We start from the raw sequence: 57,671 nt of genomic DNA, 5'->3' as shown, positions 1-57,671 counted from the left end.
ACGATTATCGAGCGGATGAAGGACGGCTACGACACGAAGCTGTCCGAAAGGGGCAGCGGCTTGTCCGCAGGGGAGCGGCAGCTCATTTCTTTCGCCCGGATTATCGTATTCGCGCCTCGCATATTGATCTTGGATGAGGCTACCGCTAATCTTGACTCGCACACGGAGCAGCTGGTCCAGGCGGCGCTGGAACGCGTATCCGTCGGACGGACGACGCTCGTCATCGCGCATCGCCTGTCCACGATTATGGGAGCGGACCGCATCCTCGTCATGAGTAAAGGCAAGATCGTGGAGGAAGGCACGCATGATGAGCTGCTAAGGCTTGGCGGGTATTACGAGGAGCTGTACCGCCACTCGCAAGGGCAGCATGATGCGATCGAGGCGGGGTAGAAGGGAAGGATGCATCCGCCTGAGCAAGTACGCGGCGGGTCGGATTGCTGCGTAGGCGCAGCCCTTAACCTATAGCCGTTAAACGCGGCGGCAGTGCTTCGTTTTGCCGGGATTTTTTCCTTTACGTACCTCTAAAGAGAGGGGTACAATGGGAAACAGCGTACGTAACGGGCGCCAGTCCTCTAGAAAGAAGCAGATGCGGTTATGACGATTTTTGTTCATATTTTATTAACGAACGTGCTGCCGATGGGCATCATGGTTGCGCTTGGCATCGTGCTGCAGCGGGCGTTCTCGCTCGATATTAAAACGTTGTCGAAGCTGAACTTTTATTTGTTTTCTCCCGCCATTATGTTTGATCTTATTTATACAACGGCGATTTCGATCGGCTTGCTCGGCAAAGTTATGCTGTTTTTTGTCATTTTTATGGCGGTGCAATACGCGCTCGTCGAAGCGGTGATCCGGGCGCGCGGATACGGCCCGAGCATGCGGAGCGCGATGCGCAACAGCGTTCTGTTCTATAACAGCGCCAATTATGGCGTGCCTCTGAACCAGCTTGCGTTTGCCGGCAATAAAGCGACGCTTGCGATACAGGTGCTCATTATGATGGTGCAGTCGCTCGTTCCGAACACGTACGGCGTCTACAGCGTGAACGCGCACAAAGCGGATATGCGGCAGGTATGGCGGACGATTCTGTCCATGCCGGTCATTTATGTCATTCCGCTCGCGTTCCTGCTGCGCGGCTTCGAGGTGCCGCTCCCGCAGCCGATTGCAACGCCGATCGGTTACTTATCGGATGCGTTTATCGGCACGGCGCTTATAACGTTAGGCGTTCAGCTTGGCAACATGGAGTGGAAGATCAACCGCTCCTTGCTCATCGATGTCAGCCTGTCCGGCGCGCTTCGCCTTATCGCGGGGCCTGCGCTCGCCTGGCTCATCGTCTGGCTGATGGGCCTCGACAAGCTGACCGCCGCCGCATTAATCGTCTCGTCCGCGGTGCCGACCTCGCTCAGCAGCGTCCTGCTCGCCGTCGAGTTTGACAACGAGAAGGAATTCGCCTCGCAGGCGGTGTTCGTCTCCACGCTGCTCAGCATTTTCACCGTCACGGCGGTTATCTTCTTGCTGCGGATCGAAGTTTAATAGGTAGACCGGCGGGCCTGTCTTTGGCAGGCTTCCCCGGTCGGGCACACGCTGAGAGTAGCTAAGCTGCTGGTATCCCGTCGTCGAACCGCACTCGTACTCGCGCTGAAGGTTAGCTACTGGTGTCCCGTCGTCGAACCGCACCTCGGTACATGCTGAGAGTAGCTACTGGTGCCCCATCGTCGAACCGCACTCCGGTACACTCTGAGAGCAGCTACTGGTGCCCCATCGTCGAGCCGTACGCCGGTACATGCTGATAGTAGCTAAAATACTGCAAAAGTGCAGGATTTGAGATTAAAAGTAACTTGAAACAGATAAAATCCTGCGTTACTGCAGGATTTTTTTCATTTATCCGCTGTAGTGGGTGCTTTTTCGCGAAAAATGATGCACTTTTGCAGGAATGTTGCCGCATCCGACCATTTTACCGGGCAAATGATGTACTTTTGCAGCAATTTGACTTGATTGTACAAACGAACTGAAACACGCGTTGAGAGTAGCTAAAATACTGCAAAAGTGCAGGATTTGAGATTAAAAGTAACTTGAAACAGAAAAAATCCTGCGATAATGCAGGATTTTTTCATTTATCCGATGTGGCAGGCGCTTTTTCGCGAAAAATGATGCACTTTTGCAGGAATGTTGCCGCATCCGACCATTTTACCGGGCAAATGATGTACTTTTGCAGCAATTTGACTTGATTGCACAAACGAATGTTTCCCGTCACCGCCCCTCACTTCGACACATGCGATGAGAATAGTTACTGGTATTTCATCGTCGAACCAAACTCGAACTCGCGCTAAGAGCAGTTACAGGTGTCCCGTCGTTGAACCGCACTCCGGTACACGCTGAGAGCAGCTACTGGTGCCCCGTCGTCGAACCGCACTCCGGTACACTCTGAGAGCAGTTACTGGTGCCCCATCGTCGAACCGCACTCCGGTACACGCTGAGAGCAGCTCCTGGTGTCCCGTCGTCGAGCCGTACGCCGGTACACGCTGAGAGCAGCTAAAATACTGCAAAAGTGCAGGATTTGAGATTAAAAGTAAATTGAAACAGAAAAAATCCTGCGATAATGCAGGATTTTTTCATTTATCCGATGTGGCAGGCGCTTTTTCGCGAAAAATGATGCACTTTTGCAGGAATGTTGCCGCATCCGACCATTTTACCGGGCAAATGATGTACTTTTGCAGCAATTTGACTTGATTGCACAAACGAATGTTTCCCGTCACCGCCCCTCACTTCGACACATGCGATGAGAATAGTTACTGGTATTTCATCGTCGAACCAAACTCGAACTCGCGCTAAGAGCAGTTACAGGTGTCCCGTCGTTGAACCGCACTCCGGTACACGCTGAGAGCAGCTACTGGTGCCCCGTCGTCGAACCGCACTCCGGTACACGCTGAGAGCAGCTACTGGTGCCCCATCGTCGAGCCGTACTCCTGTACATGCTGAGAGTAGCTAAAATACTGCAAAAGTGCAGGATTTGAGATTAAAAGTAACTTGAAACAGAAAAAATCCTGCGATACTGCAGGATTTTTTCATTTATCCGATGTGGCAGGCGCTCTTTCGCGAAAAATGATGCACTTTTGCAGGAATGTTGCCGCGCCTGACTATGTTACGGGTATTTGATGCATTTTTGCAACAAAATATCTTTTTCGAACCACTATAAACATTGGATAGCGCTCTGCGTAAGCTCATACTTCACATTATATTTCCTGTTCGCGCCTGTTACTGAAGTAAATAGTCCTTTATCACACATTGATTTTAAAGCCCCGACAGCTGTGCGGTGATTTATACGTAAATGTTCTGTAACATCGATCGGACGGATAGGACGCGCGAGTCTGCATGCTAAACGAATGATTTCACGCTCAGTAACGCTCCGAACGGTAACTGGGGGTCCATCAGCCTGATATCTGCTTAAAACCATACGAAGGAGAGTAATGCACAGTTCCGGGTTGTGCGCAACATCATCATAAGCGAAGGAAATGACATGGTAGCCCATTGCTGAGAGAAAGGTTTCCCGGTTAAGCTCCCTGCAGTACTTTTGGCGGTCCATGTCCCTGACGTGCGGGCCAAAGCCTTTAATCTCAATAATCAGCCTAACTGCGCGCGCGATCCAAACAAAATCGCAAAAGTAAGGGTTGCCGCGCCAATCCAGCACTTCGTATTCTGGATGCAGCCCGTCGAAGTTGCCCCGCAATACCCACCATACGTTTCTGCAAAATAATATTTCCGCTTCTCTGTGTCCCCTTTCCAGACGTCCTCTGCGTTCTCCGGTTCTTTGTTGCAAATGATAGCTGATAAATTCGGCATGTGCCCTTTCGAATGTCATATGATCTCCTCCTAAAAACAAAACGTCCCGCCTTCATGAATGAAAGCGGGACGTTCTTCGTCTCGTTAAGGCTATTATAGTGCAAGGTGTGACGATTGGATAGTTACTACTTGTTTGCAAGTTAACGATATATCGCATAGAATGAGAGTGTGAGTAATACGATATATCGTAATAGTATGATCGATAACATGATAAGAACGGAAAGTCCAACCGAATCGAGATAAGTTCAAGTGAATCGACAAGTCCAACCCGAATCGAGGTAAGTTCAACTGAATTGACCAGACCAATTCGAATCGAGATAAGTTCAAGTGAATCGACAAGTCCAACTCGAGCTGAGGTAAGTTCAACTGAATCGACCGGTCCAGCTTGAGTCGAGGTACGTTCAACTGAATCGATTAGTTGTTCAATCGAGTCAACAAGTCTACATTGAATCGACAAGTTCAACTCGAATCGAGATATCCAACTCGAGTCAATAAGTCTGCATCGAATTGATAAGCTAACAGAATGAAATAGGGGAGTGAAACGGGATGAGCGGCGGTTGGAAAGCGGAGGAGCAGCTGTTTTTGACACATGGGCCCGGGAGGGAGCAAAGCTCTTCGGGGCGGCGTTTTTTTATGAGGGGCGGGGTGAAGTACGCGCTGCTTGAGCTGCTTGCGGAAGAGTCGATGCACGGCTATGAGATGATGAAGCGTCTGGAGGAGCAGTCGGGAGGGACGTACAAGCCTTCGCCTGGATCGATATATCCGACGCTGCAGATGCTGAGGGATCAAGGCTTCGTAGCTTCGCATAAGCAAAGCGACGGGAAAAAGATTTTTTCAATAACGGAGGAGGGCCGGGCGTTTTTGCTGGAGGAGCCGGCGGCCGACAGCCGAGAGTCCGAAGGCCGCGGCCGCGGCGCAGAGCCTGGCGCGGATGAGGAGCAGCTTCAGGGCGAGCTAAGAAGCGAGGGCGGGCGCAACCGCAGATTGACGCCGGCAGGCAAGGAGCTGCTTCATCTGCTTAAAGCCGCGGAGCGGGCCGCGATGGAGGATGCGGCGAAGGCGGCAAAGCTGCGGTCGATCCTAATGGAGCTTAAGATTAACCTGAGAGAGATGACAGAGGAGAAGCGTCATGATGAATAACAATTTCAATCCGCATAGAGGGATGGGCGCGCGAAGGTTCGGCACCGGGGAGAAGGCCAAGCCGGCCAGCATCTATTCGATGTTCCTGCGCATATTCGAGCATGCCCGCAAGGAATGGCCGTCGCTTGCCACCGCGCTTGTCTGTATCATTCTCATTTCTCTTCTTGAATTCGTCGTCCCGCAGATTACGAAATATACGATTGATACCGTGATCGAAAATAAACGGTTTAACGAGCTCATACTCATTGCAGCCGGTGTGCTTGGCGCGGCGATCGCGCTCGGCGTTCTCCGCTATTTAAGCACCTCCGTCATGGCGGCGATCGGACAGAGAGTGTTGTATAAGCTGCGCAACGATTTGTACCGGCATTTGCAGCGGCTCGATGTGTCCTTCTTCGACCGTAACCGGACGGGCGATCTGATGTCGAGAGTAACGAATGACGTCAGCATTCTTCAGCAGCTAATTTCCTCCAGCATGATGCAGCTGTTCACGGATATTTTTACGTTTACGGCGATTGCCGGCTATATGCTGTTTATCGACTGGAAGCTGACGCTGCTCCTGCTTGCGACGTTCCCGTTCATGATCTGGACGACGAGGCTGTTCGGCAAGCGGATCCGAGCCTCCTTCCGCAAAGTGCAGGAATCGTTGGCCGACGTGAGCGACCATCTGCAAAACGCGCTAACCGGCATCCGTCTGATCAAATCATTTACCGCCGAAGAGTACGAGTCGGAGCGGTTCTCCGAACGGACGAAAAAAAATATGGATGCAAACATCCAGGTTGTGCGGTTGCGAGCAGCATATGAGCCCCTTATCGACTTTATTAATTTTGCCGGGATGGCCATCGTGCTGGTGTTCGGAGCTTGGCTTGCGATGAAGGGTTCGATGACGGTGGGCACGGTCGTCGCGTTTATCGCGTATTTGCGGCTGCTGCAAAATCCGGTCCGGCATTTCAGCCGTATTTTGAACACGATTCAGCAGGCGGCTGCCGCCTATGAGCGGGTCGTAGAAATATTAAACACAAAAGCCGAAATCGCCGACCGCGAAGATGCCATCGAGCTTCCTCCTGTAAAAGGGCGAATCGAATTCCGCGGCGTTAGCTTCTCCTATGTCGGCAAGAATGAGGCGGAGGTGCTTGAACAGTTCGACTTGGAGCTGAAGCCAGGCCAGGTAACCGCGCTGGTCGGTTCATCCGGCTCAGGGAAAACGACGATTGCGCATCTGATAACCCGGTTCTATGATGTGCAGACGGGAAGCATCACGATTGACGGGATTAACGTGAAGGACGTGACGCTGGATTCCTTGCGAAGCCAGGTGGGCATCGTCTCGCAGGATATTGTTTTGTTTAACGGCACGATTGAGGAAAATATCCGGTACGGCAACCATAACGCCGGTGCCGAAGAAGTGCGGGCGGCGGCGGAAGCGGCGAACGCGCACGAGTTTATTTCCAGCTTCAAGGACGGCTACGATACGCAAATCGGGGAGCGCGGCGTGAAGCTCTCCGGCGGGCAGAAGCAGCGGATTTCCATCGCAAGAGCCATCTTGAAAAATCCGCGGATTATTATTTTGGACGAAGCGACGGCTTCCCTTGACACGGAATCGGAGCAGCTGATTCAAGCAGCGCTCGCAAAGCTGCTGAAAGGACGAACTTGCCTCGTCATCGCGCATCGGCTGTCTACAATCCAACAAGCCGATCAAATTTATGTGCTTGAGAACGGCCGGATCGAGGAGCACGGGACGCATGCGGAGCTGCTGCAGCGGAAAGGAAGATACAGCGAGCTGTATGAGCTGCAATTTCCCGTCGTCTATGAAAAGTAATTTCCCATAACTTCCGTCACTGCTTCCATACCTCCCGAAATGCGCCGAAGAAAACCTTCTGCGGGGTATTGTCATAGACAGCAAAAACGACCTTTTTGAATGCGCCTTGCCTTTGAATGGCGTGCTGCTCAAGACTTGGCGGAAAATATCCGCCAAGTCCTCCGGCTTGTTTTTGAACACCCAGCAGCCGAAGGCGCCGAGCGCCAAGACTTCCTGCTGATTGGCTAAGGCGACCGCTAATATTTTTTCGATTCTACGGTGCATAACCGGTTGAATGAAAGAGGCATTGCGGGACTCGCGTTCGCGGATAATCCCTGCGTTTACGGCGGGAGATGTGATCATCGACACGAAATAAGGCTCGTCAAGTAAAGCGCAGTTATCGTCACGGAATACGGGCACGTTCGGAGAGAAAATCATGTAGTCCGAATAAACCCGGTTTGTAGGCGCGCATTGTGCTCGTACATTTCCGTCATTTGCGATATAGCCGGATAAAGTCCGGATGAGCGGGCCAAGCTTTCTTCCTGCGCCCTTGCGCCAGTCAGGAATCCGCCGCCGGGCTGTTTTGCGGAAGCGAAGCTGAGACAACAGATTTTAGTGCTGCCCGCAGTCAATCGTTTAGCTGCGGCCAGCGTCGTTTCGGGAGTCACTTCAATTACCGTATTGTGAAGGCTGGCTGGGCGAAGAGACGCTAACAGCTTATCGGTTTCGCCGGGGCGGTAAAGCGCGCTAGCCGAGATCGAATCCTGCAGGCAACGGCTGATGTCTACCGTCTGCCGGCTTCCATTATAGTAGGAGCCAAGCTTCAAGATGCTCATCGTCTCTTCAACAACTTTTCGCGCGGTTTGTCAGTCTATTTTGAAAGTCCCCTCCAATCCTAAAATAAGATGATGATTAGTCATGTGTACGATTAACATATCCCATCATTCATTCGTATAGCGAGACCAGAAACGAATATATCAGTTTTGTAATAAGGAAAGCTTCCCCAATGACGGCACCCTACAGAGGTTGCCGTCTTTTTAATGTGCAAAATTACTATAAAAGTGCGTTGAATAATGACATTTATCCGTATTTAAAGACCTTGTTTAACGAGATGCGCGAAGGTAGAATGGAAAAAGAATCATGTACTGTAAACGATTATATAAACAAGGGGGCAAAAGCGTGCCGAACATCATTGCGGCAAGCGGAGTGAAGCGGACGTTTGGCAAAGGCTCCGGAGCCGTTCATGTGCTGAAGGGCGTTGATCTGACGGTTCCTGCCGGATCGCTGGTCGCGTTCAAGGGCAGGTCAGGCTCTGGTAAAACGACGCTTATTAATTTGTTAAGCGCGCTGGACCGTCCCAGCGAAGGGTCGATTACATTTGAAGACCGCGAGCTGTCCGCGATGTCGAACAAAGAGCGGGACCTGGTGCGGCGGACTCGAATGGGGCTGATTTTCCAGTCGTTTGCGCTTATTCCTCTGATGTCCGCCTATGAAAATGTCGAGTTTATTTTGCGGGTGTCGGGATTCCCCGCTGCCGAACGAAAAGCGGCGGCCACAGCCGCATTGGAGCAGGTAGGGCTTGGCCCGCGCATGAACCACCGGCCGTTCGAGCTGTCGGGCGGAGAGCAGCAGCGTACAGCTATCGCAAGAGCGATCGCGCATAAGCCAAGCCTCCTTCTGGCCGATGAACCGACGGCGGAGCTGGACAGCAAGACGGGCTTGCAAATTATGAAAGTGTTCCGCCAATTAGTCGAGGCATCAGGAATGACCATCATCATGACAACGCATGACCCCGCTATTATGGAGATTGTCGATCATGTATACGAATTGGAGGATGGACAAATTGTGGTTCCGGCATCGACCTAAAACGTCAACGTTTGCGATTTTATTATTGTTATTTATGATACCGCTTACAGGCTGCTCGCTGCTGCCTGCCGAGGAGGAGCCGCTGAAGCCGCCGCTGGTGAAGCCGGCCCAGGAGAACTACCGCACCGAGCCTGTTGTCAGAGGGCCGATTGCGCAAGAGGTGAGAGGCAACGGCACGCTGGAGTCTTATGAATCCGACGCAATCTCGTTCGCGGCCGAAGGCGGCCGCGTGAAGGAAGTGTTCGTCAGAGCAGGCGATGAGGTGAAAAAGGGGGATGTTCTCGTCCAGCTCGCCGTAGGCGATCTCGACATTCAAGTCAAGCAGCTTGAGCTGAACATGCTCGTTGCCAAAGGCAAGCTTCGGGAAGCGAAACTTTCGGAGAACGCGGATGCGATTGCAGCTGCGGAGCTTCAATACGAAATCGACCAGCTGAAATATAGCCGGCTGCTTGAATCGCTCGAAAACAAACAGCTGCTTGCGACGATGGACGGCACAATAACTTATGTCGCTCCGCTGGAGGAAGGCTCCAGGGTCGAGCCTTATGAGACGGTTGTTATGCTATCGGATCCGAAAAAGCTGAGAATTGCTTTCCAGGTCGACACGACTTCCGACGCGAGCAAGATCGGAGTCGGGTTTACCGCAATGCTGAAGTTCGGCGACGAGGAGATTGCGGGCAAGGTGACCCAGACGCCGTCGACCGCTCCGTTTACCGAAGACGATATTTTGAAACAGCGATACATGAACCATGTATATGTCGAAAGCGATCAATTGCCGGAAACGGCTGAGATCGGCGACCGCACGGACGTCACCGTACGGCTGCAGGAGCGGGAGGACGCTTTAATCATTCCGCGGAGCGGATTGCGCAGCTACCTTGGCAGGACGTTCGTACGCGTCCTGGAGGACGGCGGCAAGGTTCGCGAGATCGACGTCGAGCAAGGCATTGTCGGTTCCACCGTAGTTGAAATTTCAAAAGGCCTCGAAGAGGGTCAACTCATCATTTTGCAATAGGTTGAGGGAAATGGCTATTGGCCCCGGGAGGTTAGTCGCATGGCTTTATTCGTAATGATTATCCGTAAGATGCTGCAGAACAAATGGCTTGTTTTTAGCTTGTTTGTCGGCATTATCATGTCGGTCGCGCTCGTAAGCAGCATGCCTATTTATTCGGAAGGCATACTGTCCCGTATGCTGAAGAAGGATCTGGAGCGCTCGCAGACCGTCACCAATCAATATCCGGGCTCGGTATATTCCTCGTTTACGTTCCCGTCGAACCGGCCCGACCGGCATTTATCGATGTTCGACCAAGTAGACCGGGTAATGAAAAACGATGCCGCGAGCGGATTCCAGCTGCCGCTTCAAGAGCAGGTAACGGATCTTGTATCGGCGTCGCTCAGGTTTAAAGTAGAGAACGATCCGGAACCGAAAAATAAGTTTTCGGCGACTTTTAAATCTTACTCGAACTTGGAACAGCATATTAAGCTTAAGGATGGCCGCTTGCCCTCCAAGCAGCCGGTTGAAGGCGTCTATGAGGTGCTTGTGACAGAGCGGGCTCTGGTAGAATTTGACGCGGTGCTGGACACTGTATTTGTAATTGAAGACGACAGGATTGCCGGAACCATGAAAATCAAACCGGTCGGCGTCTTGGAGAAGGCTTCGGATGACGAGCTCTTTTTTCGCTTCGGAAATTTAGGTGATATGAACACCAGCTTTATTATGCCTTTCGAAACGGCCTATCAGCTCATGCTGCAGGACCGGCTGATCCCGGCAACGAGCGCGGGCTGGTATACCGTCATGGATTATTCCAAAATGGAATATCGGCACATCGAGACTTATCTTAGCACGTATAACCTGATCCGCACCACGCTTCTTGGCCAGGTCACGCTTTATCAAATGAAGCTGGATGCGGTCGCTTATGATACGATCGAGCTTTATTTGGTCCGGGCGGAAAATCTGAATCTGCTGATGTGGGCCTTGAACGTGCCGGTCATGATTATGCTGGCCTTCTATATGTTTATGGTTGCGAACCTGATCGCGGGCAGGCAAAAAAACGAAATTGCCGTTCTGCGAAGCAGGGGAGCAGCAAGATGGCAAATTATCGCCTCCTATTTGGTTGAAGGGCTGCTGCTTTGCGGGGCTTCCGTCCTGTTAGGCCCGTTCATCGGCGCCATGCTGACGAAGGTTTTAGGCGCGTCGAACGGTTTCATGGTATTTATCTCGCGCGTCGGCTTGCCGATCCGGATGACGGAGACCGCGTTCCTGTACGGCGCGTTGGCCGCGCTCGGCTGCCTGATCATTACGATGATTCCGATCATTATGGCCACACGCGTGTCGATTGTGGATCATAAGCAGCAGATGGCAAGGCTCGTTAAGACTCCTTTGTGGCATAAGATGTTCCTTGATGTCATCGCTCTGGCATTGGCCATTTACGGCTTATACACCTTTAAGCGACGACTAGAGGATCTTCAAGCGCTCGGGCTGAATTCTACCGATCTTAACATCGATCCGCTGCAATTTATTGTGCCGGCGCTCTTTATTATGGGATCTGGCCTGCTGCTTCTCCGGCTGTATCCTTGGACGCTTCGTCTCCTTTATTGGGTCGGGAAAAAATGGTGGCCGCCGTCTTTGTACGCGACGCTTATTCAAGTCGGAAGGTCGAGCAGCCAATACCAGTTCCTGATGGTATTTCTTATTATGACGATCGCGACGGGCGTATTCAGCGCTTCCGCCGCCCGCACGATCAATATGAACACGGAGGACCGGATCCGCTACGGGAACGGAGCGGATATCGTAATGGATGTCACGTGGATCAACGACGCCCCTCCTCCGCCGGTATTCGGAGGACCTCCGGAGCAGAGCGTAGTCCAGCCGGCTCCGGAAAAAATTAATTATTTGGAGCCGCCGTTCGAACCGTTTTTGGAGCTTCCGGGGGTAGAGTACGGGGCTAAAGTGTTTACGAAAGAAGATGCGTTTTTTTCCGCCGGCGATAGTAACGGCACCGTCACGCTTATGGGCATTGATACCGATCAGTTCGGCATGACGACTTGGTTCCGGGATTCTCTACTAGACTATTCGCTGAATGACTACTTGAATTTGATGGCGGGGGAGACGGATGCCGTTCTAATATCGCGGACGCTTGCCGAGCAGAAAGGGGTAGAGGTCGGCGATGCGATTCAGCTTGGCTGGGAGGGCGTATCGTCTCAGCCGTTTCGGGTATTCGGAATCATCGATTATTTCCCGACCTTTAATCCCCTTCCGCCGAGGAGCTTACTTCAATCGGCCGATTCCACGGAGCCGGCGGGCAACGCGCCCATGCTGGTCGTCGGCCATTTGTCCCGCATCCAGCTGCAGCTGGCGATGGAGCCGTATCAAGTATGGCTTAAGCTGAAGCCCGGGGCGACGACCGCGGAGCTGTATGCGGGAATAGAAGAGTCGGAGCTGTCCGTGACGAACATCGTCAATACGAAAGAAGACTTGACGCTGGCCAAAAACGACCCGTTCCTGCTTGCGCTCAACGGTTTGCTGACGCTTGGGTTTGTGATCTCCCTGCTGGTCAGCTTTATCGGCTTCCTGCTGTATTGGGTGCTGTCGCTTAAAGGCCGGACGCTTCAGAACGGGATCCTGCGGGCGATTGGTTTGTCCGTTCGCCATCTCATTGCCATGCTGGCAGCCGAGCAAATATTGACTTCAGGGGTCTCGGTGCTGCTCGGCATTATTGTCGGCAACGTAGCCAGCATGCTGTACGTTCCGAACTTCCAAATCGTCTTTAACCCGAGCAGCCTTGTGCCGCCTTTTATCGTCCAGATCGAAGAGGGCGATTTGATCCGCATTTATTGGATGGTAGGCATGATGCTGACAATCGGAATCGGCATATTGGGTTTCATGCTTTCGAAGCTGCGCATCCATCAGGCGCTTAAGCTCGGGGAGGACTAAAGATGATTCATTGCGAAGGACTTGTCAAAATATACAAAACGGCGGATTTGGAAGTGTTTGCGCTGCAGGGCCTAGACCTGCACATTGAAGACGGAGAGCTGATGGCGATTATCGGCAACAGCGGCAGCGGTAAATCGACGCTGCTGAACATGCTGGGCGGACTTGACCGGCCGACAGCCGGCAAGCTGATCGTCGACGGCAAAGACATGCTGAAATTTACGGAGCGCGATCTTGTCCGCTATAAGCGCAAAAGCGTCGGCTTCGTCTGGCAAAATAACGCCCGCAACCTGATCCCGTATTTGACCGCGCAAGAAAACGTGGAGCTTCCGATTCTGCTGACCGGCAGCCGGAAGCGCTGGAGGGCGAAGGAGCTGCTCGACGCTGTCGGCTTAAGCCACCGGGCGAACAGCAAGCTGTACCAGCTGTCCGGCGGCGAGCAGCAGCGGGTGGCCATCGCCATTGCGCTTGCGAACCATCCGAAGCTGCTCTTGGCGGATGAGCCGACAGGCTCTGTTGACAGCAAAATGTCGAATCAGATTTTGGATTTGTTCCGCGAGCTGAACCGCTCGCTCGGCATTACGATTGTAATCGTAACCCACGATCCCGAGCTGGCCAAAAAGGTGGACCGCGTCGCCGCGATCCGCGACGGGAAGATCTCCTCGGAGATGCTGCGGAGACGTTCTTATGCGGAGGAGCTTGCCGAGCTGGACCAAGAGGAGCAGTCGCATGTGGAATACGCGATTCTGGACAAGGCGGGACGGCTCCAGGTGCCTTCCGGCTATTTGGAAACGCTGGGACTTAAGAACAGCAATAAAGTCCGGCTGGAGCTTGCGGAAGGGAAGATCGTCATCCTCCCGCCCGAAGAGGCCGGGGACTAATCGAGAAGCTTATTCGAGGCGAAACGCCTCGGGTAAGCTTTTTTGGTTGACATTCCGGTAGCATAATTAATAATAAGTTATATAACAAATCAACCGTTCCGTATGGGGCATAGAGGAGCCGATAAGACATGAAGATCGATTTGACCGGCAAGACGGCGTTAATAACAGGAGCTACAGGAGATTTGGGACGAGTGATGGCGCGCACGCTGGCGGCATGCGGCGCGGATATTGCGATCCACTATCATGCGAATGAGAGAAAAGCCGCCGAGCTGCAGAACGAGATTCGAGGCATGGGAAGAAGAGCAATTGCGGTTCAAGGCGACGTGACCAAGGAAGACGATATTCGAAACATTAAAACGGCTGTTCAAGAAGGGCTTGGCCGCGTCGATATCGTTGTGGCGAATGCCGTTATTCAATACAATTGGACAACCGTACTGGAGCAGCCGCTGGAGGATTATGTCGGCCAATTCGAGTCGTGCGTGCTGCAAAGCGTATTGCTCGCTAAAGCGTTCGTGCCCGATATGAAGCAGCAGCGCTGGGGCCGATTCATCGGAATTAATACGGAATGCGCCATGCAAAACTTCCCTACGCAATCCGCTTACACGGCAGGCAAGCGCGGGATGGACGGCGTATATCGCGTGTTAGCTCGCGAAGTCGGGGAAAGTCAAGTGACGGTAAACCAAGTGGCGCCCGGCTGGACGATCAGCGACCGTGACCGCGAGAGCGGCACCGAAATAAATGAAGGGTACAGCGCCGCGGTGCCGCTGAAGAGGAGAGGAACGGACCAGGAAATCGCCAATGCGGTCGCCTTCCTCGCATCCGATCTGGCGGGTTTTATTACGGGCGCGTTCATTCCCGTTAACGGCGGCAACATTATGCCGGCAATATGATGCTGCGGAGGGCGGTCTCGCGAACGCTTGTGGCGGTCGGCAGCATGAAGATGGAACGGAAGCTGTTCCTTGTTTTCTTCCTGCTGATTACGCTTCCGCTGTCTTTTATCGGCTACATTACCTACATTAACTATTCGGCTTCCATCGAAGAGAAGACGATCGTATTCTCGGCAACGATGCAGGAAGCGATGATGGCCCGGATCGATGATTATATCGAGGACATGATCCGCATTTCCTCCATTCCCGCTTATCAGGACGACATCAAGCAGAACTTGATCCGCTCCAATCAATACTACGAGCAGCGGGAAGCCGCGAAAGGGGACAGCGAAGGCAGCGTACCGGAAGACTTTAATTTGCTTCTGGCGATACAACGGGGCATCGAAAACAATATTTCGTTTATCAACATGATCAAACGGGGCTCCAACACGGTCTATATTTTCGATCAATACGGCAATGGCTACTATACGACTGTGAGCGGAAGCATCCGCGAGGACATTATGGACAGCTACAAAACGTGGCGGGAGAAGGCGGAGCTTTCCAGCGGAGAAGAGCTGCTGTTCAGCACCCAGAAATATATCAGCAACCTGCAATCCGAAAAATACGCGTTCACGGTTGTCCGCAAAATCATCGATAAGTCGCTGGAGCCCATCGGACTCATCGCGGTCGACGCCAATGTCAGCGTGATGGAAGACGGGATTAAGGAATTGGATACGGCGATCAAAGGCAGCTCCATCGTCTTCGACGAGGAAGGAACGATCATTTATGACAGCCTGGGGGAGCGCATGGCCATTCATGCGGCTGACGATCCGGTCATAAAACGCGCGACCGGCAAAAAAGGCAGCTTCTACGAAAAGATTGACGGTGTGAATCGGCTCTATATTTATACGACGTCGCCTGAGACAGGCTGGAAAATTATGACCGCGATACCGGAAAGCGAGCTGACGAAAGACGCGTCGGTTATCCGCAAGGTAACGTGGATCGCGACGATCGTCACGCTGCTCGTCGCGCTTCTGATTTCCTTCATCTTTTCCTTTGCCTTGACCAATTCGCTGCGCAGGATGACCCGTCTCATGAAAAACGTGCAGGAGGGGGATTTCGGCGTGCAATTTCCTGTTAAATACCGCGATGAGGTCGGGCAGCTGGGCAACCAGTTCAACCGCATGATCGTCCGGATCGATCAATTGATCCAGGATATTTACGAGATGGAAACGAAGAAGAAGGCAGCGGAGCTGCAGGCGCTGCAGAACCAGATTAACCCGCATTTCATGTATAATACGCTCGAGACGATCCGGATGACGGCGGAAATAAATGACGATACGGAAGCGGCCGATATGATCGCCATTTTGGGAAAGCTGCTCCGCTACAGCATTAGCGATCTGCACGAAGAAGTGACGTTAGCGGATGAAGCGGCTCATGTTCGCCATTACGTCGAGTTGTTAAATTACCGATATCCGGGACGGTTCGTCCTCACCATGGACATCCCTGAGGCGATGTCACGCTTCCCTCTCATTAAGCTTGCGCTGCAGCCGATTGTGGAGAACGCGATCTATCATGGTTTGGATGAAAGCAAGCCGGTGATGCATATTCAGCTAACCGCGGAGGTTCACGGTCAGGAAGCGGTCATCCGGGTGAAGGATGACGGAATCGGTATGAACGAAAAAACGTTGGAGGAGCTGAACCGCGCTTTGGCGGGAAAAATCAGCCGGAACCCAAGCAGCGGCGGACAGAGCGGGGGAATTGGTTTGCGAAACATTAATGAACGGATCAAGCTGCATTATGGGCCAAGCTACGGGTTACAGGCGGCGGGCAAGCCGGGGCATGGCGCGGAAATCAGCTTGATGCTGCCGGCCGAGAAGGTGAATCGATGAGGGTGAGCAGGTTGAAAAAGGGAATCGCGATGCTTCTGGCTGCGCTTATGCTTCTGGCTGGTTGCGACATGCCGGGCGCGAACGACAGTCCGAAGGCGACGAAAAATCCGAATGAAGAAATGATGCCGAATGGCGAGCATGTGCTCACGGTGCTGACCAACCGCGTCGATCTTATCGAGAACGGCGTGCTGGAAAGGTATGCCGAGCAGTTTTCCAAGGAACATCCCGGGACGACGGTTCGATTCGAAGGGCTGACCAATTACGCGAGCGATATTATGGTGCGTCTATCGACACGCAATCTTGGCGACGTGCTGCTGCTCCCGAACAATATGAAGAACGAATCGCTTCCGAATTACTTCGAGCCGCTGGATGACGCGCTGTTTGACGGCATGCGCTTCGAGGATTTTAAAGCCTACGGCGGCAAGCGGTACGGCCTGGCAACCGGGATCTCCACCAGCGGAATCGTCTATAACAAGGAGGCATTCCGTAAGGCGGGCATCACCGAAATTCCGGTGACGCTGGACCAGTTCTACGAAGCCTGCGAGAAGCTGAAGCAAGCCGGCATCGTGCCCGTCTATCTGAATTACGGGGCGAAGTGGCCTCTCATGCATTGGGGCGAGGATTTGGTGAGCTACATGACGGGAGATTCGGGCTACTTGAACAAAATGACGGAGACGGACGCGCCTTGGAGCGAGGAGAGCGCCTGGGGCGAGGCGATGGCGATCGTCCGTAAGCTCATTGAAAAGGGATATGCGGAGGACGAGCTTATGTCCAACCAATGGGAAGCGTCCAAGAGGGAGCTGGCGGGCGGGAAGGCCGGCATGTATCTGATGGGCAATTGGGTCATTAACCAGCTCGTTGCCGCAGGCGCGGATCCGGGGGCGATCGGCTTCTTCCCGTTCCCTTATGATAACGGGGATACCCGTTACGCGCCGCTGAGCCCGGATTGGCTAGTAGGAATCAGCAAGTTCAGCGAGAACAAGGAGCTTGCTTCCGCTTGGATCGATTATTTCGTGCGGGAATCCGGTTACGTGGATGAGTCGGGCTTCTTGCCGGTTGAGAAGTCGAAGGAATCCGCGATGCCGCAAATTCAGGAGTTTCTGTCCTACAATCCGATTCTGCTGGAGAAGAAAGTGCCAAGCGATGCATTTCTGGAAATTGCGGCAGCCGCCGAGATCCCGTTCTGGTCGGGTAACAACATTCAGGAATGGGTGGCCGCGCCGGATTTAGCGGAAGTATTCGAGCAATATAACAAACGCTGGAAAGAAGCGCGCAACAAAAGCGAAAGATAGGAGCTTAAGGTCATATGTCGAGCAAGGTTACCATGCAGCAAATTGCAGATTCGCTGGGCGTCTCCAAATTTGTCGTATCGAGGGCGCTCGCCGGCAAGGAAGGCGTCAGCGACACGACGCGGGAACGGGTTATTCAAATGGCGACGCAGCTGGGATATTTCGCGCAGAAGAACGCGTATATGAAAACGGTGCAAACGGAGCAGCTGCCCAAGGTGTCCAAGCAGCACCGGCAATCCGTGCTTGTGCTGATGCCCAACATCAGGTTCCAGACTAGGGAATCGCTATATTGGGGGCGGATATTGGACGGCATTTCGGCCAGACTCGAGGCTGACGGGTACGGCATGGTCATCGTTTCCGAGCAAAGCGTCGATCATTTTGCCCACTTTTTGAATCCGAACGGCATTTTAGGCTTGATTGGCGTAGGGGAAATCTCAACCTCTCTGCTCCTTGAGGTCCATCGGCTCGGTCTGCCGCTCGTCCTAGTGGACCACGAGGATCCGCTGATCCCGAGCGATACGTTATTCGCGAACAATTTCGAAAGCGTCTACCGCCTAACCCGCCATCTGATCGGAATCGGGCATCGCAGGCTGGCATTTGTCGGAAGCACGGACTATTCGCGAAGCTTCTACGACCGGTATTTGGGCTTCCGCAGCGCGCTCGAGGCTGAGGGGATGGGCGATGGGCTTGGTTCAAGCCATAACGCTCAGCTGTTAGCCGTCGACGGTCTGCAGCATGAAGATGCGGTAGAGCCGGTTAAGCGGTGGCTGGAAGAACGCAAGCGGGAGGAGAGTCTTCCGACAGCTCTTGTATGCGCCAACGATATGATCGCGATCGGAGCCGCGCAAGCTGTGCAGTCTTTGGGGCTCCGCGTGCCGGATGATATATCCGTCTCCGGCTTCGATAATATCGAGGACGCCGCGCGGATGACGCCTCCGCTCACGACTGTGAACGTGCCGAAGGAAGCGCTTGGCAAACGGGCGGTCGAAAGGCTGCTTAAGCGCGTCGAGGAGAAGGATGAGCCAACCGAAAAAATAATGCTGGCCTGCGAGCTTCTGTACAGGGGATCGACAACGGGCGGGCGATAAAGGAAGAGGACCGAGCTGGGCAGCTCGGTCCTCTTTAGTAATAGGGCTCTCAGCCCGGCATTTGTTGGCCGCTGAGCTCGCTTTCCTTAAGCCAGCTCGAGATTGCGGTCGATCAGCGCGATGCGCTGCTGTACGCAAGCGTAAGAGCGCAGCGGGTCTTCCGGCGTGTTCATCACATAGTCGAGCAAGCGGTCCACCGTGGAAGTCGCGACATGGCAGCGGGTGTCGGAGGAGGCGTAGTAAATATAGACTTCCCCGTTATCAAGCGCAACGACGCCGTTGCAGAATACGACATTGGATACGTCGCCGACGCGCTCCTCCCCCTCTGGCGCAAGCAGATGTCCGGCGGGGCGGTGGGTTACTTTATGCGGTTCGTGAAGGTCGGACAGGAACGCGTACAGCACGTAGCGCAGCCCCGCCGCGGTGTTGCGGACGCCATGCGCGATATGCAGCCAGCCTTTGTCCGTTTTGATCGGAGCGGGACCTTGACCGTTCTTCACTTCCTTGATCGTATGGTAGTGACGTTCATCGATAATGATCTCCTGCTTGATCACCGCGTTTTCGATCGAATCGGACAGGCCCCATCCGATGCCGCCGCCGGAGCCTGTATCGATAAAGCCGTCCTGCGGACGCGTGTAAAAGGCGTATTTGCCGTCAATAAACTCCGGGTGCAGCACGACGTTGCGCTGCTGATTGGAGCTCGTTTTTAAATCCGCGAGCCTCTCCCAGCTCAACAGATCCTTTGTCCGCGCGATGCCGCATTGGGCGACTGCGCTGGACAAGTCTCCCTTCGGCGCATTCGGATCCTTGCGCTCGGTACAGAACAAGCCGTAGATCCAGCCGTCCACATGCTGGACGAGCCGCATATCGTACACATTGACGTCCGGGTCTTCCGTTTCCGGGAGGACAATCGGACGATCCCAGAAACGGAAGCCGTCAACCCCGCTATCGCTTTCGGCAACAGCGAAGAACGATTTCCGGTCCGCGCCTTCAACCCGTGCGACGAGATAAAACTTGCTGTTTAAATGGATCGCTCCGGGGTTGAACACGCAGTGCACGCCGATCCGCTCCATAAAATACGGATTCGTCTCCGGGTTGAAATCATATTTCCAATGAAGCGGAGCATGCGCCGCGGTAAGCACAGGGTATTGATAACGCTCGAAAATGCCGTTGCCGAGCTCCTCGGGGACATTGCGGCGCGTAATTAAAGCTTCGTACCGCTGACTCAGTTTCGTTTTGCGTTCTTGGAATAAGCTCATGAATGATTCCTCCAGTAAATTAGATTTGTGTTGTTTCCGCATGCTGTCTAAGCCGCTCCAGCATTTCGAAGCATGCCCGTCCGTTATGGTAAGGGCATTTCCACGCGCTGATTTTTTCCGGGTTATCGCTTGGCTTGCCTTCCTTCGTTACGCTCCAGAACCATTCGCCGTATTCCCGGTCCACCATATGCTCTTCGATAAACCGCCAGGCGGCGCAAGCGGCGTCTTTGTATCGCTTCTCGCCTGACAATTGATAGGCGTTATAAAATCCGACAACGGCTTCCGCCTGCGGCCACCAATCCTTGTCTGTATCCAGCAGTCCCTCCGGTCCGGCTTCATTGAACAAGCCGCCGTCTTCGTCAACTCCTTCCAGCAAGGTCGCCTCCGCCATTTGAAGGGCGACGGCCTTGACTCTTGCAAGCAGCTCCGGGTCGCCAAGCACTTCGGCGGCTTCGTGCAGCAGCCAGCTGCCCTCAATGTCATGCCCGTATGAGATATGGTCCGACTGGCTGTTCCATTCCAGGTCGAAAAACAATTTAAAGTGCGCGGTCTCCCCGTCGACAATCCGGCTCATTGTAACTTCGATAAGCTCGCGCAGCTTGGCGTGCAGCTCCTGCGGCTTCCAGACGCGGTACAGATTCGTATACGCTTCGAGTACATGGAGATGCGTATTCATCGACTTTTTCGTATTCAGATCCTTCGAGCTTAGGCTGTTCTCATTCGTTTCGGTCCAGTCTCTCGCGAGCGCCTCCAAATAACCTTGGTTTACGGGATCATAGCTGTGCTTCTCAAGCACATGGAACAGCTCGGTCGCCAGCTTGAGCGCGGCGTCATTGCCTGTCGCGCGGTAATATTCGGAGAAGGCGTAGATGGCGAAGGCCTGCCCGTATACTTGTTTTTTGGCCGAGGAAGGCTCTCCGCTAGCTGTCACGGACCAATATAGGCCGCCATGCTCATGATCGGTGAAATGCCCGCAAATGTAGCGGTAAGCCTGCTCCGCCATCCGCAAGTAGCTTTCGTCCTTAAAAATGCGGTAAGCGGAGGCGAAGGTCCATAAGATGCGCGTATTCAGCACTAAGCTTCGGTCGGCGTCGGCTTTTACTTCGAGCGTTCGGCTTACGTAGCCGTGAAATCCGCCGTTCCCATCGGGGGCGTGCTTCATCCAAAACCTTAAAATATTGTCCTTTAATTCCCGTTCAATTCTGTCCATCCATTGCTCGTTTGTTATGACGGTCATATGCTTCCCCTCCTAATTACGCGCGGCGAGCTTCTTCGCGTAGTACTCCCGCACCGTCCGCTCAGCTTGCTTGCCGAACATGCAGTAGTCGTCATTTTGACTTGCGGCCGATTCCTCATATAACGATGCCGGCCAATCCCAGAGCATAAAGCCGCCGACCCAGTCCCGCTTGTCGCAGCTGCCGAACATCTCCTCGTAGAACTGCCTCTGCGCGTCTTCGTCCGGAGCGCCGGCCAGCCCCCAATCGTTGGGCAAATACTGCGAGCCGTCGCGGCTCGGACAGCCAGCCTCCATAAAGAAAAACGGCTTGCCGAACTGCCGGACGACCTTCTCGATCCGATCGAGCTGCTCTTCCCAGCGCCCAACCGGGTAGTATCCGCTGGAGGAAATGATGTCTACGGCGTCCCACCAAGCTACATTATCCTCCTGATATTTATCGCAATTGTAAGTAATCGGGCCCGAATAGACCTCGCGGACCTTCGCGATCAGCTCGCGCCATTCCGTCTCGCGCCTGTCGGTCTGAACCATCTCGCAGCCGATGCAGAGCATCTCGCAGCCGGTTTCTTCCGCGATCCGGGCGTAGTGGAGGATGAACTCGGTATAAGAGGAGAACCATTCCGACCATTTCGGCTCGCATGGCACATCTTTATCGAAGAAGTTGATATGCGCACGCCAGGTGCCGTTGGCGCAGTTCACGACGGGCTTCAAGCAGACGCGAAGGCCAAGCAGTTTCGCATACGCAATTGCGAAACGAACCTCGTCGTCGGTAACGGTAGGTGCTTCCCGGAATTTAATTTCGGTCGCCTGCGGGTGGTCCTGCAGCGCTCCGAAGGCGATAGCCGTCCAGTTTACTCCGAGCCTGTCTTTCATTAGCGACATGGACTTCTCCGCATTGTCCCCGGTCCATGTGCCGCGGACGCCGGTCCAGCCCCAGGTCATGCCGCCGACGTAAGGATTAAGTAATGTCATTCGTGGTTCTTCCTCTCCGTATGTTCGATAATTTGTTATGTTAAACAATTGCTTTGTTATATAACAAATTAACACTAAAGCTTCGTTTTTGGCAATACGCCGCCGCAATTAATCTGTGAATCGCCGAGAAAGCGCAGAATCTTGCCAGACAACCTTATTTTTAATAGAAATCACGTGGTTTTATCGGCTGCATGCGAATTTTTGAAAAAGTCATTACAAGACTAGAAATGATAGCACAAACCATTTCTAGCGAACGGTTATTCCTTTACACTTGATCTTGTAAGCGCAACCAAAAATAAAAACGAAGGGGATAAGCAAAATGAAAAAAACGATTTCGGCACTCATTTCAGTTTTTGTTATGCTAACAATTTTGTCGGCATGCAGCGGAGGAGGCGGCTCCGAAACAAATTCGAATGCGAACAACAACGGCGCAACCGCCGCGCCAACCGCTTCCGAAGAGAGTGCGGCGCCTGAAGATGGCGGCGACTCTGCGATAAAGGGAGAGGTTGTCTACCTTACAAACCGTACCGACATGATCGACAAAGAGTACGTGGACTACGAGAAGAGATTCGAAGCGAAATATCCAGGCGTCGACCTGAAGTTTGAAGCGATCACCGACTATGACAAAACGTTGAAGGTTCGAATGGCTTCCGGACAATTCCCGGACGTGGTGCTGCTTCCGACCATTCCGAACAACGAGCTGCCGGACTATTTCGCGCCGCTTGACGATATCGAGTTCTCCGGAGACATCTACTTCAAGGAGCTCAAGGCTCATGAAGGCAAGATGTACGGAGTCTCCTCCGGCGGCTCCAGCGTCGGCATCGTATACAACAAGAAAGCATTCGAGAAGGCGGGCATTACAGCCGTTCCAAAGACGTACAACGAATTTCTTGCTGTCGCTCAGAAGCTGAAGGATGCGGGCATCGTGCCGCTGGCGTCCAACTTCAAAGACAAGTGGCCGCTGGACGCGTGGCTTTACGACGTTCCGACGCTCGTAGGCGAAGCTTCCGATCATCAGAATAAAAGAGCCGATACGGATGCGCCTTATGCGATGGATAATGTGTACGGCAAGTCGTGGAGCATGCTGCGCGAGATGTACGAGAAGGGATATTTGGAGAAGGACGTCAATTCCACGAACTGGGAGCAGTCCAAAAAGGATGTCGCGTCAGGAAAGTTCGGCATGTATTTGCTCGGCAACTGGGTCATCAACCAAGTGATCGAGAACGGCGCGGCGCCGGAGGATATCGGCTTCTTCCCGTTCCCGGCCGACAATTCGGGAGCAGCCAAAGCGCCGCTTAACCCGGACTGGTTCTACGGGGTCAATAAGGATGGCAACGTGGAAGCGGCGAAAGCATTCGTGAAATGGATGATCGAAGAATCCGGATTCGACGAATTTGCCGGTTTCATCCCGACCTTGAAGGATAAGCAGCCGGCTCTGCCGCAATTGGTGGAATTCAACAGCTACAATCCGACGTATTTCGAACCGGCTCCTCCGGTGGATGCCGCAACTCAAATTCAGAACAAGGCACAGCTTGATCAAGGGGCCGTTCTGCAGGAATTCGTCCTTTCCAAGGATCCGCAGAAGGTGCTCGACAAGGTGAATGCAAGCTGGGCGAAGGCTAAGAAGGATCTCGGATTATAGCAGCAATTTTCAATTAATGGGACAGGAATAGGCGACTCATCCCCGAATCGCCTATCCTTCCCTTTTTTAAAAGAAACACGATCACTTGGAAAAAGGAGCGAAAGCGAATGTTAAGCGGAATGTCCATACAAAAACAACGCAAGCTGATCATCTTCTCGTTCATTACGGTTCCGCTCCTTCTGCTGCTGACCTTCGCCTATTATCCGGCGCTTGAGCTCGTTCGGCTGAGCTTCACGGACTGGGACGGCATCAGCGCGGACAAAACGTATATCGGCTGGGCGAATTATAAGGAGGTATTCTCGAATCCGGAAATATTCGGCGTATTCCGGAACAACGTCGCTTATTTCGTTGTTGGCATCGTGCAGAACATTGCCGCGATCTATTTCGCGGTTGTGCTGAACGGCAAGCTGAAGGGGAAAAACCTGTTCCGACTGCTTCTGTTTCTGCCGTATATATTAAACGGAGTGGCGGTAGCCTTTTTGTTCGGTTATGTATACGACACGACGAACGGCTCGCTTAATCTTTTACTCGGCCAGCTAGGCTTCGATCAGCTAGCGGAAACAAGCTGGCTCGGCCAATCGCAGCTTGTCGATTATTCCTTGGCTTCGATCAGCTTTTGGCGGTTCATGGGCTTCAACATGGTCATTTACCTGGCTGCGCTGCAATCGATCCCGAGCGATCTGTATGAAGCCGCTTCGATCGACGGCGCGAACGGCTGGCAGAAGTTTATCTATATTACGCTGCCTAATATTTATAAAATTATTGAGCTGAATTTGTTCTTGACGGTTACGGGCGCGCTTGAGGTTTTCGATTTGCCGTTTGTATTGACCAAAGGCGGACCGGCGGGCGCAAGCGAGACATTCGTGCTCAAGATTGTGGAGACGGCATTCCAATTCAACAACTATGGGCTCGCATCGGCGATGAGCGTCGTTCTGCTCCTGTTCGTCATCATCGTGCTGTCCATTCAGCGTTATTTGTTAAAAGGAAAGGGGGAATAGGAAATGAGAAGCTACCGCATAAGCTGGGACATCCTGAAATACGCGACGTTAGCCGTCGCCGTCTTCGCGATCCTGTTCCCGCCGTACATTATCGTTGTGAATGCGTTCAAGACGGCGGAGGAGTTTTTTGAGAAGGCGGCTACCGCGCTGCCTGACAGCTTTCTGCACTTCGCCAATTTCGCCGAAGCGTTCGAAAAAGCCGATATGCCGAGGGCGTTCGGCAATACGGCGGTTATCATTGTCCTGTCGCTGGTTCTGAACATCCTGATCGGCTCGGCATTCTGTTATGCCGTCGGACGGTTTCAATTCAAGCTTCGCGGTCCGCTGGTCGGATTGTTCCTGTTCGCAACCATTATTCCGAGCATTACGACGCAGGTTGTGAACTACAAGACGATTCAGGCGCTGGAGCTGACGAACAACCTGCTGGGACCGGTTTTGTTATATGTTGGGGCCGACATTTTGCAAATCTACATTTACTTGCAGTTCGTGCGCAGCATCCCGTATGAGCTGGATGAAAGCGCAATGATCGAAGGGGCGTCCCTTTTCCGCATTTTCCGGTCGATTATTTTCCCGCTGCTCGGACCCGCTACGGCGACGATCATCATCCTGAAAACGATCAGCATTTATAACGATATGTTCGTCCCGTATCTCTATTTGCCAAGACCGGAGCATGTCGTCGTCTCGACGTCTTTGATGCGGTTTTTCAGCGTCAACAGCGGCGACTGGCAGCTGATTTCGTCGGCCATTCTGATTATCATGATCCCGACGGCTATTCTCTATTTGTTCCTGCAAAAATACATTTTCGCCGGCGTTACGAGCGGCGCGGTGAAGTAAGCGCTTGCGAGCAAGCTTGTTATGCCGCAAAATAGGCATAGCGCGCCTAAGGGGATGATGAGATGAATGTGATGATCGTGGATGACGAAGAAATGATCAGACGCGGTCTGAATAAAATATTAAGCAATATGGATCTTGGGATTACTGTAATCGGGTCTTACGGAAACGGGCTCGATGCCTGGACGCATATCTCCATGCTGGAGGACGGGGATTTGGACGTGCTCATCACGGATATTAAGATGCCGATGATGGATGGTCTGAAGCTGGTGGAGAAGGTGAAGGGCAAGCCGATCTCGACGATCGTCCTCAGCGGCTTCAGCGAGTTCGAATACGCGCGGAAGGCGCTGAGGCACGGCGTGATGGATTATTTGCTTAAGCCCGTAGACAAAAGCTCCCTGCATGAGCTGCTGCTGAAGGTGAAGCAAGAGAAGGATGAAGCGCCTCGTCCCGCCGAGATCGAGCAGGATCATTCCGCCGTTGCGCAGGTGCGGGCGATTCTGGAGTCGGAATATCGAAGCTGTCTGGATATGGAGGCGCTTGCCGGGCATGTCGGCATGAGCGCCAATTATTTGAGCCGGCTGTTCAAGCACGCGACGGGAGAGACCATTACGGACTATTTGATCGCCGTTCGAATTCATAAAGCCAAGCAATTTCTGGTCGACCACCCCCATATGAAAAATTACGAGATCGCTCAGCTTGTCGGCTACAGCGATCCCGTTTATTTCAATAAGCTGTTCAAAAAGACGGTAGGCGTCACGCCGAAAGAATTTCGGTCGCAAGGCGGATAGAAGGCGATCGCCTTCCTCATAACACAATTGGATATAAGTTGTGCACAATTGCACATTTACTGTTCCGCTTAAAGGGCGTAAGATGTTGACCGTGGCATGCTTAAAAAACAGAATCGCATACGCTGCGGGAGGACGTAAAGGAATGGCAGAAAGCACAGCGGGAATACAGAGTGGCGCATCGCTCGGGAGCACCTTTGAGCAGGCGGCGCTCGAAAAGGAAGCCAGTCCGCTAAAGTTTTTGTATTCGATTTATAAAGGAAACTTCCTAAATCTAGGTATTTCGTTTTTATTTCTGATCGTCAAAAGCGCGCCGGTCTACGTGCTGCCGATCGTAACCGCCAACATTATTAATATCGCGACCGCTCCGGAAAAACATTCGATCAGCGGATTATGGATCAATTTCGCGGTGATTATGCTTGTCATTCTACAAAACATTCCGACGCATGCGGCATACATATCGTTCCTCAGCCGGGCGATTCGGTATGTGGAAGCGGGACTTCGCAGCGCGCTGGTCCGCAAGCTGCAGCAGCTGTCCATCAACTCCCACCGGGAGCTTCCGGCGGGCAAGCTGCAATCGAAGGTGCTTCGGGACGTAGAAGCGGTCGAAGCGATGTCGAAGCAGATTATGATCGCGCTCATGCCGGCTATGCTGAACATCGTGATCGCGTTTTCGATTACGCTCAGCTACAGCTGGATGGTTTCACTCTTTTTCATTCTTACCATTCCGATGTCGGTTGCGCTCGTGACGATGTTCCGGCGTAAAATTCGGACGAAGAACAAGGAATTCCGGCAAGAGATCGAGCAGATGTCGTCGAGAGTTTCCGAGATGGTAGAGATGATCCCGGTTACGAAAGCGCATGGACTGGAGAAGGTGGAAATCCGCAAAATCGACTCCACGCTGCGCAGCATTCAAGGCAAAGGCTACCGGCTTGACTTGGTGGAAGCGTATTTCGGAGCTTCGAACTGGGTTTCGTTTCAAATCTTCCAAGTTTTTTGTTTGTTGTTCACGGCCTATTTGGCTTACCTCGGGAAAATTCCTGTAGGGGATGTCGTGCTGTACCAAGGCTATTTCGGGATGATTCTCGGTTCGGTCACCGGACTTATTACGATCTATCCTCAGCTGGCGAAAGGCTTCGAATCGATCTCCAGTATTCGGGAGATTCTGATGTCGCCGGACATCGAGGATAACCGGGGCAAGCTTAAAGTGGCGGAAGTGCGCGGCGAGTTCCGGTTCGACGATGTGGAGCTGTCTTATCCGGGCAGCGAGCATCATGTGCTGGAGCATCTGTCGCTGGAGGTCCGGGCCGGCGAATGCATCGCGTTTGTCGGAGCGTCCGGGGCTGGGAAGTCTACGGTGCTCAATCTTGTGATCGGCTTCCTGCACCCGACGGCGGGAAGAGTGCTGATGGACGGCGTCGATATGAGACAGCTGAACCTTCGCAGCTATAGGAAGCACCTGGCGGTGGTTCCGCAGACCAATATTCTGTTCTCGGGAACGATCAAGGATAATATTACGTACGGGCTGACCGGCATTACGGACGAACAAATCGAACGCGTTGTGGAAATGGCGAATTTGAAGGAATTCGTAAATCAGCTTCCGAACGGTCTCGATACGCTTGTCGGCGAGCATGGCGGCAAGCTGTCCGGCGGGCAGCGCCAGCGTATCGCCATTGCGAGGGCGCTGATTCGAGATCCGAAGGTCATTATATTGGACGAAGCGACGTCGGCGCTCGATAACGAATCCGAATTCCATGTGCAAAAAGCGATGCAGCAGCTGATCAAAGGAAGAACGACGTTTATCGTCGCGCACCGGTTGTCCACAATCCGCGACGCGGACCGGATTGTCGTCATGAAGCAAGGGCGAATAGCCGAGGTTGGCACGTTCGAGGAGCTGATGGCCGCCGAAGGCGAGTTCTATCAGCTGAAGAAGCTTCAATTATAAGAAGAAAGAGGGACGAGGCAGAACCTGAATCTGCCTCGTCCCTCTTTTGTTCGTTCATTCGGTTCTAGCCGAGCTCCCACCATTTCAGGAACAGGTAAGGATCGGTTGAAGCGTAGGAAGGCGTGCGTTTGTACATGCCGAAGTGAAGATGCGGCAGGAACTTCCCGCTTGTCCCCTCCGGTCCGTAGCCTGTGCTTCCCACATACCCGATCAGCTGGCCTGCGGACACCGTAGAGCCTTCTTGTATGCCGGAGGCGTATTTGGACAAATGCGCATAATAAAACTCGGTGCTGCTGTCGACGCGGATCGTAAGGCGCCAGCCGCCGTATTCATTCCATCCCGCCTTGACGACTGTGCCGCTCATTGCGCTGTACACAGGCGTGCCTTCCTTGGCGAATATGTCGACGCCTTCATGCTGGCGGATTTCCGTGCCGTCAGGCGCCCAGCTGCGAGAATCCGCGTAGCTATTGGTATAAGGCGTATAAGTCCCATTTGCAAGCGGGAACTTTCCGTTTAAGTAAGCGGAAGGCTTTTTTGGAATGTTGATGGCTAGTCCTGTCCAAATATTGTTCGGATTCGCAATTTGCGGATTGGCCGCAATAAGCTTGGTCGTAGGAACCGAATAGCGCTGAGCGATCTTCCACATTGTGTCGCCAGGCTGCACGTATGCGGTTTCAACATCTGCGGAAGTTCCCGGCACATTCAACGTTTGTCCGATATAGAGGGTGTCGGAAGTAAGTCCATTCATCGATTTGAGGTTGGCCACTGTCGTTCCGTATTGCGTGCTGATCTTCCAAAGCGAGTCGCCGGACTTCACGGTGTACGCCGCCGCCGACACGACTGGAGCAGCCGCCAATAACGATACGAGCGCGGACGAGGCAATAAGCTTTTTCAATCTGTGGTTCAAGTTGTCTCTTCCTCTCCTAGTAAAAATGATATGGGCTTGCTTGAAATCTATTGTAATCGGATTTAAGGCATATGGTTAGCGGTAAATAGTGCTATGCGAGCAGGGCAAAAATAAAAGAGCCCCGTCACCTTATCGGCACGAGGCTCTGGCATTTATTATTTTAAGAGAGAAGATAGAGACGGCTTGTCGCTTCCCAGATTTCACCCGGCTCGAGCGCTATGCAGCCGATCTGTTCGGCAGGAAGATTTACATTTGGCGCGTTAACCAGATTAACTTGCGGCTCCGGACAGAAGAAGCCCGGCGTCGCGCCGTTGTTGTAAATCATCCACTGCTTATATTCCGTGCCGACGTCGTAAACCAGCGATACATTCGCTCGGGTATCGGTTAATACCATGCGGTTGCGGCCGTTCTGAGTCGAGCTTGTGTAATGATTGTCCATCGACGCCCAGTACGGAGAAATGCCTGTCGTGCGCATCAGCTCTTCTTCCGGCAGCAGCGGCTGGAAGCGGCCGGTCGGAAGCATGCGTTCATTCAGCTCCCAGCGCTCTTTCGTTGTCATCGTGAAGCGGTAATCGTCAGCGCTGCTTCCAGGAGCGAACGGCGCGTTGATCGTCGTATGGAACGCCAGCCAGCAAGGCAGCGCATCCTCTCCTTCGTTCTTTACGATTACATGCTGGAGGAGGCCGTTGCCATTCAGCGAATAACGGAGACTAATCGTAAAACGGTGCGGCAAATACGTGTAAATCGAATGATTGTGATCGATGGTGATGCTAAGCGTAACATAGCTTTCCAGCTCGGTGACGCCGTAGTTGTCAACCTGCCAAGGCGTATTGTGGAAGAAGCCGTGCAAGTGATTGCCCGTACGTTCTTCGTTGACAGGGAAGTTATACGTTTTTCCGTTCCAGGTGAACGTGCCGTCTTCGTAACGGTTCGGCGGGAAGAGGACAGGAATGCCGTGGACGATCGGATTGCTGCGGAAGCTGTCCATTTCATCGGCGGATGGCTCTCTGAGCAGCGCATACTGCTTGTCCGTTTCGCGGAATGCGATCAGGTTCGCGCCAATTCGCGGCAGGACGGCCGCTTCGTAAGAGCCCCATTGCAGCCAGACCGCATCTTCATCGTGAAATTTTTGTTCGAATGCTTTGCCAGTTGCGTTCATTATGTAGTTGTCCTCCTTTATATAAGTACTATCCCTAGCATAGCAGGGCTGAAGCAAACGAACAACAGCCCAGCTCATTGAGCCGGGCTGTCATAGGCAAGCGAGCGGAGCTATTCGCTTAGGCTTTCTCCATAACGAGCTTCTCGATGACGAATTGCTTGCGCCGGTTGACCGGCAGCTGCTTCGCATCGGATTTCGCGCCGAAATAAATCGTTCCGTCCGCGATGGATTTGACCTTGCTGATATTAATGTAGCAAGTGGAGCTGATTGGGAAATAGTTGCGGTTCCCGGTAAGCTTCTGAATTTCTTCGGCAGTCATCTTCTTCTTTCTATTGTAGTTTCTGCCGTGGAAGCTTACGAGCCCTTGACTCCCGATTTTAAAATAAAGAACATCCGCCTCCGAGTCAAAGTTTTCATACACATTACGTTCTTGCAGCGCTACATTCATCATCCCAAATCCCCCTTCAGAAAAGTGATTGTGTGAAATGTTAGCGCTTACATTATAGCATAATCTTCTATTTTTGTGAAGTATCCATTCTGAAAAAGACATTGTTTGACTCGTTCGCTTGTGCTAAGGTCTCAATATGGGATGAAATGGAGAAAGGATGGATGATTACAGTGAATGCGCCAAGCAAAGTGTGGAGCCAAGGGATTTTCTATGTCGGCTCGTATGGGGAAAAGGATGAAGCGACGATACACGTCTGCCGGATGGATAAGGAGACCGGGGAGCTGGCCATCCTTCAGAAGGTTACGGGAGTTGAAAATGCGTCTTTTCTAGCGCTGCATCCGAACGGCCGTCGTCTCTATGCCGTCAAGGAAGTTGCGGAGTCAAACGGCGCTGCCGGAGGCGAAATCGCGGCAATTGCCGTCGATCCGGCAACGGGCCTCTTAGGAGACGTAACAAGCTTTGCCTCTACCGTCGGCGCGCATCCTTGTTATGTCAGCGTGAACGAAGCGGGCACCGCGGCTTACACCGCTAATTATACGGGCGGCAGCGTGACGATGCATCCGCTGACCGCAGAAGGCGATGTTCAGACGGCCGCGGCTTTCATTCAGCATGCTTGCGAGCCTGGACCGGCGGCCGACCGCCAGGAAGCGCCGCATGCTCACTGCATATCGCCGATGCCGGGAACCGCTTTTGTATGCGCCGTCGACCTTGGGATGGACGCTGTCGTAACCTATAAGCACGACGGAGATGCATTGGTGAAGATCGATGAGGCTCCGCTGCCTGCGGGAGCGGGCCCGAGACATATCGCATTCCATCCGGCGCTGGATGCCGCATATGTAGCGAACGAGCTGGCGTCAACCGTGACATTGATGCGAGTAGATAAAACGAGAGGCGCATTGGAAACTGTTGAGACCTATTCCACATTACCGGACGGCTACGAGGGGTATAATGACTCGGCTGATATTCATGTTTCATCCGATGGCCGGTATTTATACAGCTCTAACCGCGGTCATAACAGCATTGCCGTATTTGCGATCGAAGCGGGAACCGGAAAGCTGTCTCCCGTTCAACATATAAGCTGCGGCGGCGAGCTTCCGCGAAATTTCGGGATTACGCCGGAGGGGGACTATCTGCTTGCGGCCAATGGAAAGACCGGAAATATCGCCGTGTTCCGCAGAGACCGCGAGACAGGTCTATTGTCCCCGACAAACCATCAGCTTGAACTGAATATTCCCGTCTGTATCCGATTCGGTCATATCTAACCTTCGAAAGGCAGGTCCTGCAGCTTGTCCAGTCCAACATTAGCCAAACCAACAAATGAAGCGTTGAAATCGGCCACAATTTACGCCATGCTGGTTGCCATTAGCTCCGTTCATTTATTGAATGACGCGATGCAAACCGTCGTTACGGCATTATTTCCTATCTTTGAAGAAAGCTTGAAGCTGACGTACGGTCAGATCGGTTGGATCGCATTTACGCTGAACATGACTTCTTCCGTTATGCAGCCGGTTGTCGGCTCGCTCTCCGACAAATGGCCGAAGCCATGGATGCTCCCGGTCGGGATGCTGTGCAGCATGGCCGGCATGGCGGGACTCGCCGTCGCGCCTAATTTTGCTTTATTGATTTTATCCGTCGTGTTTGTCGGACTTGGTTCTGCCGTATTCCACCCGGAGGGCTCGCGCGTCGTCCACATGGCCGCCGGTAACCGCAGGGCGTTCTCGCAATCGATTTACCAGGTAGGCGGCAACTTCGGCCAGTCGCTTGGACCGCTAATGACAGCGGCGATCTTTGTGCCGCTTGGCCAGCGCGGAGCGGCTTGGGGAATGCTGCTCGCCGCTTTAGCCATTGCCATTTTGTTCAAGGTCGTGCCTTGGTATTCGGCGAAGCTGGCCGAGCATGGCGGCAGAGTGCCCAAAAAGAATGCGGCGGCCGGCGCTTCCGCCGCGGATGCGAAACCGTCGATAAACAAACGGGTCGTTGCTATAGCGATGTCGATTCTGCTTCTCGTCGTTTTCGCAAGATCGTGGTATGCCGCGGCTATCGGAAGCTTCTATCAATTCTATGCCCGAGACGCGTACGGCTTAACGATCCAGCAGGCGCAAATCCCGCTGTTCCTGTTCATGATTTTTGGGGTCATCGGCACGTTCCTCGGCGGAATAATGGCCGATCGTATCGGAAGAAAAAAAATGATGCTCATTTCGATTTTGGGCGCGGCGCCGTTCGCTCTTATTCTGCCTTATCTTCCGCTTGAGTGGGTTTACCCTGCGATAGCCGTTATGGGCCTGATTCTCCAATCCGGCTTCTCTGTCAGCGTCGTTTATGCCCAGGAGCTGATGCCGGGCAAGGTCGGTACGGCTTCCGGGTTGATTACGGGCCTTGCGTTCGGCATGGGCGCGCTTGGTTCGGTTGTGCTCGGTAATCTGGCCGACGCGCACAGCATGAGCTTTGTGATGTCGCTCGCGAGCTATCTGCCGCTGATCGGCATTCTGGCGTTATGGCTGCCTAAGGATCGGAAAGAAGCCTAAAATATAAATGCGCGACAAGCTTCGGCTTTGTCGCGCATTTTTTCATTTGGAAGGTTGGTGTCTTATGAGGTTATTGATGGACTAGCAGCGAGCAGGCTTCGCGCGATGCAAAACTGAGCGGCATAGTAAGTTGCCATAACGGTTCTTTCTTGTGGAACTTTCGCTATGAACTTGTTCCAGGCTAAGAAAGAATCCGGGATCAGCCCTTCGTGAAATTACAAGCTTTTTATTTTCGTAAAAAATTCGCTGATGGCGTAATAAGCGGCGCCGCGCACGGCGGATTGCTCCCGCAGCTCGGCAAACAAGATGCGAAGCTTGTCTCTGTGATAGGGCAGCGTTCTTTGGTCAATGGCGGCCTGCATCGCCGGGGACAGCCATTCCGCAGCCCTGCTCATTCTGTTCCCAATTATGACGACGTTGGGATTGAACACATTGACGATGTTGGCGATACCGACCCCTAGGTAGGTGCCGATGTTTGAGAATAGCGAGCGCACCCGTTCATCGCCGTCTTCGGCCGCCTGCAGCAGCTCCTCGAGGCTTTCAAGACCGGTTGGCGCAGCCTGCTCCAGAAGCGCATTCTCAGAAGCGTAAAGCTCCCAGCAGCCGTTGTTGCCGCAGGAGCACGGCTTGCCGTCGTATTGGATGGAGAGATGGCCGAGCTCGCCGGAGAAGCCCGAAGAGCCCTTGAACAGCTCGGAATTCAAAATAATGCCGGTGCCGATACCGATGCCCACGCTGACATAAATCTGGTTCGGAATGTCCCGGCCCGCGCCGTATTTCTGCTCCCCTTGCGCGCCGGCATTCGCTTCGTTGTCAATCGTGACGGGAACCTTGAAGCGATCCTCCAGCAGCCGTTTCAGCTCGACATGCCGCCATTTCATATTGGGAGCGAACAGGATGGTGCCTTGATCGTCAACAATACCCGGCACGCCGATCCCGATCCCGACAATGCCGTATTCGCTTTCCGGCGCTTTCAGAATCAGCTCGTCAATCGCTTCGGTTAACGTTTTTAGAACCTCTTCCGTCTGCTTCGGTTTAAGCTTGCGGTAATTGTCCGCCACCACGTTGCCGGACAGGTCAACGAGCAGACCCTTTATATAGTTGACGCCCAGATCGATTCCGATGGCAAATCCGGCTTTTTCATTAAAAAGCAGCAGGGTCGGCTTCCGTCCGCCGCTGGATTTGCCCGGGCCGATCTCGAGCACAAGATGGCTGTCGATTAAATCCTGCACCAGGCTGGATACGGTCGCTTTATTTAAACCTGTTTTCTCGGATATTAAGGCGCGGGACAACGGTGCATGCTGGATGACGGAGTCCAGTACAATGGACGTATTTATTTTTTTGATAAGAGCAAGATCTCCTGTTGATTTCGGTTTCACAAACAGTGGCCTCCGTCCCAAAATATTAAGATAGATGTATTATAACACAATTTTTGTCGAACTTAGTTTGTTTAATAGACAAACTAAGTTTACTCGTGTTATTCTGTAGATGTAAACACATAATAGAAATCGAAAGTAAATAAAGGAGGATTAACCTGTGAGTTACTTTAAAAACATTAACAAGATTGAATTCGAAGGAAAAGGCTCGGACAACCCGCTTGCGTACAAACATTATGATCCGAAGCAAGTCGTGTTGGGCAAAACAATGGAAGAGCATCTTCGTTTCGCAGTAGCCTACTGGCATACATTTAACGCGAACGGTACGGATCCGTTCGGTACGGGCACGATGATTCGCGACTGGGATTCCTACGAAGGCTTGGACCGCTCCAAAGCGCGCGTGGAAGCTAACTTTGAATTCATGGATAAATTGAATATTCCTTATTACTGCTTCCATGACGTTGATATCGCGCCGGAAGGCTCGACTTTGCAAGAATCCAACAAAAACCTGGACATTATCGTAGCTATGCTGAAAGAAAACATGAAGACGAGCGGCAAAAAGCTGCTGTGGAACACCGTTAACATGTTCTCGAACCCGCGTTACGTGCATGGCGCCGGCACAACTCCTAACGCTAATGTTTACGCTTACGCCGCGGCACAGCTGAAGAAAGGTCTGGAAGTCGGTAAAGAGCTCGGCGCGGAAAACTACGTATTCTGGGGCGGCCGCGAAGGCTATGAGACTCTGCTGAACACGGATATGGGCTTTGAGCTGGATAACCTGGCTCGTCTGTACCATATGGCGATCGATTACGCGAAAGAAATCGGCTTCGACGCGCAATTCCTGATCGAGCCTAAGCCGAAAGAGCCAACGAAGCATCAATATGACTTCGACGCGGCTACTACGATCGCGTTCCTTTACAAATACGGCTTGAAGGATCACTTCAAACTGAACCTGGAAGCGAACCATGCGACGCTTGCGGGCCATACATTCGAGCACGAGATCCGCACGGCTGCCATTAACGGCATGCTGGGATCGCTTGACGCGAACCAAGGCGACCTGCTGCTCGGCTGGGATACGGACGAATTCCCGACAGATCTTTACTCCACGACTCTGACGATGTACGAAGTGCTGAAAGCCGGCGGTCTTGGCCGCGGCGGCGTTAACTTCGACGCGAAGGTTCGCCGCGGTTCCTTCGAAGCGGAAGACCTGTTCCTGGCGCATATCGCAGGTATGGACAGCTTCGCTTGGGGTCTAAAAGCTGCTGCTAAGCTGATCGAAGAGAAAATTCTCGACAACATCATCGAGCAGCGTTACCGCACCTTCAAGGAAGGCATCGGCGCTGATATCGTATCCGGTAAAGCGACGCTTGCTTCCCTGGAGCAATACGCTCTGCAGAATAACCCGATCGTGAACGAATCCGGCCGTCAAGAGCGTATTCGCCTCATGCTCAGCGAAGTTATCTTCAGCGTATAGAGGTCATAAGGAGGCCTTACTGGCTATGAGCTATGTAATAGGGATTGACCTCGGGACCAGCGCAGTTAAAGCGCTGCTCGTGGATAAGAACGGAACGGTTGCGGCGGAGGCGACACGCAGCTATCCGCTCTTCCACGAGCGCAGCGGCTGGAGCGAGCAGCGCGCCGACGATTGGGTCGAGGCGACGCTTGAGAGCATTCGCGAGCTCGTAACAAGCGGAAGCGTAGACGCTTCCGCCGTTGAGGGCATCAGCTTCTCCGGGCAGATGCACGGACTTGTCCTGCTGGACGTCGGCGGAAGCCCTGTTCGTAACGCGATTCTGTGGAACGACACCCGCACGACGGAGCAATGCCGTGAGATCGAGCGGACGCTTGGCGACAAGCTTCTGTCGATTACCCGGAACCCTGCGCTTGAAGGATTCACGCTGCCGAAAATGCTGTGGGTTCGTCAATACGAGCCGCAGAGCTTCGAGAAAGCCGTTACCTTCCTGCTGCCGAAGGACTATGTCCGTTACCGGCTGACAGGCGAGCTCCATATGGATTATTCCGACGCGGCCGGCACGTTGCTGCTGGACGTTGCGGGCAAAAAGTGGAGCGAAGAAGTGCTTGCCGCATTTGGTCTGCCGGCTAGCCTTTGCCCTCCGCTTGTCGAATCGCACGGCATGGTCGGCACCTTGCTTCCTGAGGCGGCAAAGCGTTCGGGTCTGTCCGAATCGACGAAGGTGTTCGCGGGCGGAGCCGACAACGCGTGCGGCGCAATCGGCTCCGGCATCTTGTCGGAAGGGCTAACCTTGTGCAGTATCGGTACATCCGGCGTTATTTTGTCCTATGAGAAGGATGAATCCAGCGATTATAAAGGCAAGGTGCATTTCTTCAACCATGGCAAAGAAAACGCGTTCTACGCGATGGGCGTGACGCTGGCGGCCGGTTACAGCTTGAGCTGGTTCAAAAAGACGTTTGCGCCGAACGAATCGTTCGACCAGTTGTTAAGCGGTGTTGGCGATGTGAAGCCGGGCGCTGGCGGACTGCTGTTTACGCCATACTTGGTCGGAGAGCGAACACCGCATGCGGATTCTGCGATTCGGGCAAGCTTTATCGGCGTTGACGGCTCGCATGAGCGGATTCATTTCGCCCGAGCTGTCATGGAGGGCATTACCTTCTCGCTCGGCGAATCGGTTCACATGCTGCGCAGCGCCGGCAAATCGATCGATAAAATCGTTTCGATTGGCGGGGGCGCGCAAAATCCAGTATGGCTGCAAATGCAAGCCGACATCTTCGACGCGACCGTCGTTTCCTTGGAGAACGAACAAGGGCCAGGTCTTGGCGCCGCCATGCTCGCCGCATACGGCTGCGGCTGGTTCGACAGCTTGGAGGCTTGCGCGAAGCAATTCGTGAAGTATGCGGACGAATATAAGCCGCAGCCTGAAGCGGTCAAGACGTATAAGGACTTGTTCGCAATCTATCAGCAAATTTATACGCAAACGCGCGGCATGAACGAAGCGCTGGTTGCTTTCCGTTAAAATTGCAGCGATTTTCAAACGATCCGCCCTTCTCCTTGTTGGAGAAGGGCGGATTTTTTGTTTTAAACCATTTTTTCGGTTGGTTGCGCGTGGCCGAAGTGATAGTCTGTTTAAGCGATAATCTGCGGCCGGAGGCAAGGCTTTTCCGAATCGTTTATCTTTTGCAGGTTCGGGGAATGATAGATTCATAGAGTAGCGCGGGTCTGAAAATTGGATAAACTCTTGTCTCAATCGTTTTATTAGATCTCATTCTCGGGACCGATAAAGCCGATGGCAGAGTGCGTTATGATTATTGCTGGATGATAGGATTTATGGGAGTGGTGTACATGTCAAATCAGGTTTTGCCGGCGAAGCCGGCGGGGAATTTATTCGGGAACAAGTTTTTTCAAACCATCCTGCTGTCAAATGTTTTGCTTCAGATCGGGATATGGGTGCGTAATTTCGCTATATTGATGTATGTCACCGATATGACGAACGATGACCCGTTTGCGGTAGGGTTAATGAGCTTTGTTGAGTTTTTGCCGATTTTCGTTTTTTCGTTTATCGGGGGGACGTTCGCGGACCGTTGGAAGCCGAGATTGACGATGATTTGGTGTGATCTGTTGTCGGCGGTATCCGTATTTGCCGTTTTGCTAACTTTAGTCTACGGCTCTTGGCATATGGTTTATCTGGTCACCTTCATTTCGGCGATATTGTCGCAGTTTTCACAGCCGTCCGCGATGAAGCTGTTCAAGCAGCATATCGGACCGGAGCAGCTTCAGCAGGCCATGGCGCTGTTCCAGTCGCTGATCGCCATCTTTATGGTAATAGGGCCTTCGTTAGGGGTCATTTGTTATCAACGATATGGGATTGAAATATCGGTAGGCATTATGGGCGTTGCCTTTCTATTGTCGGCGGTTGTTTTGTACCGGATTCCGCGGGACCAAGAGGTGGAGAAGCGTCCTTCCGGTTCCGGCGGCATGAGCCAGTTCTGGAACGAGCTTGGAGACGGCCTGAAGTATGTATGGCGCAGTCCTGTGCTTAAGTCGCTAGGCGGGACATTCGCGCTTGCCGGCATCGCGGTAGGCACCGTACAGGTGCTTGGCCTGTTCGTTGTGACCGAGCGGCTCGGGCAAGAAAAGGATTTTCTCCAGTTTCTTCTCATGGTGAACGGCGTCGCGATGCTGATCGGCGGCGGAGCGGTGATGGCCATCGCCAAGAAGGTTGCGCCGCAAAAGCTGCTCGCCCTAGGCATGCTCATCAGCGCGGTAACGATGGTTGGCATCGGACTATCGACCAATGTGCCGACGACGATGGTCCTGCAATTTTTGAGCGGGTTAGGCTTCCCTTGCATTCAAATCGGCATCAGCACGATGATCCTCCAGTGGACGGAAGAGAAATTTGTTGGCCGGGTCAACGGCGTGCTGTCGCCGATGTTCATGGGGATGATGGTCATTATGACGCTGGTTGCTGGCAAGCTTAAGCAAGTGTTCCCGCTAGTCGGCATTTACTGTGTAGCCGGCATCGTCATGTTCCTGGGCATGCTGCTGCTTGTGCCGTTGTTCAAGCATAAGCCGAAGGCGCTGGGAGAGGCCGTAGAAGGCACGGTTTAACCGTTGATGGGTTTAGGAATTGTTTTTAGGGAATTGTTGACAATTCAGCTTTTCTTGAAGTAACATTAGGGAGGATACAGTCGAATTTTGGCAGCAATTCTCATATAAACACAGCACAGCGAAGCACGCTTGCTCCTTGTCGTACGGGGAGAAGTGTGCTTTTTTTTGTGTGTTCCCGCCCGAGAAAAAATCCATTGGCAAGGAGTGCATGAACATGATACAAATTAATCGAGCTGCCTGTTTTGGAATAGTTTGTGCGATTTATTGCTATTTGTTGGCTAGAAGCAGGCAGGAACAAGAGTTGTCGGAAGCTGTCGAGTGATCTTCTGATTTCGAGCGTGGGACAGGACGTTGCGAATGGACAAGCTTTACGAGGGATGAGTGAGTTTAAGCCATTATTTGAATATTTCATATAGGGGGAATATACGATGAGAAAATTACTAAGTTGGGTGGCAGCAGTAACGCTGGTTGCGGGGGTTATCGGCATCGGAGGCAACGGTTCGAAGGCGCAGGCTGCTGAGGCGCAGTCTTTCAAAGACGTTAGCGTGAATGCGTGGTATTACAGCTATGTTAATGATGCTTTGAGTAGGGGCGTTATTAGCGGGTTTCCGAATGGAACCTTTAAGCCGGATGATCCGGTAACGGTGGCGCAGTTTTTGAAAATTGTTCTGTTGTCTTATGCCGATGAATCGTATGGGTACAAGTATTGGGCTGAGAGTCAGTTGGAATATGTACCTGATTGGAATAAAAGAAACCTGCATGCGGCCGTAGGAACATTTGATGAAGGTTCTCCGTGGTATGAAGTTTATGTCGATGTCGCAACAGATCTTTTTTTAATTCCAGAAGGAGAATATGTTGGTCGTTATAACGAGCCTATAACTAGAGAAAAAGCAGCGAGCATCATTGATGAGCTTGATAGTTATTTCCATGGCTTTAGTCAAAAGGAATATTCAATGCTAACGGGAACGCAGCTTTTTAAGGATTTTAATAGAACTGAAGACTATTATGAACAAGCAGTAGGCAGTATCGCTGTTCGAGGTATTATGGTTGGGAATGACAAAGGGTATTTCAATCCTAAATCTTATATTTCCAGAGCGGAGGCTGCAAAAATATCGTCGCTATTAAACGATCCTAAAAAGAGGACGCCAAAAACTCCGAATATGGCTGGGCTGCCATATGCTACGGTGCCGGGGCAATTAGGGTATCCTGACAGGATTCATATTTTTGCAAATCATGAAATGATGAAGAATTATAAAGTAATGAAAGATAGACAAAATGATTACGATGGCTTTGTATCTGGTACATTCGCCACTCTACGATATTTCAAAGATGAAGAAGCTAAATTCAATAATGATAAAAAGGCTTACTATCTTCTTGTGAACGACCCAAATATTTATCATGATGTGACCATCAGTTTTGATAGTAATGCGTATTCAATCAATTTAAACGTAGAGAAAGAAGCATTAAACAGAGCTAAAACTGAATTAAAGTACTTTGTTGAACTAGTTTTCGGGGCAAACGGTGCCAAGGTATTTACTGAACTCGAATCTGCAATTGTTAATGCGCAAGCACGAAAAGATGTTGACGTAGACAAGGTTATAGCTGGAAGGCAGTTGGTTATTAGTAATGCCAATCCAAAGGTACTAAACATCGGAATTTCGGCTTACTCGGATTCTAAATAATAGGATTGCGGCTAGTAAGGAGGGGGTAGTTTGAAACGTGTCAGCACGATTAGGAAAGCGTTGCTCAGTGTCATAATCCTTACTTTAATACTTGATTTGTTGCCAATGAATACGGAAATGATCGCTGAGGCATCTTCGTATAACGGTTTAACTGCTTGTGAATCTTCATACAAAAAGATCCACGGTGACAGGCTGCCGCCGAATCAAAAAAAATGTATTAAGCGAGAGAGCGACGGGCAGTATATTATGTTCAACTGGTCGCTCTATGAAGGACTAAAAGTTATATCCTACGGTAAGGTTGAAGCTGCAAATACGAAGTCAAATGATTTTAAAACAGGATGGCGTGATTTACAAAACGAGGACCGCGAAGATTACAATGGAACACATCCGTATTTTACGAAAAACGGAGTTAGGGGCGAGTACAGGTATTTAGGATGGGATATTAACGGGCGACTGTACTCAAATATGTATTTTATTCCCGATAAAGATTTTGGAATTGATCCCAGCGAGAAGAAATGGATTTACAGACCATGGGATAGCCCGTTAGCAAAAAAAAGTTCGAGAGCACCTAGCGGGTTTTCTCCTATATTTCTTGGAAATGATTTGTATGATTCACCTTGGGTAATAATTCATAACAGCAAGGAGAAACAGGTAAATAAGCTACTGAATGCTCCTAGTGTAAAGGTGAAATACCAGGCACTACCGGACTATTATGTCGATAAGACAAATCCGAAAAACATTTTTGAATACATGTACGTGGAACAAATGCCGACAAGTTTAGCTCCAGGATCAGGGACAATGTTCCATCAGGCCGCTAATGGGAGCATCTGGTATCAAACATTTTACCTAAAACCATTAGACGCAAGTCAAAAGGAAAAGCTTCCAGTCAGCGCGACAATTTCTGAAGCACCCCAAATTAAAACAATCGATCTTGGTGTGCTCCCTGAGAATTTTACGTGGAGTTGGAAGCTTCAAGGCGAAATTTTAGATGATAATTATGTTAAAACTAAAATTGACAAAGCCATGTATTACACAAGAGACGATATTAAAGAATGGCGGTTCGAGGTTGCCTATTCATGGCCGGGCGGGTCTAAGACCGAAACACTCTCGTCATCAAATAACGGTGGACTAACAATTTCAAAAGGAAATAAGATTGCGGTCAAAAATCCAGAGCTCTCTATTGACTTTGATAAAAAGAAGCAAAAATTAAAAAAAGGCGACAAGGTCGAAATCAAACTAACGACTAAAGCGATTTTTAACACTCCCGACGGATCTGTGGTATTTAGCTCGGATTCAGACACCTATACCATAACGTTTACTGGAGATCCACCACCCCCAACAGAAGATGACGATGAACCAACCTCTACGCCTACCCCAACAGCAACACCAAAGCCATCAGCAACCCCTAAACCGACAACGCCGCCTTTGGTTTGTAGCTTCGATATTCCTGACGATGCCTTTGATATCGTGCCATTTGAAGGGGTTTGGGACAACACCGACTTATCGAGGGTTGTCATAAGAGAGGTAGCGGTTGATGGCGTGCCGGTTGATCCCGAAAAGTTTTGGACGGGCAAGTACGTATTCGGTGATGACGCTGACGGTCTGAGAACAGTGGCCGTTAAATGGACGCCAAAAGATGTTCCATGGGAGTGGACGGAGGAATGTGACACGTATCGAATTGTGAACGTCCATGATACGAAGCCAAGAGCGCAGTTCAAGTTGTATGGCGGCACATTCAAGGAAAATAGGAAAATGTCTATCGAAAACACTTCTTATGATCCGAATGCCAACGATCCGTTTGTACAAGCTGTCTACCCGATAGTCGATGCTGAATGGACTTGGACAGCGCTGGATGGAACAGACAGCGACAGAAAGATGCGGACGGACACGAAGGATTCAAAGGTCTTTCTCTACAAAAATGCGGGCGAGTATCAGGTTACATTGAGGGTTACGAATGCTTTAGGCAGAACGTCCGATCCGTATGTTTTGCCATTTAGCGTGCTTGAAGATTATGCTCCAGCGGTTATCATGCATCCGTATTCTAGCGAAATAGCTAGGGGGGAGCCGCTTTCTCTCATGTATGAGGGAGTAAGTACCGATGGCGACAATATTACAAAGCATACGATAAAGGTCTATTACGACGAGAAACACGATGGAACCTATTCTAAACTGATTGATACGTTTAATGCGCCGATCTCGGAATATATACCATCTCTATCTGCTCTTGGAAATTATCGAATCATTTCAACGGTGGAGGAGGAATTTGGACAAGAAACATTGTCTGAATTTATTACCGGTGCGGATAAAAGAAAGACTACGCAGCAGTTTGAATTTATGATCGATAATTATATTCCGTACTCGGATATTACAACGGATATTCCATCGGTCATGCAGCAAGTGGATATCGGGATATTGCTTGATAAGAATTTAGAAGTTAGCAAGCTTGATTACGTCAATTCGAACGGAGTAGGCATTAACAATCTGTTTAGATATCAGGGGATCGACCCGAGCATAAAAGTTTGGGATATGCACACCTATACGAGAAGCCAGGCGGCCTCCACTGCGGTAAATACAGGGCGGGTAATTCCACCGGAAACAACGGAATACTGCGCTGAAGGGTATTGCGGCACCTTAAAACGTGATGATTATCAGGATAATGGCGGTTATTTTGACCGCGGCTATAATCAGAAGGTTGTTGATGTGCCGGGGTATTGGAAACCTTGGTGCAAGTACACGGATTCATACGGAAGACCATGGTCGCATGCACCGCCTTGCGATGACCCGAAAAATGCAACCTCAGAATGGGTTGAGCCAATTTATCGGGATGAATGGGTTCCGGTTATCGTATGGGAGTCGAATTACTGGGGTTATTATTCAGGATTAATATATAAGGATGTTAGACAACCATTCATAAATCCATTTGTCCGGACTGCAGCAGACCGATATTTAGTGTACATTTCAGATAGTTCTATTAATGAACTGAGTGATTTCAACATGGTGAAGGGGTTATCTGACGCTAAAATCATTTTGGTAGGTTCTGAAGCGATAAAATCCATGTCCAATTACGATCATTACATATCCGGATCATTGCCTATTGAAGAAGTCATCAACCAGGTGGTTGACTATATTGCTTCACATAATCCGCCCACGGCTTCGCAAACAGTATTGATGAATGAATCCTTTAAAATGATTACGGACGAAAGCGACCCTGAAAAGGATGCCATCGTTCAAAGGCAAATCATGTATGTGCATAATCCGAATTATTATGACAACCCGATGGGCAAAGCTACATTTGCGGCAGAAGAGTATAATCCTGCTGCATGGACTTCTGAAACCTTAAGAACCTCGTTCTCACTGCCGGGGGAGTATACGGTTTATCGGAGAGTTAAGGATCAGCCTAGCATAGATCCGAAGCTTGCTAAATATAGCTACTGGTCTAATGAAGCCAAGACGGTAATAAAAGTGCATCGAAAACCGATTGCGCTGGCAGAGCTTGATTGGACATATGATACTTCCTGCGGCTGCTATAACACGAAATGGATTGATAAATCATACGATTTGGATCACAACGTCACCGATACGGTAAACCGCGGCATCGTGGATCGGAAAATTAAATATACGGTCGGTGGAGTGACTTATTACCAGATACCGGACAAGCTGGCTCCTGGAAACTATCAGCTTGAATATGTCGTAAAAGACGTTGAGGGTGTATGGTCAGACCCGTTTACAATGAATTTCAATTTAACCGCCTCCCCGCCAGTTCAGTTGAAGGGAAAGCTGAAATCGAAGCTATCCGTTTTTTCTGTAAACAGTATTCCTCATGGCGAACAATTGACGCTATATGACATTTGGACACGGTACCCCTATTCGACATCACTCGAAATCCAGATGACGGATTCAAAAGGCGGCACATCTTACCCAACCGGTGGTATCTATGATTACTCATGGCCTAAAGAGGTTAAGTACTATACTGGCACTAAAAAAGGTAATGATATTTATTGGGCGCCTGAAGACCTTACCCTGCCTACAACAATGCTGGATGGCGATTACTTCGTTAAGTTGAAAGCGAAGGGCTTAACATCAAAAGAGGACACGCAAGTGATGTTACCCTTTAAGGTGTTCACCCCTATCAACCTTGAGAGTTCGTTTCCGGATGTCGTTTATATTGGAGAAAGCTATAAGTTTACCGCCACGACGACAAAATACCCGACACAAGCGATCGCAAGATTAGCTAGTCCGTATTTTGGGGGAGATTTTACAGGCTTTTTCTTAACAGGAACTACTACTTCCGCTAATGGCATTGGGAGCAAGAGTTGGGAATCAGCATCTTTTACAATCCCTGAAAGCTGGTTAGGAGACTTTCAACTTACTATCAATGCGTATCTTCCTGGAAAATGGGAAACGTGGACACATACGTTTAAGGTAATGCGTAAACCAACTAACCGCCCGCCTGAAGCTGATTTCGATTGGTCGCCGAAGCCTGTTTATGAAGGGGATACCGTAACATTCAAATCGATCGTCAGTGATCTGGATAATGACACACTCGCGGCTGAATACGAGCTCACGAGCCCTTCCGGAGTGAAGACCAAAACGAATTACAGCTTTAACAATCCATATCCGGGGACAGGTCCGGTTCATCGATTAGTAGAGCCCGGAACGTGGAGGATGAAGCTTACAGTAAACGATGGTAAAGCTCCGCCTGTCATTGTAGAGAAGGCTGTCACCGTAAGACCGCTCCACATTGCCGGGCAAGTCTTGCATACGGAGTTATGGAACGAGCACCGCCAGGAATATAACCGTAAAAAGAGCGGGAATGCGGAATCGCCTCGCGGTTACGGCGTCTTTTGGGCAGGCGAGAAGTTTGTGCTTCATGCAGATACCAGTTCCACAGGCTCGTCGACCCGGACAAATCGGGTTGAAGCAGCTTTTGGCGAATATTCCGTTGTATTAACGGCAAGTGACGCTTCAAAAACAAGCTGGAATGGCGAGCTGTGGGACGAGAGTTTTGAGGCGTCGCTTCAGGATGGTCCGGCGACATTTACTTTCAAGGCTTACTATAGCAACGGCACAGTGAAAACTACAAATGTTACGATTGAGATCCGAGGAGACGCTTCACAAATAATAGGCGTACATCGGGTTCAATAGAGGTCGTGAAGCATACGCCGTACTTTTCTTTAGGGAAAGGTGCGGCGTTTTTAATTTTGAACGATATGGAGGAAAATAAATGGAGTTTGAAGCGGCGTATGAAAAGTTTTTGAAAGAGCAGCGCGAAGGCGCTGAAGGTATGCGTCTTCAAAGATTGTCTGGAGACCTAACCGGTGAGAAGAAGCTATTGCAAATATTGTGGCCTATTTTCCGATCATTTGACGGTTTCCGGTTAGAGCATGAAATCATAACTCCATCAGGATATAAGATCTTTATAGATGTTTTTTATGAACCGCTTGGTTTGGCGTTTGAATGCGATGGATTTGTTGTTCATGCTGAGTTGATATCGAGAGACCGTTTTGATATGGAGCGTATGCGAATTAGGAGAATAGCGGCCTGTAACTATGTATATATACCATTCAGTTGGGATGAACTCGATAAAAAGCCGGATCAATGCCGGGCCTCCGTCTATGAAATTTTAGGAAGACTTGGACAAACTGCACCATCTGGACAGTTAACAATATATGAACGGGAAACCCTGCTTTCCATGCGAATGATTGGCCGTCCTTTCCGGATGGGCGATGTGGGAGCTTGTTTGAACAGAAAAGTTAAAACGTGCCAGCAAGTGGTTAGATCATTAATAGAGAAAAAGTTAGTTAAACCGCTATACCCCGATAGAAAGAGAAATCATTATTATGTTGTTGACGAGCTAGCAGTAAAAAGGCTGATGAGGTAAGCGTGCCTGCGGCAGCCGCCAGCCAGTGCTGCAAAGGTGGAAAACACCATTGCGTGTCTGAGGGAACCGCCAGTCAGCGCTGCAATGGCGGAGAACACCATTACAAGCTTGCGATAGCCGTCGGCCAGCGCTGTAAAGGTGAAAAACACCATTACACGCCCGGAATAGCTGTCAGCTAGTGCTGCAAAGGTGGAAAACACCATTGCGTGTCTGAGGGAACCGCCAGTCAGCGCTGCAATGGCGGAGAACACCATTACAAGCTTGCGATAGCCGTCGGCCAGCGCTGTAAGGGTGGAAAACACCATTACGTGCCTGCGGCAGCCGCCAGCCAGTGCTGCAAAGGTGGAAAACACCATTGCGTGTCTGAGGGAACCGCCAGTCAGCGGTGCAATGGCGGAAAAAACCATTACAAGCTTGCGATAGCCGTCGGCCAGCGCTGTAAAGGTGAAAAACACCATTACACGCCCGGAATAGCTGTCAGCTAGTGCTGCAAAGATGAAAAACACCATTACACGCCCGGAATAGCTGTCAGCGAGTGCTGCAAGGGTGAAAAACACCATTGCAAGCCCGCGATAGCCATCGGCCAGCGCTGTAAAGGTGGAAAACACCATTACACGCTCGCAATAGCCGTCTGCTATTGCTGTAATGGTGAAAAACACCATTACACGCCCGGAATAGCTGTCAGCAAGTGCTGCAAAGGTGGAAAACACCATTGCAAGCCAGCAATAGCCGTCTACTATTGCTCTAATGGTGCAAAACACCATTGCATGCACGCGATAGCCGTCAGTCGACGCTGTAAAGGTGGAAAATACCATTGCGTGCCTGCGATGGCCGACTTTCATGGCAAGGCATCGGCGGATATGCAGTCATGTGCGCAGGTAGCACATGATTTTCCGAAAAATTGGCATGCTATGACAAGTAGGGAGTCACACTATATTCGAGCTAGTGAAAGGGAAGATGACGTTGTCAGAGCATGCGGCTATAATGTTTGACTTTAGCGACAATAGGAGCGCGGAGCTTGCGCGGAATTTGCTGCAGGAGCTGGGTTACGACCCTGTTATGCACAACGACACGCGTATGCATATTCACGTGGACGGGAATGATCTGACTTCGGCCCTTGAGATTGCGCAGTCGCACGGCGGTCAGCTGGTGGAGCAATCGGCGATCAAGGATGAAGCGATCACCAATACGGCTTACGCGTTGGACGGCATTACAATACCGGCGCATGTCGTCAATGAAGACTGGGTGGACGAAGAAGAGCGGCAGCAGCAGATGCATAATCACGATGGAGCGGGAAAATACGGCGAAGACGAGTTTCGTCCCGATCCCGAAGAGTACAACCATTTCATCGGTGACGTTCATACGTAAACCTATATCTGCTGAAAAAAAAAGCGCTTCTCCCGATTTCAACGGGCGAAGCGCTCTTTTTACAATTAGCCAAGGACAGAATGCACTTTAGAAAAGCATGTTAATGAATGAAGGAGACCGACTCCTCCTAGCTCGTTATTCCCTGCTGTTCTGTGCAGCATGCCTGCCCGCGTTATAGCCGGTCGTAAAAGCGGCGGTGATGTTGTAGCCGCCCGTATAGCCGTGAATATCTAAAATTTCGCCGCAGAAATAGAGGCCCGGCATCAGCTTGGACTGCATCGATTTCGGATCCACTTCTTTCAGATTTACGCCCCCGCCGGTAACGAAAGCTTCTTCGATCGACAAAGTACCGTCCACCATAACAGGGAAAGCCTTAACAAGCTTAGCGAGCTCCATCCATCCCTGCTTCGGAATATTATCGTAAGTAATATCCTCTTGTACTCCCGCCTTCGCAAGAAGCAGCGGAATGAGCCTCTCTTGCAAAAATCCTTTGATCGCGTTTTTGACGCTTTTTCGCGATTCGTTTTTGCATAAGGCAAGAGACTCCTTGTACACTTCATCGACACTTAAGCCCGGCAGCAGATCGATGGTTGTGAGTACCGGAGCGCCGCCGTTCTGCTTAATGCCTTTAACGACAAATTGGCTGCAGCGGAGCGCGATTGGTCCCGATATGCCGAAATGCGTAAAGATCATATCGCCCTCATGCTCGATCACCTTCTTGCCTTTGGCGTTCCAGACCGACAACGAGACGCCTCGCAAGGACAGCCCCTGCAGTTCCTTGCTCCGAATGAACGGCTCCTTTGACGTGAGCGGCACCTCGGTTGGGAAGAGCTCCACAATCGAATGGCCGGCTTCTTCCGCCCAAGCGTAACCGTCACCCGTCGAGCCGGTATGCGGAACGGATTTGCCGCCGACGGCAACGATTATGGCGCCGCCCCGGATGACCTCCCCTGACTTCAGGCGAATGCCTGATGTGCGTCCTTCTTCGTAAATGACGCGGTCAACGGGACTGTTCACCCGAATATCGACGCCGAGCGATCGAACCTTGCCTACTAAGGCATCGACGACGGTTTTTGCCTTATCGCTGACAGGGAACATTCTGCCGTTATCCTCTTCCTTCAACCGAATTCCCAAATTTTCAAAGAAGGCGATAATGTCTTTATTGCCGAAGCTTGAAAGTGCACTGTATAAATATTTACCATTACCTGGTATGTTTTTAATTAATTCATCCATTTCTTTTGCATTCGTTACGTTGCAGCGGCCACCGCCGGAAATGCCCAACTTGCGTCCGAGCTTGTCGCCCTTATCGAGCAGAAGGACTTTCGCTCCATGCTCCGCCGCAGACACGCTGGCCATTAATCCGGACGATCCTGCTCCAATTACAATAACATCATAGCTCATACCAAAGCTCCTAAATGTAGTCTCAATAAGTTTAAAAAATTAAACTTTTCTATATTCAAAACCATGATTTCCAGTATAATTTAATTATAGAACATGGGCAAGGAGGCTTAATTGTCGTGGTACGCGAAGAATGGCAGGTACTTGGAACGGAAGCCAGAAAGCTGCATGTCCGAGAATGGGGCTCCTCTAATAGACAATCCAAGGGTCTTGTTGTCATCGTTCACGGGCAAGGCGAGCATAGCGGTCGTTATGAGGGCGTGGCGGAACAGATGACCGCTTCAGGATTAACGGTTGTAAGCTATGACCTGCAGGGACATGGGCGCTCCGAAGGAAAGCGCGGGCATTTGAACGCGATGAGCGCGGCCGTAGACGATGCCCTCAGAGTGATAGAAGAAGCATGCGATCGTCATCCCGATAGGCCTGTATTTCTATATGGACATAGCATGGGCGGCAATATCGCATTCAATACAGCACTATCCAGGAAGCCGGAAATTCACGGATTGATTTTAACGAGCCCTTGGCTGCGACTGGCGTTCAAACCGCCCAGAGTCAAGGAATGGGCTGGAAGAGTTTTAGCGAAAATAGCGCCGGCAATGCCCGTATCTTCCGGGCTCAAGCCAGAAGATCTATTCAGGCCTAGCGAGCTCGATATTCCGCCTATTCAGAGCGACCCCTTGTGTCATACCACGATTACCCCAAGAGCGTTTCTCGAAGTGGAAAAGGCCGGGGAATGGGCGCTTCGCAACGCGTCCGAACTGCATGTTCCTTTGTTGCTTCTGCACGGAGACGCTGACCGGGTTACCTCCTATGAGGCAAGCAAGCAGCTGGCTGAGAGTCTAGGAAACAAATGCGACTGGTTCTCTAAGCCGGGAGGCTTGCATGAACTTCATAATGATAAGGACGGTAAAGTAACGGTAGGTTATATTGTGGATTGGATTCTCGGCAAGCTGTAGAAGCCTTCTCAATTAACCTCATAAGGAGGCCCGGTCTTTTGTGCTAAAGGACTTGCTGCTACAATTTTTCCTTTCAGTTCTCCCAGTTTTTTCATTCCTGCTTTGGCATGATAAAGAGCGCGGTTGGAAGGGCTTTGCGCCTTTTATTTCGGTCGCAAGCGGTATCGCGATTCTATTATGCTTGCTGACGACAGCAACGGTGAACGAATATGAGGTTGATTTTCGAATCGTGCCTTTTTTGATCGGATCCTTGTACGGCGGTTATCGCGCCTTGGGTATATTAACGTTGATGTACGCCGCTTTAAAGATTCCTACTTTAGACAACACGATCGAGAGTGTTTCATTCCTCGTCTTTATAAGCTTTACCCTGATCCTGATGTTAATTATTATTAGGCGCTTTCATATGGCATCCGCTGCTCGAAAAGAGAAAATTGCGCTGCTCGCGATCAGTGCCCAGCTTGCAATTGCATTGGGTACGATGAGCGTGATCATGTACCGGTTCGACATACCGTGGACGCTAACGATTGCCCTTCATATTGTTATGGCTTTCGCCGGCATGATTCTTGCGGTATGGCTCTCGGTTTTTATTATCGAAGGCGTGAAGGAGAAGCAGCTGCTGCATAACAGGGTCAATCAATTGACGATCAGCAACCGCAATGAGGTGGAGAAGCTCCAGCAATTTATCGATGTGGCGCCGCTAGCCGTCTTGATGGTAGACGAGGAGGGGCGGATCGCCCATGCGAATGAGGAAAGCTTAAGGCTGCTTTGTTTGCGTTCGGACTATACGAGTGTAAATAGTTTGGTTATGAAGCCTTACAATCGCGTGTTTCTTCATCCCGATGACATTGGCGCCAAGCTACTCGATCAAGGGCTGCAAGGGGATGCTGGTGCAACGATGCCGTATACGGAAGATGACAAAATGCTGCTCTATACGGTCGTAACGCTGCGCGACTCCGACAATCATGAAGTGACGGGGGCCGCGCTAATTGCGCAGGATATTACGGAGCTTAACAAATTGCGCGACGAGATCGGGCGCATGGAGCGATTAAGCCTGGTAGGCCAGATGGCGGCAAGCATCACGCATGAGATTCGCAATCCAATGGCGGTTATACGCGGGTTCGTTCAACTGATTCAAGAGCGGAGTCCGAAGGATCAGTTTGAATATTTCCGAATTATTATGGACGAATTAGACCGGGCGAATCTAATTATTAGCGACTTCCTGTCTCTTGCGCAAAATCGGGAGCTAGTCATGGAGAAGGGATCCATTAATACGATCATTACGGATCTCGAGCCTTTACTGCTCGCGGACGCGAACCTTCGCGGACAAAGCATGGAGGTAAACCTCTGCAAGGATTTACCGCTGATGAAGCTGAACGATAGGGAGATGAAGCAGCTTCTGCTTAATCTAGCCCGGAACGGAATGGAAGCGATGGGCGAAAAGGGCATTCTCCGTATTTGGACTGCCCATCAGAATAACGAAGTCAGCGTGCATGTCTCGGACGAAGGCGTAGGCATCTCGCCGGATAAGATGAAAAACATGTTCGAGCCCTTTTTTACGACCAAGACACGGGGAACGGGGCTGGGGCTGCCGTTATGTTTGAGTATCGCCGAAAGGCATGGGGGAAGAATTGACGTCCAAAGCGAGGAAGGGAAAGGGACTACATTTATCGTTACCTTTATCATAATGGAAGAGCGCGGTGAGCATAATAATCCATGATTGGAAAGAGCGGTGCCGCTCCCGGCAGCCGCATCCGAAAAGGAGGAGAAGCTCATGACAGATCGCGTTAAGGGAAGCAATGATTCCTTGCAGCAAAAGCAGCAGGCCGCGCAGAACAAAGCGAGAGTCGGCGGCGCAGAAACGCTCGGCATCGATAAGAAGCTTAACGGACCGAATCGTCCATCCACCTAAGTATTGAAGGAGGTTAGGTGGTGAACGATACAGGAGAGGGTAAGGATGTGTTCGGAGAGGCAAGCGGAAGCGACGATCCGGCCCTGGACCCGTACGAAATCGAATTTTTGCCGCAATTCCGTAAAGGAAGAGGTCCCGAGGCTCCCTTTGTCAATCAATATGGCGTTGTGATCGGCGACCATATGTATGAGTCGGAGCAATCTCCGCTTGAACAATGGAGCACCGAGACGGATCCGGCAATCATGTCGGGGGATGAGTGGGTTCATCCTTTCAAGGACATCGGATTTCTGTCGTCGGAGAATAGGGACTATTTCGAGAAGGGCATTGCGCCGGAGCCGGGCAGATTCCTCCATCCCGAGGAGGATGCGGCAAGCGGTATAGATGATCCAGCCCGCTCATAGGGGCATGGAGGAAAAGGGGCAACCGGAGTCTTGAACTCCGGTTGCTTTATTTTCGTAAGGGGCGTTATAATAGCTAAAAAAAGCATTGAAGGAGTGTGCACAACATGTCGATGTCATTCGAAAGATATATGCTGGACATGATCCAGCCGATGAGAGACGAGCTTACGAATCTTGGAATAAAGGAACTTCGCACGCCTGAAGAGGTGGAAGCGAACCTGCCGGACGCCAAAGGAACGGCGCTTGTCGTGATCAATTCCGTTTGCGGCTGCGCGGCTGGCCAATGCCGTCCTGGCGTAGCGCAAGCTCTTCAGAACGAGAAGCTTCCGGATCATTTGTTCACAGTGTTTGCAGGTCAAGATAAGGAAGCTACGGCGAAAGCTCGCGAATATTTTGCGCCGTATCCGCCATCTTCACCATCCATCGCGCTTATGAAGGACGGAGAGCTTGTACATTTTATTGAGCGCCATCAAATCGAGAACCGCTCCGCAGTTGAAATCGCAGCTGATCTGACAGAGGCATTTAATAAGTATTGCTAATAGGAGCAGTATCATGACGTTGCAGGAGCAAATCATTGAACGGTTCGGCGTAAAGCCGGTAATCGACCCCGAGGAAGAAGTCCGCAGAAGAGTGGATTTCTTGAAGCAATATGTGCTGGATGTCAAGGCGACCGGCTTGCTGATTGCGATTAGCGGCGGGATTGACAGCGCGGTCGCGACGGGTCTATGCAAGCGGGCAACGGATGAGCTGACAGCCGAGACCGGCAGGGAATATATGACGCTAGGCGTGTTTCAGCCCTATGGCGAGCAGGAGGATATCGCGGACAGCTATGCCGTCGCGGAAGCCTTTGATCTGAAATATAAGGCTGAAACGAACATCGAGGAAGCCGTCGACGAGATTGCGCTTGAAGTGGAATACAGCTTCAAGGCAATCGGCATGTCCCGGCATCTTAGCCGGGGCGGCAAGGGCAATGTAAAGGCCAGAACGCGAATGGTGATGCAGTATGCGCTTGCTTTCGATCTGAATCTCCTTGTCGTGGGCACGGATCATGCGTCGGAGGCGCTGACCGGCTTCTTCACCAAGTGGGGGGACGGCGCAGTAGATATTACGCCGCTCAGTTCCCTGAACAAACGCCAGATTCGCCAAATCGCGGCATATCTCGGCGTACCGGACAGCGTGCTGCAAAAAGCCCCTACTGCGGGTCTGTGGGAAGGCCAGACGGACGAGAATGAGCTGGGAATCAAGTACGACGATAACAGCGACTATCTCGAAGGCAAAGAAATCGCGCCGGAAGTTCGCGAGAAGCTGGAGAAGCATTACTTGAAGACAGAGCATAAACGCGCGCCGATCCCGGGCATCTAGTTGTCCGGGATCGGCGCTTTAGGAGGCTGCCGGCCGGCAGCCTTCTTTTGTCGGGGGCGGCGGGGAGCTGCAATGGCGAAAAGCGCCCTTGCAAAGCCCGTGCCCGCGGCTGCGGAAGCTGCAATGGCGAAAAGCGCCCTTGCAAAGCCCGTGCCCGCGGCTGCGGAGGCTGCAATGGCGAAAAACGCCCTTGCAAAGCCTGCCCCCGCGGCTGCGGAGGTTGCAATGGCGAAAAGCGCCATTGCCAAGCCGCGCCCGCGCCTGCGGAAGCTGCAAAGGCGAAAAGCGCCCTTGCAAAGCCCGCGCCCGCGCTTGCGTAGGCTGCAAAGGCGAAAAGCGCCATTGCCAAGCCCGCGCCCGCGGCTGCGGAAGCTGCAAAGGCGAAAAGCGCCATTGCAAAGCCCGCGCCCGCGGCTGCGGAAGCTGCAATGGCGAATAGCGCCCTTGCAAAGCCCGTGCCCGCGCTTGCGTAGGCTGCAAAGGCGAAAAGCGCCCTTGCAAAGCCCGCGCCCGCGGCTGCGGAAGCTGCAATGGCGAAAAACGCCCTTGCAAAGCCCGTGCCCGCGCTTGCGTAGGCTGCAATGGCGAAAAGCGCCATTGCCAAGCCCGCGCCCGCGGCTGCGTAGGCTGCAATGGCGAAAAGCGCCCTTGCAAAGCCCGTGCCCGCGCCTGCGGAAGCTGCAATGGCGAAAAACGCCCTTGCAAAGCCCGTGCCCGCGGCTGCGGCGCTCATTCTTGACATCTCCGGTTCCTTCTGCTAATGTCACCTTCATGGAAAAGGGGGCGCTTGCGCGTGATTATTGGAATTGGACATGATCTGACGGACGTGACGCGCATATCGGGTACGCTGGGAAGCAGGCATGGCGGACGTTTTCTGCAGCGGATTTTGACCGAGCAAGAGCAGGAGACGGCGCGGTCTTATAGCGGCGCACGGCTGCACCAATTCGTCGCGGGCCGGTTCGCCGCCAAGGAAGCGATCTCCAAAGCTTTCGGCTGCGGGATTGGCGGGCTGCTTAACTTCGAAGATATGGATATTAGAAGGGACGTCAGCGGCAAGCCTTATGTCGTGCTTTCAGAGAAGGCCTGGGAGAAGCTGCGGCTGAATGCCGAGGAAACGGCCGTCCATTTGACGATTACCCATGAGAAGGCGCTTGCATCGGCGTTTGCGGTTGTGGAGCGGATAAAACCGTAACCTTTGGCCTATACTTGCATGTAATATAGCAAGTATCAGTCGAAGGGAGAATGGCCATGGACAGAAAGCGTCAGGATGGCGCGAAGCGCCGGTTCAAATCAGGGCAATGGGTGGAGTATGAAGGCGTGTACTTGAGCGAATGGGGCGATGATTTGCTGCTTGTGCAAGGCGATTTATTCCCTTCTCATCCTCAAATGGGCGACACAAACTGGACGTATGCCGGTCCTACTGTGGATGAACGGCTGAGATCGCCGAAGCTGAATGGACATTTTATCGGATATTAGGACACGAATAGATGAAAGCTGTCTCGCCGCTAAGCGCAGACAGCTTTTTTATGTCCGGCACATCCTTTATTTCTTCCCGCTCAGCCAATCAGCGAGGCCTTGAATCTGTTCTTTCGTCAGCTGGTCTGCGAAGGCGGGCATAACGCCTTCTCCCTGCTCGATTTGGGCGACGATTTCATCCGCGCTCATCCGTGAGCCGACCTTCTCCAAATTCGTATTCGGCCCCACACGTCCCTGCAGGTCATTGCCATGGCAGCTGAGACATTCCGCTTTGTACAACGCGGCTACCTCGCTTGGCGCATCCTGAAGGGCGTCCGTCTTCGAGACCCCGCCTCCGCCGCATCCTGCCGCTAGAGCCAATATAGCGGCGGCTCCCAATATTTTAACGAAATAAGCTTGAGCTCGATGAATGGCTGTCATTCGTATCCCCCTCTTCTCTGTGTCAATGCTGTCCATAGGCATTCCGTCATATAATTCGTATAATAGAGGATAACGAGAATTCTAACAACCTTGCGGAAGGAACCGATAGATGACAACTCAAATTGCAAAAACATATTTCAGCGAGGAGCTGCTAGCCTGGTATAGACGGGGAAACCGGGACTTGCCGTGGCGGAAGAACCGGGATCCATACCGAATTTGGGTGTCGGAAATTATGCTGCAGCAGACCAGGGTGGATACGGTCATTCCATATTTCGAACGGTTTATGGCCAGCTTCCCGACCGTACAAGCTTTGGCCGAAGCGCCTGAGGAAGAGGTGCTGAAGTGCTGGGAAGGTCTCGGCTATTATTCCCGGGCAAGAAACTTGCAGGCTGGCGCAAAAATGGTCATGGAGCTGTATAACGGCATCATACCGGATAATAAAGATGCGGTAGCAGGCTTAAAGGGCGTTGGCCCGTATACGGCAGGAGCGATTATGAGCATCGCGTTTAACCGGCCGGAGCCGGCAGTCGACGGCAATGTGATGCGGGTGCTGTCCCGCTATTTCTGCTTGGAGGACGATATCGCCAAACCAAAAACGAGAATCGGCATCGAGAAGCTGGCGGCGTCGCTTATTCCGGAAGGAGCGGCGGGTGATTTCAATCAGGCTTTGATGGAATTGGGAGCGCTTGTGTGTACGCCCAAATCGCCAAGCTGCCTGCCATGCCCGGTTATGGAGCATTGCGAAGCAAGGCTTGCCGGCAGAGAGTCGGAGCTTCCGATCAAAACAAAAGCGAAGCCTCCCCGTCCCGAATATCGGCTGTCGGTCATCGTGGAAGGCAGCGGAGAGCATGCAGGGAAGGTGCTCGTCCGCAGGCGGCCGGATACGGGATTGCTTGCCCAGATGTGGGAGCTGCCGCATATGCTGCTGGAGGATGTGAAGGACGGTTGGGAACAGGCTGGTATACCGAAGGAAAGCGGTGCGCTTGCCGAATCGGTAACCCGCATGCTGGAAGGAGAAACGGGCTTGCTTGTCCGACCGACCGGATGGTTCACGGACGCGGATCATGTGTTCAGTCATATTCATTGGTATATGCGTGTATATACCGCGGATCTGGGCGAGGTCTATACCGCTTTCCAAGATTGGTCTGCGGCTGCGGAATCCAGAGAGCAATACGAGACGGCGGAGCGCGCCGAATATCGCTGGATAGGGCGCGAGGAGATGGACAAGCTGCCATTCCCGAATCTATTTATTCGAATTTTACGCGAGTATTGGAGAGGAGCAAGCCATGATGAATAGTATGCTGAACGAACTGCTCGAACATAAAATCGTCGCCATCCTTCGCGGAATCGAGGACGGCCGCGCGGACGATACGGCCAGAGCATTGATCGACGGCGGCATTCGGCTGATGGAGATCACGATGAATACGGACGGAGCGCCGGCTATGATCAGCCGTTGGCGCGAGAAATTCGGCGCGGAAGCGCGAATCGGCGCCGGAACCGTCATCGACGTGAGGAAGGCGGAAGAAGCGGTGGCGGCGGGCGCGCAGTTTCTTATCTCGCCGAACCTAGATGAAGAGGT

At 51.8% G+C, this 57,671-nt stretch carries 50 protein-coding genes and 1 pseudogene (2 of these 51 only partly in view); 36 read left to right on the top strand and 15 right to left on the bottom strand.

Annotated elements, in window-relative coordinates; genetic code table 11:
* Positions 1-390, top strand: the end of a protein-coding gene (locus tag D3P08_RS10960; RefSeq protein ID WP_119599727.1) for an ABC transporter ATP-binding protein. 1,449 nt of this gene lie to the left of the window's left edge; 390 of the gene's 1,839 nt are visible here — the last part of the coding sequence; the start codon falls outside the window, past its left edge; the stop codon is at positions 388-390.
* 204 nt (positions 391-594) lie between these two features.
* Complete coding sequence (locus tag D3P08_RS10955) at positions 595-1,527, top strand: AEC family transporter (RefSeq protein WP_119599726.1); 933 nt, start codon at positions 595-597, stop codon at positions 1,525-1,527.
* Between the two features lie 1,657 nt (positions 1,528-3,184).
* On the opposite strand, the gene D3P08_RS10950 is transcribed toward D3P08_RS10955, so the two are convergent.
* Positions 3,185-3,853, bottom strand: a complete 669-nt coding sequence (locus D3P08_RS10950; RefSeq protein WP_119599725.1) for a DUF559 domain-containing protein — start codon at positions 3,851-3,853, stop codon at positions 3,185-3,187.
* A gap of 527 nt (positions 3,854-4,380) precedes the next feature.
* On the opposite strand from D3P08_RS10950, the gene D3P08_RS10945 reads away from it, so the two are divergent.
* The gene (locus D3P08_RS10945; RefSeq protein ID WP_119599724.1) at positions 4,381-4,974 is read left to right on the top strand and encodes a PadR family transcriptional regulator; all 594 of its coding nucleotides are present in this window, start codon (positions 4,381-4,383) and stop codon (positions 4,972-4,974) included.
* On the top strand, positions 4,964-6,787 hold the full coding sequence (locus tag D3P08_RS10940) for an ABC transporter ATP-binding protein (RefSeq protein WP_119599723.1): 1,824 nt from the start codon (positions 4,964-4,966) through the stop codon (positions 6,785-6,787). The genes D3P08_RS10945 and D3P08_RS10940 overlap by 11 nt, the downstream gene beginning before the upstream one ends.
* A 162-nt stretch (positions 6,788-6,949) precedes the next feature.
* Here the strand turns inward: D3P08_RS10940 and D3P08_RS27870 are convergent.
* Positions 6,950-7,204, bottom strand: a pseudogene (locus D3P08_RS27870) (TIGR02452 family protein); the annotation flags it as partial.
* Complete coding sequence (locus D3P08_RS27865) at positions 7,201-7,602, bottom strand: TIGR02452 family protein (RefSeq protein ID WP_276311147.1); 402 nt, start codon at positions 7,600-7,602, stop codon at positions 7,201-7,203. The gene D3P08_RS27865 and the pseudogene D3P08_RS27870, both read right to left, overlap by 4 nt.
* A gap of 304 nt (positions 7,603-7,906) precedes the next feature.
* On the opposite strand from D3P08_RS27865, the gene D3P08_RS10930 reads away from it, so the two are divergent.
* The 8 genes from D3P08_RS10930 to D3P08_RS10895 all read left to right on the top strand — a co-directional run bounded on the left by D3P08_RS10930 (position 7,907) and on the right by D3P08_RS10895 (position 18,573).
* The gene (locus tag D3P08_RS10930; RefSeq protein WP_119599722.1) at positions 7,907-8,632 is read left to right on the top strand and encodes an ABC transporter ATP-binding protein; all 726 of its coding nucleotides are present in this window, start codon (positions 7,907-7,909) and stop codon (positions 8,630-8,632) included.
* A complete protein-coding gene (locus D3P08_RS10925; protein WP_162848431.1) occupies positions 8,583-9,641 on the top strand; it encodes an efflux RND transporter periplasmic adaptor subunit in 1,059 nt (352 codons plus the stop codon). The genes D3P08_RS10930 and D3P08_RS10925 overlap by 50 nt, the downstream gene beginning before the upstream one ends.
* A 39-nt stretch (positions 9,642-9,680) precedes the next feature.
* Positions 9,681-12,560 (top strand): ABC transporter permease, encoded by a 2,880-nt coding sequence (locus D3P08_RS10920; RefSeq protein ID WP_240647419.1) that lies wholly within the window; start codon positions 9,681-9,683, stop codon positions 12,558-12,560.
* A 2-nt stretch (positions 12,561-12,562) separates the two neighbouring features.
* A complete protein-coding gene (locus D3P08_RS10915) occupies positions 12,563-13,438 on the top strand; it encodes an ABC transporter ATP-binding protein (RefSeq protein ID WP_119599720.1) in 876 nt (291 codons plus the stop codon).
* 128 nt (positions 13,439-13,566) lie between these two features.
* Positions 13,567-14,328: an SDR family NAD(P)-dependent oxidoreductase gene (locus tag D3P08_RS10910; protein ID WP_119599719.1), complete on the top strand. Its 762-nt coding sequence runs from the start codon at positions 13,567-13,569 to the stop codon at positions 14,326-14,328.
* A 44-nt stretch (positions 14,329-14,372) separates the two neighbouring features.
* On the top strand, positions 14,373-16,196 hold the full coding sequence (locus D3P08_RS10905) for a sensor histidine kinase (protein WP_240647416.1): 1,824 nt from the start codon (positions 14,373-14,375) through the stop codon (positions 16,194-16,196).
* 2 nt (positions 16,197-16,198) lie between these two features.
* Positions 16,199-17,488 carry an ABC transporter substrate-binding protein gene (locus tag D3P08_RS10900; protein ID WP_420819027.1) on the top strand — a complete coding sequence of 430 codons (1,290 nt, stop codon included), beginning with the start codon at positions 16,199-16,201 and terminating at the stop codon, positions 17,486-17,488.
* Positions 17,489-17,502: 14 nt separating this feature from the next.
* Positions 17,503-18,573, top strand: coding sequence for a LacI family DNA-binding transcriptional regulator (locus D3P08_RS10895; RefSeq protein ID WP_119599717.1), 1,071 nt, complete (start codon positions 17,503-17,505; stop codon positions 18,571-18,573).
* 86 nt (positions 18,574-18,659) lie between these two features.
* Here D3P08_RS10895 and D3P08_RS10890 read toward each other — a convergent pair whose 3' ends face one another.
* Genes D3P08_RS10890 through D3P08_RS10880 form a run of 3 tightly spaced genes read right to left on the bottom strand, consistent with a single transcriptional unit; the run spans position 18,660 to position 22,038 of the window.
* Complete coding sequence (locus tag D3P08_RS10890; protein WP_119599716.1) at positions 18,660-19,832, bottom strand: glycoside hydrolase family 130 protein; 1,173 nt, start codon at positions 19,830-19,832, stop codon at positions 18,660-18,662.
* Between the two features lie 19 nt (positions 19,833-19,851).
* Positions 19,852-21,069 carry an AGE family epimerase/isomerase gene (locus D3P08_RS10885; RefSeq protein WP_119599715.1) on the bottom strand — a complete coding sequence of 406 codons (1,218 nt, stop codon included), beginning with the start codon at positions 21,067-21,069 and terminating at the stop codon, positions 19,852-19,854.
* Positions 21,070-21,081: 12 nt separating this feature from the next.
* Complete coding sequence (locus D3P08_RS10880; RefSeq protein WP_119599714.1) at positions 21,082-22,038, bottom strand: glycoside hydrolase family 113; 957 nt, start codon at positions 22,036-22,038, stop codon at positions 21,082-21,084.
* Between the two features lie 319 nt (positions 22,039-22,357).
* Between D3P08_RS10880 and D3P08_RS10875 the strand changes: the two genes are divergently transcribed.
* The 5 genes from D3P08_RS10875 (at position 22,358) to D3P08_RS10855 (ending at position 28,242) form a co-directional block, all read left to right on the top strand.
* Complete coding sequence (locus D3P08_RS10875; protein WP_119599713.1) at positions 22,358-23,680, top strand: ABC transporter substrate-binding protein; 1,323 nt, start codon at positions 22,358-22,360, stop codon at positions 23,678-23,680.
* 107 nt (positions 23,681-23,787) lie between these two features.
* Positions 23,788-24,678, top strand: a complete 891-nt coding sequence (locus tag D3P08_RS10870) for a carbohydrate ABC transporter permease (RefSeq protein WP_119599712.1) — start codon at positions 23,788-23,790, stop codon at positions 24,676-24,678.
* Positions 24,679-24,681: 3 nt separating this feature from the next.
* Entirely contained in the window at positions 24,682-25,512 is an 831-nt protein-coding gene (locus D3P08_RS10865) for a carbohydrate ABC transporter permease (protein WP_119599711.1), read from the top strand.
* A 62-nt stretch (positions 25,513-25,574) separates the two neighbouring features.
* Positions 25,575-26,300 (top strand): response regulator transcription factor, encoded by a 726-nt coding sequence (locus D3P08_RS10860; RefSeq protein ID WP_119599710.1) that lies wholly within the window; start codon positions 25,575-25,577, stop codon positions 26,298-26,300.
* Between the two features lie 142 nt (positions 26,301-26,442).
* A complete protein-coding gene (locus D3P08_RS10855) occupies positions 26,443-28,242 on the top strand; it encodes an ABC transporter ATP-binding protein (RefSeq protein ID WP_119599709.1) in 1,800 nt (599 codons plus the stop codon).
* Positions 28,243-28,306: 64 nt separating this feature from the next.
* Here D3P08_RS10855 and D3P08_RS10850 read toward each other — a convergent pair whose 3' ends face one another.
* From D3P08_RS10850 to D3P08_RS10840, 3 genes are all read right to left on the bottom strand, one after another.
* The gene (locus D3P08_RS10850; RefSeq protein WP_119599708.1) at positions 28,307-29,149 is read right to left on the bottom strand and encodes a M23 family metallopeptidase; all 843 of its coding nucleotides are present in this window, start codon (positions 29,147-29,149) and stop codon (positions 28,307-28,309) included.
* A gap of 160 nt (positions 29,150-29,309) precedes the next feature.
* A complete protein-coding gene (locus D3P08_RS10845; protein WP_119599707.1) occupies positions 29,310-30,308 on the bottom strand; it encodes an aldose 1-epimerase in 999 nt (332 codons plus the stop codon).
* Between the two features lie 118 nt (positions 30,309-30,426).
* Entirely contained in the window at positions 30,427-30,759 is a 333-nt protein-coding gene (locus tag D3P08_RS10840) for a hypothetical protein (RefSeq protein ID WP_119599706.1), read from the bottom strand.
* 158 nt (positions 30,760-30,917) lie between these two features.
* Here D3P08_RS10840 and D3P08_RS10835 point away from each other — a divergent pair, with 158 nt between their 5' ends.
* On the top strand, positions 30,918-32,018 hold the full coding sequence (locus D3P08_RS10835; RefSeq protein WP_162848430.1) for a lactonase family protein: 1,101 nt from the start codon (positions 30,918-30,920) through the stop codon (positions 32,016-32,018).
* A gap of 87 nt (positions 32,019-32,105) precedes the next feature.
* Positions 32,106-33,281, top strand: coding sequence for an MFS transporter (locus tag D3P08_RS10830; protein WP_119599804.1), 1,176 nt, complete (start codon positions 32,106-32,108; stop codon positions 33,279-33,281).
* Between the two features lie 62 nt (positions 33,282-33,343).
* On the opposite strand, the gene D3P08_RS10825 is transcribed toward D3P08_RS10830, so the two are convergent.
* On the bottom strand, positions 33,344-33,481 hold the full coding sequence (locus D3P08_RS10825; RefSeq protein WP_276311149.1) for a lysoplasmalogenase family protein: 138 nt from the start codon (positions 33,479-33,481) through the stop codon (positions 33,344-33,346).
* A gap of 15 nt (positions 33,482-33,496) precedes the next feature.
* Positions 33,497-34,660 carry an ROK family protein gene (locus D3P08_RS10820; protein ID WP_119599704.1) on the bottom strand — a complete coding sequence of 388 codons (1,164 nt, stop codon included), beginning with the start codon at positions 34,658-34,660 and terminating at the stop codon, positions 33,497-33,499.
* Positions 34,661-34,817: 157 nt separating this feature from the next.
* Here D3P08_RS10820 and xylA point away from each other — a divergent pair, with 157 nt between their 5' ends.
* The 6 genes from xylA to D3P08_RS10790 all read left to right on the top strand — a co-directional run bounded on the left by xylA (position 34,818) and on the right by D3P08_RS10790 (position 46,805).
* Positions 34,818-36,131, top strand: coding sequence for a xylose isomerase (gene xylA, locus D3P08_RS10815; protein ID WP_119599703.1), 1,314 nt, complete (start codon positions 34,818-34,820; stop codon positions 36,129-36,131).
* Positions 36,132-36,156: 25 nt separating this feature from the next.
* Positions 36,157-37,650, top strand: coding sequence for a xylulokinase (xylB, locus tag D3P08_RS10810; RefSeq protein WP_119599702.1), 1,494 nt, complete (start codon positions 36,157-36,159; stop codon positions 37,648-37,650).
* A gap of 326 nt (positions 37,651-37,976) precedes the next feature.
* The gene (locus D3P08_RS10805; RefSeq protein ID WP_119599701.1) at positions 37,977-39,242 is read left to right on the top strand and encodes an MFS transporter; all 1,266 of its coding nucleotides are present in this window, start codon (positions 37,977-37,979) and stop codon (positions 39,240-39,242) included.
* Positions 39,243-39,670: 428 nt separating this feature from the next.
* Complete coding sequence (locus D3P08_RS10800; protein ID WP_119599700.1) at positions 39,671-40,924, top strand: S-layer homology domain-containing protein; 1,254 nt, start codon at positions 39,671-39,673, stop codon at positions 40,922-40,924.
* A 30-nt stretch (positions 40,925-40,954) separates the two neighbouring features.
* On the top strand, positions 40,955-46,069 hold the full coding sequence (locus tag D3P08_RS10795) for an Athe_2463 domain-containing protein (RefSeq protein WP_119599699.1): 5,115 nt from the start codon (positions 40,955-40,957) through the stop codon (positions 46,067-46,069).
* Between the two features lie 79 nt (positions 46,070-46,148).
* A complete protein-coding gene (locus tag D3P08_RS10790; protein WP_119599698.1) occupies positions 46,149-46,805 on the top strand; it encodes a hypothetical protein in 657 nt (218 codons plus the stop codon).
* Here the strand turns inward: D3P08_RS10790 and D3P08_RS10785 are convergent.
* Positions 46,763-47,647, bottom strand: a complete 885-nt coding sequence (locus tag D3P08_RS10785; RefSeq protein WP_147381796.1) for a hypothetical protein — start codon at positions 47,645-47,647, stop codon at positions 46,763-46,765. The genes D3P08_RS10790 and D3P08_RS10785 overlap by 43 nt on opposite strands.
* Before the next feature lie 142 nt (positions 47,648-47,789).
* Between D3P08_RS10785 and D3P08_RS10780 the strand changes: the two genes are divergently transcribed.
* Positions 47,790-48,173, top strand: coding sequence for a hypothetical protein (locus tag D3P08_RS10780; RefSeq protein WP_240647415.1), 384 nt, complete (start codon positions 47,790-47,792; stop codon positions 48,171-48,173).
* A 135-nt stretch (positions 48,174-48,308) separates the two neighbouring features.
* Here the strand turns inward: D3P08_RS10780 and D3P08_RS10775 are convergent, their stop codons facing one another.
* A complete protein-coding gene (locus D3P08_RS10775; protein WP_119599695.1) occupies positions 48,309-49,574 on the bottom strand; it encodes a BaiN/RdsA family NAD(P)/FAD-dependent oxidoreductase in 1,266 nt (421 codons plus the stop codon).
* 116 nt (positions 49,575-49,690) lie between these two features.
* On the opposite strand from D3P08_RS10775, the gene D3P08_RS10770 reads away from it, so the two are divergent.
* From D3P08_RS10770 to nadE, 6 genes are all read left to right on the top strand, one after another.
* The gene (locus D3P08_RS10770; protein WP_162848429.1) at positions 49,691-50,527 is read left to right on the top strand and encodes an alpha/beta hydrolase; all 837 of its coding nucleotides are present in this window, start codon (positions 49,691-49,693) and stop codon (positions 50,525-50,527) included.
* Between the two features lie 40 nt (positions 50,528-50,567).
* On the top strand, positions 50,568-52,244 hold the full coding sequence (locus D3P08_RS10765; RefSeq protein WP_119599693.1) for an ATP-binding protein: 1,677 nt from the start codon (positions 50,568-50,570) through the stop codon (positions 52,242-52,244).
* Between the two features lie 54 nt (positions 52,245-52,298).
* Positions 52,299-52,436, top strand: coding sequence for a hypothetical protein (locus D3P08_RS27285; protein ID WP_162848428.1), 138 nt, complete (start codon positions 52,299-52,301; stop codon positions 52,434-52,436).
* A gap of 20 nt (positions 52,437-52,456) precedes the next feature.
* A complete protein-coding gene (locus tag D3P08_RS10755) occupies positions 52,457-52,837 on the top strand; it encodes a DUF3905 domain-containing protein (RefSeq protein ID WP_240647414.1) in 381 nt (126 codons plus the stop codon).
* Between the two features lie 104 nt (positions 52,838-52,941).
* Entirely contained in the window at positions 52,942-53,373 is a 432-nt protein-coding gene (locus D3P08_RS10750) for a BrxA/BrxB family bacilliredoxin (RefSeq protein WP_119599691.1), read from the top strand.
* A gap of 13 nt (positions 53,374-53,386) precedes the next feature.
* On the top strand, positions 53,387-54,196 hold the full coding sequence (nadE, locus tag D3P08_RS10745; RefSeq protein ID WP_119599690.1) for an ammonia-dependent NAD(+) synthetase: 810 nt from the start codon (positions 53,387-53,389) through the stop codon (positions 54,194-54,196).
* Here the strand turns inward: nadE and D3P08_RS27080 are convergent.
* Complete coding sequence (locus D3P08_RS27080; protein ID WP_147381795.1) at positions 54,193-54,444, bottom strand: hypothetical protein; 252 nt, start codon at positions 54,442-54,444, stop codon at positions 54,193-54,195. The two genes, nadE and D3P08_RS27080, sit on opposite strands and share 4 nt — an antisense overlap.
* Positions 54,445-54,989: 545 nt before the next feature.
* On the opposite strand from D3P08_RS27080, the gene acpS reads away from it, so the two are divergent.
* Entirely contained in the window at positions 54,990-55,388 is a 399-nt protein-coding gene (gene acpS, locus D3P08_RS10735) for a holo-ACP synthase (RefSeq protein ID WP_119599688.1), read from the top strand.
* 56 nt (positions 55,389-55,444) lie between these two features.
* Positions 55,445-55,672: a hypothetical protein gene (locus D3P08_RS10730; RefSeq protein ID WP_119599687.1), complete on the top strand. Its 228-nt coding sequence runs from the start codon at positions 55,445-55,447 to the stop codon at positions 55,670-55,672.
* A 66-nt stretch (positions 55,673-55,738) separates the two neighbouring features.
* On the opposite strand, the gene D3P08_RS10725 is transcribed toward D3P08_RS10730, so the two are convergent.
* Positions 55,739-56,092 carry a c-type cytochrome gene (locus D3P08_RS10725; RefSeq protein WP_119599686.1) on the bottom strand — a complete coding sequence of 118 codons (354 nt, stop codon included), beginning with the start codon at positions 56,090-56,092 and terminating at the stop codon, positions 55,739-55,741.
* A gap of 109 nt (positions 56,093-56,201) precedes the next feature.
* Here D3P08_RS10725 and mutY point away from each other — a divergent pair, with 109 nt between their 5' ends.
* Entirely contained in the window at positions 56,202-57,389 is a 1,188-nt protein-coding gene (mutY, locus tag D3P08_RS10720; RefSeq protein WP_119599685.1) for an A/G-specific adenine glycosylase, read from the top strand.
* Positions 57,379-57,671: the 5' end (the start) of a bifunctional 4-hydroxy-2-oxoglutarate aldolase/2-dehydro-3-deoxy-phosphogluconate aldolase gene (locus D3P08_RS10715; protein WP_338068716.1), read on the top strand. It continues 343 nt past the right edge of the window; only the first 293 of its 636 coding nucleotides appear in the window; the start codon lies at positions 57,379-57,381; the stop codon falls past the right edge of the window. The genes mutY and D3P08_RS10715 overlap by 11 nt, the downstream gene beginning before the upstream one ends.

It is taken from the genome of Paenibacillus nanensis (genome assembly GCF_003583765.1).
GTDB lineage: Bacteria > Bacillota > Bacilli > Paenibacillales > Paenibacillaceae > Pristimantibacillus > Pristimantibacillus nanensis.
Note: the sequence above shows the minus strand (reverse complement) of the source record. Positions and strands in the feature narration are given on the sequence as shown.

Coding starts and splice junctions, on each gene's coding strand:
- D3P08_RS10955 (WP_119599726.1), top strand. CDS start 595: ATGACGATTTTTGTTCATATTTTATTAACGAACGTGCTGCCGATGGGC.
- D3P08_RS10950 (WP_119599725.1), bottom strand. CDS start 3,853: ATGACATTCGAAAGGGCACATGCCGAATTTATCAGCTATCATTTGCAA.
- D3P08_RS10945 (WP_119599724.1), top strand. CDS start 4,381: ATGAGCGGCGGTTGGAAAGCGGAGGAGCAGCTGTTTTTGACACATGGG.
- D3P08_RS10940 (WP_119599723.1), top strand. CDS start 4,964: ATGATGAATAACAATTTCAATCCGCATAGAGGGATGGGCGCGCGAAGG.
- D3P08_RS27865 (WP_276311147.1), bottom strand. CDS start 7,602: ATGAGCATCTTGAAGCTTGGCTCCTACTATAATGGAAGCCGGCAGACG.
- D3P08_RS10930 (WP_119599722.1), top strand. CDS start 7,907: ATGTACTGTAAACGATTATATAAACAAGGGGGCAAAAGCGTGCCGAAC.
- D3P08_RS10925 (WP_162848431.1), top strand. CDS start 8,583: ATGTATACGAATTGGAGGATGGACAAATTGTGGTTCCGGCATCGACCT.
- D3P08_RS10920 (WP_240647419.1), top strand. CDS start 9,681: ATGGCTTTATTCGTAATGATTATCCGTAAGATGCTGCAGAACAAATGG.
- D3P08_RS10915 (WP_119599720.1), top strand. CDS start 12,563: ATGATTCATTGCGAAGGACTTGTCAAAATATACAAAACGGCGGATTTG.
- D3P08_RS10910 (WP_119599719.1), top strand. CDS start 13,567: ATGAAGATCGATTTGACCGGCAAGACGGCGTTAATAACAGGAGCTACA.
- D3P08_RS10905 (WP_240647416.1), top strand. CDS start 14,373: ATGAAGATGGAACGGAAGCTGTTCCTTGTTTTCTTCCTGCTGATTACG.
- D3P08_RS10895 (WP_119599717.1), top strand. CDS start 17,503: ATGTCGAGCAAGGTTACCATGCAGCAAATTGCAGATTCGCTGGGCGTC.
- D3P08_RS10890 (WP_119599716.1), bottom strand. CDS start 19,832: ATGAGCTTATTCCAAGAACGCAAAACGAAACTGAGTCAGCGGTACGAA.
- D3P08_RS10885 (WP_119599715.1), bottom strand. CDS start 21,069: ATGACCGTCATAACAAACGAGCAATGGATGGACAGAATTGAACGGGAA.
- D3P08_RS10880 (WP_119599714.1), bottom strand. CDS start 22,038: ATGACATTACTTAATCCTTACGTCGGCGGCATGACCTGGGGCTGGACC.
- D3P08_RS10875 (WP_119599713.1), top strand. CDS start 22,358: ATGAAAAAAACGATTTCGGCACTCATTTCAGTTTTTGTTATGCTAACA.
- D3P08_RS10870 (WP_119599712.1), top strand. CDS start 23,788: ATGTTAAGCGGAATGTCCATACAAAAACAACGCAAGCTGATCATCTTC.
- D3P08_RS10865 (WP_119599711.1), top strand. CDS start 24,682: ATGAGAAGCTACCGCATAAGCTGGGACATCCTGAAATACGCGACGTTA.
- D3P08_RS10860 (WP_119599710.1), top strand. CDS start 25,575: ATGAATGTGATGATCGTGGATGACGAAGAAATGATCAGACGCGGTCTG.
- D3P08_RS10855 (WP_119599709.1), top strand. CDS start 26,443: ATGGCAGAAAGCACAGCGGGAATACAGAGTGGCGCATCGCTCGGGAGC.
- D3P08_RS10845 (WP_119599707.1), bottom strand. CDS start 30,308: ATGAACGCAACTGGCAAAGCATTCGAACAAAAATTTCACGATGAAGAT.
- D3P08_RS10840 (WP_119599706.1), bottom strand. CDS start 30,759: ATGATGAATGTAGCGCTGCAAGAACGTAATGTGTATGAAAACTTTGAC.
- D3P08_RS10835 (WP_162848430.1), top strand. CDS start 30,918: ATGATTACAGTGAATGCGCCAAGCAAAGTGTGGAGCCAAGGGATTTTC.
- D3P08_RS10830 (WP_119599804.1), top strand. CDS start 32,106: ATGCTGGTTGCCATTAGCTCCGTTCATTTATTGAATGACGCGATGCAA.
- xylB (WP_119599702.1), top strand. CDS start 36,157: ATGAGCTATGTAATAGGGATTGACCTCGGGACCAGCGCAGTTAAAGCG.
- D3P08_RS10805 (WP_119599701.1), top strand. CDS start 37,977: ATGTCAAATCAGGTTTTGCCGGCGAAGCCGGCGGGGAATTTATTCGGG.
- D3P08_RS10800 (WP_119599700.1), top strand. CDS start 39,671: ATGAGAAAATTACTAAGTTGGGTGGCAGCAGTAACGCTGGTTGCGGGG.
- D3P08_RS10790 (WP_119599698.1), top strand. CDS start 46,149: ATGGAGTTTGAAGCGGCGTATGAAAAGTTTTTGAAAGAGCAGCGCGAA.
- D3P08_RS10785 (WP_147381796.1), bottom strand. CDS start 47,647: ATGAAAGTCGGCCATCGCAGGCACGCAATGGTATTTTCCACCTTTACA.
- D3P08_RS10780 (WP_240647415.1), top strand. CDS start 47,790: ATGTTTGACTTTAGCGACAATAGGAGCGCGGAGCTTGCGCGGAATTTG.
- D3P08_RS10775 (WP_119599695.1), bottom strand. CDS start 49,574: ATGAGCTATGATGTTATTGTAATTGGAGCAGGATCGTCCGGATTAATG.
- D3P08_RS27285 (WP_162848428.1), top strand. CDS start 52,299: ATGACAGATCGCGTTAAGGGAAGCAATGATTCCTTGCAGCAAAAGCAG.
- D3P08_RS10750 (WP_119599691.1), top strand. CDS start 52,942: ATGTCGATGTCATTCGAAAGATATATGCTGGACATGATCCAGCCGATG.
- nadE (WP_119599690.1), top strand. CDS start 53,387: ATGACGTTGCAGGAGCAAATCATTGAACGGTTCGGCGTAAAGCCGGTA.
- D3P08_RS10730 (WP_119599687.1), top strand. CDS start 55,445: ATGGACAGAAAGCGTCAGGATGGCGCGAAGCGCCGGTTCAAATCAGGG.
- D3P08_RS10725 (WP_119599686.1), bottom strand. CDS start 56,092: ATGACAGCCATTCATCGAGCTCAAGCTTATTTCGTTAAAATATTGGGA.
- mutY (WP_119599685.1), top strand. CDS start 56,202: ATGACAACTCAAATTGCAAAAACATATTTCAGCGAGGAGCTGCTAGCC.